This is a genomic window from Providencia manganoxydans, from assembly GCF_016618195.1.
Taxonomy (GTDB): Bacteria; Pseudomonadota; Gammaproteobacteria; order Enterobacterales; family Enterobacteriaceae; genus Providencia; species Providencia manganoxydans.
Genome location: NZ_CP067099.1, coordinates 4,209,222 through 4,266,892, shown reverse-complemented (window position 1 = coordinate 4,266,892; position 57,671 = coordinate 4,209,222). Strand labels below are relative to the sequence as shown.

The 57,671-nt window shown below is 38.8% G+C and carries 51 protein-coding genes (2 of these 51 cut by a window edge); 13 read left to right on the top strand and 38 right to left on the bottom strand.

Annotated features, from left to right (window positions below):
• Window positions 1-666, bottom strand: partial view of a murein hydrolase activator EnvC gene (envC, locus tag JI723_RS19515; RefSeq protein WP_070929909.1) — the 5' portion only. It extends 627 nt beyond the left edge of the window; 666 of the gene's 1,293 nt are visible here — the first part of the coding sequence; it begins with the start codon at window positions 664-666; the stop codon falls past the left edge of the window.
• A gap of 704 nt (window positions 667-1,370) precedes the next feature.
• Between envC and JI723_RS19510 the strand changes: the two genes are divergently transcribed.
• From JI723_RS19510 to cysE, 4 genes are all read left to right on the top strand, one after another.
• A complete protein-coding gene (locus JI723_RS19510; RefSeq protein ID WP_070929911.1) occupies window positions 1,371-1,808 on the top strand; it encodes a rhodanese-like domain-containing protein in 438 nt (145 codons plus the stop codon).
• A 94-nt stretch (window positions 1,809-1,902) separates the two neighbouring features.
• Window positions 1,903-2,370, top strand: coding sequence for a protein-export chaperone SecB (secB, locus tag JI723_RS19505; RefSeq protein ID WP_140179830.1), 468 nt, complete (start codon window positions 1,903-1,905; stop codon window positions 2,368-2,370).
• Window positions 2,371-2,378: 8 nt separating this feature from the next.
• Window positions 2,379-3,407: an NAD(P)H-dependent glycerol-3-phosphate dehydrogenase gene (gene gpsA, locus JI723_RS19500; RefSeq protein WP_140179828.1), complete on the top strand. Its 1,029-nt coding sequence runs from the start codon at window positions 2,379-2,381 to the stop codon at window positions 3,405-3,407.
• A gap of 22 nt (window positions 3,408-3,429) precedes the next feature.
• The gene (gene cysE, locus JI723_RS19495) at window positions 3,430-4,251 is read left to right on the top strand and encodes a serine O-acetyltransferase (RefSeq protein ID WP_272580783.1); all 822 of its coding nucleotides are present in this window, start codon (window positions 3,430-3,432) and stop codon (window positions 4,249-4,251) included.
• A 108-nt stretch (window positions 4,252-4,359) separates the two neighbouring features.
• Here the strand turns inward: cysE and JI723_RS19490 are convergent, their stop codons facing one another.
• The 21 genes from JI723_RS19490 to cpxR all read right to left on the bottom strand — a co-directional run bounded on the left by JI723_RS19490 (window position 4,360) and on the right by cpxR (window position 27,388).
• Window positions 4,360-4,587 (bottom strand): Txe/YoeB family addiction module toxin, encoded by a 228-nt coding sequence (locus tag JI723_RS19490; protein ID WP_432652839.1) that lies wholly within the window; start codon window positions 4,585-4,587, stop codon window positions 4,360-4,362.
• Window positions 4,588-4,656: 69 nt separating this feature from the next.
• A complete protein-coding gene (locus tag JI723_RS19485; protein ID WP_272580782.1) occupies window positions 4,657-4,866 on the bottom strand; it encodes a type II toxin-antitoxin system Phd/YefM family antitoxin in 210 nt (69 codons plus the stop codon).
• Between the two features lie 81 nt (window positions 4,867-4,947).
• Window positions 4,948-5,451 carry a tRNA (uridine(34)/cytosine(34)/5-carboxymethylaminomethyluridine(34)-2'-O)-methyltransferase TrmL gene (trmL, locus tag JI723_RS19480; RefSeq protein WP_070929916.1) on the bottom strand — a complete coding sequence of 168 codons (504 nt, stop codon included), beginning with the start codon at window positions 5,449-5,451 and terminating at the stop codon, window positions 4,948-4,950.
• Between the two features lie 161 nt (window positions 5,452-5,612).
• Window positions 5,613-6,638, bottom strand: coding sequence for a UDP-glucose 4-epimerase GalE (galE, locus tag JI723_RS19475; protein WP_337979664.1), 1,026 nt, complete (start codon window positions 6,636-6,638; stop codon window positions 5,613-5,615).
• Between the two features lie 18 nt (window positions 6,639-6,656).
• Complete coding sequence (locus tag JI723_RS19470) at window positions 6,657-8,735, bottom strand: polysaccharide biosynthesis tyrosine autokinase (RefSeq protein WP_337979663.1); 2,079 nt, start codon at window positions 8,733-8,735, stop codon at window positions 6,657-6,659.
• Between the two features lie 34 nt (window positions 8,736-8,769).
• A complete protein-coding gene (locus JI723_RS19465; protein ID WP_337979662.1) occupies window positions 8,770-9,198 on the bottom strand; it encodes an arsenate reductase/protein-tyrosine-phosphatase family protein in 429 nt (142 codons plus the stop codon).
• Between the two features lie 5 nt (window positions 9,199-9,203).
• On the bottom strand, window positions 9,204-10,358 hold the full coding sequence (locus JI723_RS19460; RefSeq protein ID WP_014656698.1) for a polysaccharide export protein: 1,155 nt from the start codon (window positions 10,356-10,358) through the stop codon (window positions 9,204-9,206).
• 200 nt (window positions 10,359-10,558) lie between these two features.
• Complete coding sequence (locus JI723_RS19455) at window positions 10,559-11,350, bottom strand: glycosyltransferase family 2 protein (RefSeq protein WP_337979661.1); 792 nt, start codon at window positions 11,348-11,350, stop codon at window positions 10,559-10,561.
• Between the two features lie 59 nt (window positions 11,351-11,409).
• Window positions 11,410-12,501: a glycosyltransferase family 4 protein gene (locus JI723_RS19450; protein ID WP_337979660.1), complete on the bottom strand. Its 1,092-nt coding sequence runs from the start codon at window positions 12,499-12,501 to the stop codon at window positions 11,410-11,412.
• The gene (locus tag JI723_RS19445) at window positions 12,482-13,345 is read right to left on the bottom strand and encodes a glycosyltransferase family 2 protein (protein ID WP_337979659.1); all 864 of its coding nucleotides are present in this window, start codon (window positions 13,343-13,345) and stop codon (window positions 12,482-12,484) included. Before JI723_RS19445 ends, JI723_RS19450 begins: the two co-directional genes overlap by 20 nt.
• Window positions 13,346-14,416 carry an EpsG family protein gene (locus JI723_RS19440; RefSeq protein ID WP_337979658.1) on the bottom strand — a complete coding sequence of 357 codons (1,071 nt, stop codon included), beginning with the start codon at window positions 14,414-14,416 and terminating at the stop codon, window positions 13,346-13,348.
• Window positions 14,417-14,511: 95 nt separating this feature from the next.
• A complete protein-coding gene (locus JI723_RS19435; protein ID WP_337979657.1) occupies window positions 14,512-15,642 on the bottom strand; it encodes a polysaccharide pyruvyl transferase family protein in 1,131 nt (376 codons plus the stop codon).
• Between the two features lie 66 nt (window positions 15,643-15,708).
• Window positions 15,709-16,701 (bottom strand): glycosyltransferase family 2 protein, encoded by a 993-nt coding sequence (locus JI723_RS19430; protein WP_337979656.1) that lies wholly within the window; start codon window positions 16,699-16,701, stop codon window positions 15,709-15,711.
• A 2-nt stretch (window positions 16,702-16,703) separates the two neighbouring features.
• Window positions 16,704-18,227, bottom strand: coding sequence for an MATE family efflux transporter (locus JI723_RS19425; protein WP_337979655.1), 1,524 nt, complete (start codon window positions 18,225-18,227; stop codon window positions 16,704-16,706).
• A gap of 654 nt (window positions 18,228-18,881) precedes the next feature.
• Window positions 18,882-19,436, bottom strand: a complete 555-nt coding sequence (gene rfbC, locus JI723_RS19420) for a dTDP-4-dehydrorhamnose 3,5-epimerase (protein WP_337979654.1) — start codon at window positions 19,434-19,436, stop codon at window positions 18,882-18,884.
• Entirely contained in the window at window positions 19,433-20,314 is an 882-nt protein-coding gene (rfbA, locus tag JI723_RS19415) for a glucose-1-phosphate thymidylyltransferase RfbA (RefSeq protein WP_337979653.1), read from the bottom strand. The genes rfbC and rfbA overlap by 4 nt, the downstream gene beginning before the upstream one ends.
• A gap of 12 nt (window positions 20,315-20,326) precedes the next feature.
• A complete protein-coding gene (rfbD, locus tag JI723_RS19410) occupies window positions 20,327-21,220 on the bottom strand; it encodes a dTDP-4-dehydrorhamnose reductase (protein ID WP_337979652.1) in 894 nt (297 codons plus the stop codon).
• A complete protein-coding gene (gene rfbB / locus JI723_RS19405) occupies window positions 21,217-22,293 on the bottom strand; it encodes a dTDP-glucose 4,6-dehydratase (RefSeq protein WP_337979651.1) in 1,077 nt (358 codons plus the stop codon). Before rfbB ends, rfbD begins: the two co-directional genes overlap by 4 nt.
• 1,101 nt (window positions 22,294-23,394) lie before the next feature.
• Window positions 23,395-24,834, bottom strand: coding sequence for a capsule assembly Wzi family protein (locus JI723_RS19400; RefSeq protein ID WP_272580769.1), 1,440 nt, complete (start codon window positions 24,832-24,834; stop codon window positions 23,395-23,397).
• 488 nt (window positions 24,835-25,322) lie between these two features.
• Complete coding sequence (gene cpxA / locus JI723_RS19395) at window positions 25,323-26,693, bottom strand: envelope stress sensor histidine kinase CpxA (RefSeq protein ID WP_070929932.1); 1,371 nt, start codon at window positions 26,691-26,693, stop codon at window positions 25,323-25,325.
• Complete coding sequence (gene cpxR / locus JI723_RS19390; RefSeq protein WP_042846693.1) at window positions 26,690-27,388, bottom strand: envelope stress response regulator transcription factor CpxR; 699 nt, start codon at window positions 27,386-27,388, stop codon at window positions 26,690-26,692. Before cpxR ends, cpxA begins: the two co-directional genes overlap by 4 nt.
• Window positions 27,389-27,542: 154 nt before the next feature.
• Between cpxR and JI723_RS19385 the strand changes: the two genes are divergently transcribed.
• The 4 genes from JI723_RS19385 to JI723_RS19370 all read left to right on the top strand — a co-directional run bounded on the left by JI723_RS19385 (window position 27,543) and on the right by JI723_RS19370 (window position 31,209).
• A complete protein-coding gene (locus JI723_RS19385) occupies window positions 27,543-28,085 on the top strand; it encodes a Spy/CpxP family protein refolding chaperone (RefSeq protein WP_070929933.1) in 543 nt (180 codons plus the stop codon).
• A 435-nt stretch (window positions 28,086-28,520) separates the two neighbouring features.
• Complete coding sequence (loiP, locus tag JI723_RS19380; protein ID WP_140183219.1) at window positions 28,521-29,270, top strand: metalloprotease LoiP; 750 nt, start codon at window positions 28,521-28,523, stop codon at window positions 29,268-29,270.
• Between the two features lie 356 nt (window positions 29,271-29,626).
• Entirely contained in the window at window positions 29,627-30,268 is a 642-nt protein-coding gene (locus tag JI723_RS19375) for a lysophospholipid acyltransferase family protein (RefSeq protein WP_272580767.1), read from the top strand.
• Entirely contained in the window at window positions 30,265-31,209 is a 945-nt protein-coding gene (locus JI723_RS19370; RefSeq protein WP_272580766.1) for a phosphatidate cytidylyltransferase, read from the top strand. The genes JI723_RS19375 and JI723_RS19370 overlap by 4 nt, the downstream gene beginning before the upstream one ends.
• Before the next feature lie 97 nt (window positions 31,210-31,306).
• On the opposite strand, the gene JI723_RS19365 is transcribed toward JI723_RS19370, so the two are convergent.
• Window positions 31,307-31,390 (bottom strand): hypothetical protein, encoded by an 84-nt coding sequence (locus tag JI723_RS19365; protein WP_306803442.1) that lies wholly within the window; start codon window positions 31,388-31,390, stop codon window positions 31,307-31,309.
• A 674-nt stretch (window positions 31,391-32,064) separates the two neighbouring features.
• Here JI723_RS19365 and pfkA point away from each other — a divergent pair.
• On the top strand, window positions 32,065-33,042 hold the full coding sequence (gene pfkA / locus JI723_RS19360; RefSeq protein WP_070927404.1) for a 6-phosphofructokinase: 978 nt from the start codon (window positions 32,065-32,067) through the stop codon (window positions 33,040-33,042).
• Window positions 33,043-33,223: 181 nt separating this feature from the next.
• Entirely contained in the window at window positions 33,224-34,225 is a 1,002-nt protein-coding gene (locus JI723_RS19355) for a sulfate ABC transporter substrate-binding protein (protein WP_272580764.1), read from the top strand.
• A 77-nt stretch (window positions 34,226-34,302) separates the two neighbouring features.
• Here JI723_RS19355 and JI723_RS19350 read toward each other — a convergent pair whose 3' ends face one another.
• The 5 genes from JI723_RS19350 to JI723_RS19330 form a co-directional block, all read right to left on the bottom strand.
• Window positions 34,303-35,259, bottom strand: coding sequence for a porin family protein (locus JI723_RS19350; RefSeq protein WP_070927408.1), 957 nt, complete (start codon window positions 35,257-35,259; stop codon window positions 34,303-34,305).
• Between the two features lie 127 nt (window positions 35,260-35,386).
• The gene (locus tag JI723_RS19345) at window positions 35,387-37,267 is read right to left on the bottom strand and encodes a glycoside hydrolase family 3 N-terminal domain-containing protein (protein WP_272580763.1); all 1,881 of its coding nucleotides are present in this window, start codon (window positions 37,265-37,267) and stop codon (window positions 35,387-35,389) included.
• Between the two features lie 424 nt (window positions 37,268-37,691).
• A complete protein-coding gene (locus JI723_RS19340; RefSeq protein ID WP_337979650.1) occupies window positions 37,692-38,639 on the bottom strand; it encodes a hypothetical protein in 948 nt (315 codons plus the stop codon).
• 643 nt (window positions 38,640-39,282) lie between these two features.
• Window positions 39,283-40,053 carry a triose-phosphate isomerase gene (gene tpiA, locus JI723_RS19335; protein ID WP_070927414.1) on the bottom strand — a complete coding sequence of 257 codons (771 nt, stop codon included), beginning with the start codon at window positions 40,051-40,053 and terminating at the stop codon, window positions 39,283-39,285.
• Window positions 40,054-40,215: 162 nt separating this feature from the next.
• Window positions 40,216-40,830, bottom strand: a complete 615-nt coding sequence (locus JI723_RS19330) for a DUF1454 family protein (protein ID WP_272580761.1) — start codon at window positions 40,828-40,830, stop codon at window positions 40,216-40,218.
• Window positions 40,831-41,094: 264 nt separating this feature from the next.
• Between JI723_RS19330 and JI723_RS19325 the strand changes: the two genes are divergently transcribed.
• Window positions 41,095-41,517 (top strand): DUF805 domain-containing protein, encoded by a 423-nt coding sequence (locus tag JI723_RS19325; RefSeq protein ID WP_070927418.1) that lies wholly within the window; start codon window positions 41,095-41,097, stop codon window positions 41,515-41,517.
• A gap of 33 nt (window positions 41,518-41,550) precedes the next feature.
• Here the strand turns inward: JI723_RS19325 and fpr are convergent, their stop codons facing one another.
• On the bottom strand, window positions 41,551-42,297 hold the full coding sequence (fpr, locus tag JI723_RS19320; RefSeq protein ID WP_070927420.1) for a ferredoxin--NADP(+) reductase: 747 nt from the start codon (window positions 42,295-42,297) through the stop codon (window positions 41,551-41,553).
• 528 nt (window positions 42,298-42,825) lie between these two features.
• Here fpr and emrD point away from each other — a divergent pair.
• Window positions 42,826-44,010, top strand: a complete 1,185-nt coding sequence (gene emrD / locus JI723_RS19315; RefSeq protein WP_070927422.1) for a multidrug efflux MFS transporter EmrD — start codon at window positions 42,826-42,828, stop codon at window positions 44,008-44,010.
• 39 nt (window positions 44,011-44,049) lie between these two features.
• Here emrD and JI723_RS19310 read toward each other — a convergent pair whose 3' ends face one another.
• From JI723_RS19310 to JI723_RS19300, 3 genes are all read right to left on the bottom strand, one after another.
• The gene (locus JI723_RS19310) at window positions 44,050-48,459 is read right to left on the bottom strand and encodes a M66 family metalloprotease (RefSeq protein ID WP_337979649.1); all 4,410 of its coding nucleotides are present in this window, start codon (window positions 48,457-48,459) and stop codon (window positions 44,050-44,052) included.
• Between the two features lie 196 nt (window positions 48,460-48,655).
• Window positions 48,656-50,182 carry a glycerol kinase GlpK gene (glpK, locus tag JI723_RS19305; protein WP_140182912.1) on the bottom strand — a complete coding sequence of 509 codons (1,527 nt, stop codon included), beginning with the start codon at window positions 50,180-50,182 and terminating at the stop codon, window positions 48,656-48,658.
• Window positions 50,183-50,206: 24 nt separating this feature from the next.
• A complete protein-coding gene (locus tag JI723_RS19300; RefSeq protein ID WP_070927429.1) occupies window positions 50,207-51,052 on the bottom strand; it encodes an MIP/aquaporin family protein in 846 nt (281 codons plus the stop codon).
• Between the two features lie 304 nt (window positions 51,053-51,356).
• Here JI723_RS19300 and zapB point away from each other — a divergent pair, with 304 nt between their 5' ends.
• Window positions 51,357-51,596, top strand: a complete 240-nt coding sequence (zapB, locus tag JI723_RS19295) for a cell division protein ZapB (RefSeq protein WP_070927431.1) — start codon at window positions 51,357-51,359, stop codon at window positions 51,594-51,596.
• A 305-nt stretch (window positions 51,597-51,901) separates the two neighbouring features.
• Here zapB and rraA read toward each other — a convergent pair whose 3' ends face one another.
• From rraA to cytR, 6 genes are all read right to left on the bottom strand, one after another.
• On the bottom strand, window positions 51,902-52,426 hold the full coding sequence (gene rraA / locus JI723_RS19290; RefSeq protein ID WP_140182914.1) for a ribonuclease E activity regulator RraA: 525 nt from the start codon (window positions 52,424-52,426) through the stop codon (window positions 51,902-51,904).
• Window positions 52,427-52,514: 88 nt separating this feature from the next.
• Window positions 52,515-53,435 (bottom strand): 1,4-dihydroxy-2-naphthoate polyprenyltransferase, encoded by a 921-nt coding sequence (locus tag JI723_RS19285; protein WP_272580758.1) that lies wholly within the window; start codon window positions 53,433-53,435, stop codon window positions 52,515-52,517.
• A gap of 372 nt (window positions 53,436-53,807) precedes the next feature.
• Window positions 53,808-55,142, bottom strand: a complete 1,335-nt coding sequence (gene hslU, locus JI723_RS19280; RefSeq protein WP_070927435.1) for an HslU--HslV peptidase ATPase subunit — start codon at window positions 55,140-55,142, stop codon at window positions 53,808-53,810.
• Window positions 55,143-55,153: 11 nt separating this feature from the next.
• Entirely contained in the window at window positions 55,154-55,684 is a 531-nt protein-coding gene (gene hslV / locus JI723_RS19275) for an ATP-dependent protease subunit HslV (RefSeq protein WP_070927437.1), read from the bottom strand.
• A gap of 279 nt (window positions 55,685-55,963) precedes the next feature.
• Window positions 55,964-56,785 (bottom strand): cell division protein FtsN, encoded by an 822-nt coding sequence (gene ftsN / locus JI723_RS19270; RefSeq protein WP_319067987.1) that lies wholly within the window; start codon window positions 56,783-56,785, stop codon window positions 55,964-55,966.
• A gap of 74 nt (window positions 56,786-56,859) precedes the next feature.
• Window positions 56,860-57,671: the 3' portion of a DNA-binding transcriptional regulator CytR gene (gene cytR / locus JI723_RS19265; protein ID WP_140182916.1), read on the bottom strand. 217 nt of this gene lie beyond the right edge of the window; only the last 812 of its 1,029 coding nucleotides appear in the window; the start codon falls outside the window, past its right edge; it ends in the stop codon at window positions 56,860-56,862.

The following is a 57,671-nucleotide window of genomic DNA, read 5'->3' as shown; positions in this document are numbered from 1 at the left end:
AAGCGCAGTAAGTGTTTGCTTACGAGCTGCTTGAGCATTATCCAACTTGCGTTTTTCTTGCTGCTGTTTGGCTAACGCGGCTTTTTGCTCAGCTTGTTTTTTCTGTTCTAGCTGCTTTTGCTGATTGAGTTCAAGCGTTGTTTCTTCGAGTTGTTTGATATTTTTTTCACGGGCTTGGTTAAGATAACTGTAATAAGCGAGGATCCGCTCTTCACGTTGGCCTTCCTCACCTTTTAAAAACAGTGATAGACCTTGGTGTTTACCCAAACGGAATGCAGAATCGAGTTGTTCAGCCAGTAGTTTTTCATGTGCGGCTTTTTGTTTTTGTAGGCGCGTAATATTACTATTTAAGGTAGATATTTCTTTATCTAATTGTTTTAATTCAGTTTGTATTTCATGAAGCCCACGACCTACCGCTGAAATATTTTTTTCTTGCTGTTGAAGCTGATTAAGCAACGCCGCTCGTTTTGCTTGTTGATCTTTGACGCTTTTCTCTTTTTCAGCGATATTTTGCAGTAAATTTTGTAGCTGATCTTTATTTTGGGTGATCTGATTGGCCGCCATCACCTGAGTTGGCGATAGCGCTATTAATCCACAAGCAAACAGTGCTGAGGTAATAGCCTGACGAATAAAGGTTATTTTCATCCGGTTATATATATTGGCCATTCTGATAGAAAACCTCGAATAAATACGATAGCTAATTATTTCATCTGATAGGTATGGTTACCAGTGCCCAATTCTGAATCTTACAAAATAAACAGTGATAAACCAAAAGGCTACACTGTGATTTAACATGACAGGTTAGCTATGGTTTCGCCGCCATTATTTTTTAATCTATACCCGCCATACTTCATGCTGTAGCGCTTTTCGTTGAAGTCGAAGTGACTACGCTTACTTATCGCCTAGCCGCACCTAGAATGATCTAGAGTATAATTGATTGTATCGCTTATCTCGCTAATTAGTATCATTAAATCAAATATTATGGGCTAAATTTTAGCTAAACCGAGTATAGATCCTCTTTATTCGTGACTTTTTGAGGGGTAATGGGTTTGTGATAGGATGGATTATAGGTCTATATTGAGAGTGATACTCTTTATAGCTCAAGTTGCAGCACCTTTGGTTAAGGCATGGTGACCTGAGTCAGCGACCTACTTAGGCATGCGTCTAGTGGCTGGTTCATTTGTTGCCTAACTGCACATTAATTATTTGGAGTATAAATGACGTTTTTGTTGGAAAAAAGACCGTTTCTGCGTAGCGTTTCGCAAAAAAATCAATCTAGTTTGCGCTAACTGGCTGTAATTAGCTCAACACAAAGGTATACTCTGAGCCCTTTGATATTCATTTTTAACTAACGGGAGTGATTGCCCCCCATGATCCAAGAAATCATGCAATTTGTCAGCCGGAACATGTTATTGAGTCTGGTTTGGATAGCGCTGCTCGTCGCGGTGGTCGTAATGACCTTTAAAGGTTTGTTCTCTAAGTCAAAAGTAATCACTCGCGCGCAGGCGATTGCTCTGATTAATAAAGAAGAGGCAGTCATTGTGGATTTACGTTCTCGTGATGATTTCCGCAAGGGACACATTATTGATTCTATCAACTTAACACCTTCTGAAATTAAAGATAATAATTTAGGTGAGTTAGAAAAACATAAACAAAAACCGGTGATTGTTGTTTCTGCAAGTGGCATGGAATCAGGCAAACCTGCTGAGCATTTAGTGCAACACGGTTTTGAAAAAGTCTTTGTCCTGAAAGAAGGGATTGCTGGTTGGTCAGGTGAAAACCTACCATTAGCGCGTGGTAAGAAGTAATTTATCTGCTTGATATAGCTCTATACTCTCTTGTTTTACGGGTATGTGAGTATATATAGTCAAACTCATACGGAAGTTAAAAGGTATTAACATTATGTCAGAACAAAACAACTCAGAAATGGTATTTCAGATCCAACGTATCTATACAAAAGATGTTTCATTTGAAGCACCTAACGCACCACACATCTTCCAACATGAGTGGCAGCCAGAAATTAAACTTGATTTAGATACTTCTTCAACTCAACTGACTGAAGGTGTTTACGAAGTTGTTTTGCGCGTGACAACGACTGCAAAACTCGGTGAAGAAACGGCATTCCTGTGTGAAGTTCAACAAGCAGGTGTTTTCTCTATCGAAGGTATTGAAGGCACACAAATGGCACATTGCCTAGGTGCATACTGCCCGAACATTCTGTTCCCATATGCACGTGAAGCAATCACTAGCATGGTGGGTCGTGGTACATTCCCTCAACTGAACCTTGCGCCAGTCAACTTTGATGCTCTGTTCATGAATTACCTACAACAGCAGCAAGGTGAAGAAGCGCAGAACACAGAAGTTCAATAGGACGCTTAATGAATACTGCTTCAATGACAGTGATCGGTGCCGGCTCTTACGGCACCGCTTTAGCGATTACGTTAGCGCGTAATGGCCATCAGGTCGTGCTATGGGGTCATGACCCTAAGCATATCCAAAAATTACAACAAGAACGTAGTAATCAGGCGTTTTTGCCTGGTGTTTCTTTCCCTGATAGTTTATCGCTGGAAACGGATCTAAAAAGCGCCGTCGAAGCGAGTCTTAATATCTTGATTGTAGTACCAAGCCATGTCTTTGGTGATGTACTTAAGCAGATCCAACCTTACCTCCAAACGGGTTCACGTATTATTTGGGCAACCAAAGGTTTGGAACGAGATACTGGGCGCTTATTACAAGATGTGGCGCGTGAGGTATTAGGTAATGAAATTCCACTTGCAGTGCTATCTGGGCCTACATTTGCTAAAGAATTAGCGGCAGGTATGCCTACTGCTATCTCAATTGCGGCAACTGACAGCCAGTTTGGCGATGAACTGCAACAACTTTTCCATTGTGGCAAAAGTTTCCGTGTATACAAAAACCCCGATATGATTGGTGTGCAACTTGGTGGTGCCGTGAAAAACGTGATCGCCATCGGTGCAGGTATTTCTGATGGTATGGGCTTTGGCGCTAATGCACGTACCGCCTTGATTACACGGGGCCTTGCAGAAATGAGTCGATTGGGTGCCGCTTTAGGTGCCGACCCCTCCACCTTTATGGGCATGGCCGGTTTAGGTGATTTAGTGTTAACCTGTACTGACAACCAATCACGTAACCGCCGTTTCGGTATGATGCTAGGTAACGGCGTGAGTGTGGCTGAAGCTGAAAAAGAGATCGGTCAGGTGGTGGAAGGTTATCGTAATACCAAAGAAGTGAAAGCATTAGCTGAGCGTGCGGGTGTTGAGATGCCGATCACGGAGCAAATTTATCAAATCCTCTATTGTCATAAAAATGTGTTAGAGGCAGCGCAAGCCTTATTAGGCCGAGCAACCAAAGATGAAATTGCACATACGCCAACGTCAAAGGACTAAACGAAAAATTAAGTGAGTTATTATGTCGCGTGAAGAACTGGATAGGATTTGGGGGTTTATTAAAGATGAAGCAAAATCACTTGCTGATTGTGAACCGCTGTTAGCCAGTTTTTTCAATGCAACGCTGCTAAAACACGATAACTTAGGTAGTGCCCTGAGTTATATGTTAGCCAACAAACTTAGCTCCCCAATTATGCCAGCGATGGAAGTGCGGGAGATTGTTGAACAAGCGTATCGTAATGATGAACAAATGATTTTTTCTGCTGCTATGGACTTATCCGCTGTGCGTTTACGTGATCCCGCAGTGGATAAGTACTCGACGCCACTTTTGTATTTAAAAGGTTTCCACGCACTGCAAGCCTATCGTATTGGCCATTGGCTATGGAAAGAAGGCCGTCAAGCACTCGCTATCTATCTACAAAACCAAGTTTCCGTCTCTTTTGCCGTTGATATTCACCCCGCTGCGCGTATTGGCTGTGGCATCATGCTTGACCATGCAACAGGCATTGTTATCGGTGAAACCGCAGTCGTTGAAAATGATGTTTCGATATTGCAATCAGTAACATTGGGCGGTACGGGTAAAACGTGTGGCGATCGTCATCCTAAAGTTCGTGAAGGGGTGATGATTGGTGCAGGCGCGAAGATCTTGGGGAATATTGAGATTGGCCGCGGTGCGAAAATTGGCGCAGGCTCTGTGGTACTTCATCCCGTCCCACCTCATACGACCGTTGCAGGGGTACCTGCACGTATTGTCGGTAAACCCAATAGTGATAAGCCATCATTTGAGATGGATCAGAACTTTAATGGCGCGATTTATGGTTTTGAAGATGGTGATGGGATTTGAGAAAGGTAATTATTTTGTCTGAATTGGCACTGTTAAAAGGTTTGGATGAATATAATTGCCACTCAGATGAATTGTTTCATGTTACTGCATCAGAAGTTATTGAATCTTCTAATAATGATAACGGCAAGCAATAATAGCTAAACCCTCATTATCTATTGAATAAATTAGCCTGTTTGTTTCATCTATTCGTCTAGACCAGAAGCCAGCTAAGTTTTCTTTTAGTGGTTGTGGTTTTCCTATCCCATAAAAGGGGGGTCTTTTAGTATTATCAATGAGCTTACTAATGCGTTTGAGCGTTTTTTGTCTTAGGTTTGCCAGTATCGATAGTCTTCCCATCCTTGGTCAGTCCATATTAAAAATCTACTCATTTATAAGCTCTCTTTTCTTTACTTTACCAGCTTTAAATTAAGCGATTGATTTAATTAGATGTTCGGCATTTGATGGTGAGCGTAATAAATAAATCGTTTCTATAAGGCTATTGTAATACTCTAAAGACATAACCACAGCATCCTTTGAATCACGACGAGTGATGATAGTTGCATCTGCATCATCAACAACCCTATCTAATACTGCTTTTAGATTACTTCTTGCATCACTGAATGAAATGGTTTTCATTTACCTTCCAATACTTGTACTGAATTCTGTACAAGAATAGTCGTGTGATGAGGGAAGTTCTAGTAAAGCATAATTACTAACTTAGTCGCGTAATAATGCCCCAGCGTAACCCAACTGCCGCCATGCCTCGAACACCACTACCGCAACAGAGTTAGATAAATTCATACTGCGGCTATCTGCTAGCATTGGAATACGAATTTTTTGCTCGATTGGCATATTATCGAGTACGTAAGGTGGCAATCCACGCGTCTCTGGCCCAAACATCAAATAGTCATCTTGTTGATAGCTCACATTGCTATGGCTTGGCTTACCTTTGGTGGTTAAAGCAAACACACGGGCACCGGTTGCAGACTGATTATTATCTGGATTGAGCCCTTCGCTTTCTAAGAAAGCAAAATAGTCATGATGATGTTTGATATCAGCAAATTCACTGTAATCTAAGCCCGCACGGCGTAGACGTTTATCATCCCAAGTAAAGCCTAACGGGTGGATCAGATGCAGACTAAAGCCTGTGTTAGCGCAAAGACGAATAATATTGCCCGTATTGGGTGGAATTTCAGGTTCGAATAAAACGATATGTGGCATAACGAATGGCTGTAGTGAACAGCATGGTTAAAGAAAACAATGGACAGGGATTTTACGCGTAAATGAAAGAAGATGCATGTAGTTGTTGGATTTTAAATGATGTAAATAAAAAAGCAGGCTGAAAATTAAGCCTGCTTTAGTGTGATTATGAACGGTGACAATTACTTTTTATAGCCGTTGGGATTTTGCGATTGCCAACGCCAGCTATCGTTCACCATATCTTGCACGGAGTACTGAGCTTGCCAGCCTAAATCAGTAAAGGCTTTATTAGGGCTAGACCAGCATTCAGCAATATCACCGGGGCGGCGAGCAACTATTTTGTATTGGATCTGTTTGCTTGATGCCTTTTCGAAAGCAGCGATCATTTCTAATACACTAGTGCCTTTACCGGTGCCTAAATTATAAATATGGAGCCCTGCTTTTTGACTAACACCATTCAAGGCAGCAATGTGTCCACTCGCTAAATCCATAACATGGATATAATCACGAACACCAGTACCATCTGGTGTTGGGTAGTCAGCGCCAAATACCATCACTTCTTTATGACGACCAACAGCAACTTGAGCAATATAAGGGGTCAAATTATTTGGAATACCTTGAGGGTCTTCCCCCATTAAACCTGAAGTATGAGCTCCGACAGGGTTAAAATAACGTAATAAAGTCAGTGACCATTCATCATGCGCAATATGTAAATCGGTAAGAATGCGTTCAACCATATATTTGCTAGTACCATATGGGTTGGTTGTACCACCAACTTTAGATTCTTCAGTTAATGGAACTTCTTCAGGATCACCATACACCGTCGCTGAAGAGCTAAAAATTATGCTCTTCACACCTGCTTTTTGCATTGATGCGATTAGTACCAAAGTACCATTAACATTATTGTCGTAGTATTCAATCGGTTTCTGAACTGACTCACCAACCGCTTTTAAGCCAGCAAAGTGAATAACTGATGCGATTTGGTGTTCAGCGAAAATGGTATCTAAAACGTTGCTATCACGTACATCACCGACGTAGAAAATCGGTTTGGTACCCGTGATAGTTTCAATGCGATTGAGCACTTCAGGATTAGCATTGCAGAGGTTATCTAAAATAATCGGCTGCATGCCTTGCTCAATCATCTGCACACAAGTATGGCTACCGATATAACCAAGGCCACCTGTCACTAATACTTTTGCATTTTTCATTACATGTCCCTTGTAGAATTAGTACTCATAGACATAGTTATAATCGTCTGATTTCGCATCGATACCATTTAAGATCACACCGGTAATTTCGATATCATTTTGCTTAAAGCGTTTTAGTGACAGCTCGACATCTTTTACGGTATTCACACCGTAGTAAGCAATCAGCAATGAGGTACCGACATATTTACCAATAATTGCTGAGTCAGTAATTGCCAGTATTGGCGCAGTATCAATCACGACGATATCGTATTGACCTTTCACCGTATCAAGTAAACGTTTAAAGCGCTCGCTCATCAGCAATTCAGAAGAGTGCGTGACATTCTTACCGCGACAAATCACGTCGAGGTTTTCAATCACACTGTTATGAATATTTGGCTGGCTAGTATCTGATTGCGAGAGATAATCAGATAGACCTAATTTATTGCTTAATCCAAAGGCTTTATGGATACGGCCTTTACGCAAGTCAGTATCGATTAACAATACTTTTTTGCCTGCATTTGCTAGCACCACCGCCATATTGGAGGTAACAAAGCTTTTACCTACACCCGGTGAAGCACAGGTGACCATAACCAGATTATTACCTTGGTTCATGACCGAGAAGTAAACACTAGTACGTAAAGAACGAATGGCTTCAACCGCCGTATCGGCAGGGTTTTCTAATGCGAGTGGGTGCTTGTTACCTTCTGCAATTAATTTCTTCTCATAGCTAGAGAAAGGAATAGTGGCATAGACGTTGATACCCAGTGCATCAATATCCTCAGTGCCTTTAATTTTATTATTAAAGAACTCACGAGCAATCACATATGCACAACCCACAATAAAGCCCAGTATTGCAGCTAATACTAAGATTAATGCTTTCTTAGGCGCTACGGCATTCGGTTGAGATTCGGCAGAGTCAATAATACGCACATCAGCAGTGATCCCTGAGTTTAATACACTCAGTTCCTGCTGTTTTGCCACTAATTGATTGTAAATAGCTTGCTCAGACTCTACATCACGGGTTAAACGAACAATTTGTTGTTGAGTATTCGGCAGTTTTTGAATTGCTTTACTGATTTTCTCTTTCTCACGTAACAGCTGCTGGCGCTTATCAAGCAGTGATTGGTAAGCTGGGTGGTTGCGTGTATATAATTGCTGAATTTCAACTTCTTTAAAGGTGAGTTCATTTAACTTTTCTTCGACTTGCAAAGCACTATCAAGGGCGGATTTGGCTTCTAATGATAAGTCGATAGATTCATTCTTTTTACGGAAAGTATTTAACTGGTTTTCATAGTTATCCAGCTTGGTTTTAATCTTAGGCAGATATTCATCTAAGAATAATAAGGTGTTATTTGTGACTTCTTTTTTACGCTCGGTATTTTGGTCGACGTAATTTTGAATAATGCTGTTTAAGATTTGCACGTTTTCGGTTTTATCGGCACCTTTAATGGCCATATTGATAATACCGGTTCCTTTACCCACTTCTGCAATAGTTAAAGTGTTACGTAGGTTTTCAATGGTTGAATAACGCGCATTTTTAACTAAGGTAAATTCTTGACCAACCTCTGCAACTAAGGATGAAACCAATAAACTAATATCGTCTTGTTTTAAGAGAATACCAACGGTGCCTTCAAGAACTTGACCTTCAATATTGAGAGAATATTTGTTATCGCCCAAATAGGTCAACGTCGCAGGCTTTCCAATAAAGTCTTCAGGAACTAAATAGAGAGCCACGACAGCATCGATTTTATCACCCCACAGCTTATCAAAAAAGCCTGCCGGTGCGATTTGAGTATCTAAATTCAGGTTAGTCACGGTTTTGCCCAGCACCATTCGTGACTTAATGACTTCAATTTCGGAATCGACTTGGCCATTGCTATTAGACAAAGGCATCATTTCACTCATTTGGTCAACAAGAGAAACTTGGCTGGCTTTGTCATATTGCAGTGTCGCATTAGCTTGATAGATAGGAGTCGCTAAAAAACTGTAAGCTGCTGCAAGCAAAATAAAAAACAGAGTAAAAAAGCCGATTTTAAGATAACTGGACTTTAATACTTTAAAAAGCGCCAGCAGATCGATCTCGTCCGAGGCAGGGGAGCTATTTTTTGTCGTGTTCATAATCAGTTAAATGCTAAGCCTTCCAAAATTAAAATTAAATTTTCCCTTGCCACTGTATAACGGCTTTTTCCATCAGTTGATAAACATGTTCAAACATTTCATCACTGCGTTTATGTGGATCTGGGATCTCGGTTTTATTAAGCCACTGGCCGAATAACATGACTTTGCCACGAGTTTCGGGAAACTGTTGATGGATCCTATCAATATGATCGTTTTCCATCACTAGGATTAAGTCTGCTTCTTTACATAATTCACTGGTTAAACGCCGTGATTGATGATTGTTTAAACAGAGATCATGTTGCTGTGCGATACGGATAGCACTGTCATAAGCGGGGCGATCATCTTTGGCAATAATGCCAGCAGAGTGTATTTTTTTATTGGGGAAATGGGCTTGTAATAAACGCTCCCCTGTGGGGGAGCGACAGATATTACCCATACAAACAACTAGGATATTGTTAAACATGACGATTACCAGTCGTGAATACGTTTTGTACCTTCAGTTAACTGATTATAGGTCGCGATGGTTGGTAATAACTGAGTGATCAGACGGTTCCAACGCACAACCGGAGCGGCGGTAACATAAACCAGATCGTATGGTTGTAGTTTAAACTCTGTACCCATCACCATTGCCGTGGCATCCGATAAATCTAACTGATACACCGCTGCCATTTTTTTCGGTAGCAACGCATCAAGTTCTTTATCGCCAGAGGTTTGGTTTTTAATTGGACGGATAACAAACACACCGGTTGCATTAGCGGTTGTTTGATCGGTACCCCCGGCTTTACTCAGTGCTTCAGTGATACTCATACCTGCACGGTCAATAGTTAGGGTATTTGGCTGGCCGACTTCACCCATCACAAATACTTTTTGCCCGTCGTTGCGTGGTACATAAAGTGTATCACCTGGGATCATTAGGTAGTTTTGGGTCATATCGCCATACTGTACCAATGATTGCAATGAGAGCTTAATTTCTTTGCCATTACGGGTCAGCACGACGTTATCCCAATCGGCTTTTTCGGTGAGGCCGCCCGCATTATTAAAGGCTTCCAGAACGGTCAGAGGGATATTGGTAATTGGCAATGTACCTGGTTTAGCCACTTCACCAGAAACATACATTTTTTGTGAGCGGAATGCCGCAATACTGACATCCACTTGCGGTGATTCAATATAGGTAGCCAGTTTACTGCTAACTAAATTACGGATCTCCGACAGCGTTTTGCCAACAACTTTCACGTTACCGATATAAGGGTAGTAAATGGTGCCATTGGAATGAACCCAGTTACCTGAGTCGGCAGCGCTACGGTAAGAACCCGCTGGAATAGTTAATTCAGGGTGATCCCACACAGTGATGGTTAATACGTCACCCACTCCCACACGGTATTCATAGGTTGAAAGTTGCTTTTCAAGGGTAGGGTTTGGTTTGGCGATCACTGGAGCCACGTACATCTCATCTAACAGTTTTGGTGAAATCGGATAGATATCCACAAATTTCGAGATATCACGATCGCCAGTGTCGACGACATTTTTGCCTGATGTGGACATATAGACACCAGGGGTAACGGTACAGCCGGTGAGCAAAATGCTGGCTGCGAGTAGTGTAAGTGGGAGACGCTTACTAAGCACAAGACCATCCTATGATAAAAAATGTTTAGATAAGGTATAAGTGATGGGTTGTTATCATCATCCCACTTATACACAATAAGATAACTGGAGATAGTTTATATCGATGTTATAGATTTATGAAAAATCAAAATAAAGATATAAGATTGCTATTTAGGGTCAGAGAAGTAAATAGGTGATATGAGTACGCATTCAAAAATAAATCAATAGGATGCTTTATTTTTGATACTTGACTTGACCTTTGTCAATCCAGATTTTGTCAATAAAAAACGTAGAACACTAGATATATGCCAATAAAAATGTTTGGATAAGAAATTACGGTTTGCATGTTTAGCCAAATGTAAGGCATGAAAATTAGGATAATATTTTACCGGTATGTTAAGGAGAGCACTACGATAACAGATATCGATATCTTCACAGTACATGAAATAATTTTCATCAAAACCCTTCAAATTAGAGTAATGGCTCGCTTTAATAACAAGAAATGATCCTGCTGCCCAGTCAATTGAGCATGGTTCTGTTAACAAAGATTTATCTACAACAGATGGATTGTTAAAACCCAAGAATGATTTAATAAAATCAGATAAAGATGGGAATTTCCTTATGGAATTATCATATATATGATTATCAATATCCTTGAATAAATTAACAGTTGCAATCAAATCATGATTTTTTAACATATTATCTATTAAATGGGTTATGACATTGTAGTCAATGATAACATCAGGGTTTAGTATAATAAAATAATCGTCAGTTTTCATATTTAATTGGTTATAACAATAGTTATAGATTATATTATTATTATGACCAAATCCACAGTGGTAATTGTCATCGATCCAATGAAAGTTGGGGTTATCTACCATCGCAGGAAAGTTATCACCAGGGGTGTTGCTTTTTATTACGACAACGAAGTGATTACAAAGTTGTTCTAAACATGCTAGGTCATTAATTAATTTTGAGTGTTTGTGAGAAACAACACCAATATAGATTTTCATATTGTACATTTGTAATGTTATGGTTAAATGTTATAGTCGTGATACTTTAAGTCACATTGTTAATTTTTATTAATGTAAGAGGCGTTTTTTAAGGCCAAATATAGTTCCTTATATTTTTTAGACATAATTAAATCGGTATAATTATGTCTAAATTTATAATTGGCATTTTTAGCTAGCATAGCAGAATTATTTATAGCAAATATAATTGATTTTGATAATGAATCAATGTCGCCATAATTATAAAAAGAAATTTCATTTGAAGTAAATATTTCATTTATTACGGGAAGAGATGAACAAACAATAGGTAAGTTGCAAGAAGCTGCTTCTAATAATGCTAGTGGCATTCCTTCAGAATGAGATGTCATGACAAAAATGTCGAACAAGACTAAATATTGTTGAACATTTTGTGTTTTTTCTATAAAAAAACATCGTGAACTAACCCTTTTATCGTGTGAGTATTGTTTTAAATTTTCTAACTCAGGGCCGTCACCAACAAGTACGAAAAGGTATTGCTGAGCATCAGCTCTTGTCATTAAATCTATGATTTGATCAAAACCTTTACGTTTTACAACATTTGCACAAGCCCCTAATATTATGCAATCTTTGTTTAGTGATTTTATATTTAATAGATAGTCATTACTTCTAATATCAGCTGGAGCTGTAGGTCTACCATTATAAATGACAGAGTGGTGCTTGAGGTTAGTGTGTTGTTCAAGTTGTAATTTGGTTAAAAAAACGACATGGTCGGCATAGCTTAAAATATACTTCCAAAATAATCCTGATAAACTTCCAACAAAGGTACCATGTGACATTCGAAGGTCTTTTAATATATCGGAGTGTAATGTAACAACATGGGTATTTATACTTTTACGGTTCATAAAACAAAAAATATCAGCTCTGAGTAGGTGCGAGTGCACTATATCATGTATAGATAAATCTATTTTTGTTCTGAAATTTGTGATTTTTGTTAGAGTTACATGGTTGGGAAAATCCACTTCTATTATATCATCAAAGTAATAAATTGTAATTTCCCAATTAACTGGTAAATTTTCAATAATATCTTTTATAACAATAATAGGTCCTTTATTCGAGAGTGAGGTGACAACAAAGGCTATATTTATATTAGTTTCATCAGTTTTTGATATTATCATTGCTTAAGTAACCGTTGATTTTTCCAAGAGCGGTATAATAATGGTATTTAGCCATTTTTTTATTGAATCTAAATGTGTATAAAAGTATTCCTGCTATATTTTTTGAAATAGAAAATAAAATAAAACTCAAAGGGTAGTTGTATTTCTTATATAAGTATCCAACACTAAACATATGAGTTTTAGCTCTATGGATAACTAAATTATAATCTCTCTGCATTGGAATATCATGTCTGGCAACAATTACTGGGTTATATTTAACAGATAAATTTAATGACATCGCTCTTAGAGGAAGCTCAATATCTTCACATGCACCTGTCAAGGTCCCAGAGCCAAGACCTAGGTTTTCATCAAAACCTGATAAGTCCTCAAATATATCTTTTTTAACGCACAAGCTGATTGATGAAACACGTCTCCATATATTAAACTTATCACAGAGACCGGGCTGAGAGTCAAATTTTGCAATATTTATGTTTTGATCATTTGCCGCTCTAAATGTTAAGATTTTGTTATTTTCATTATTAACATATTTCGTTAACAGATAGAAAAAATCACAGTCATACCAACAATCATCATCAGGAAATAGCAAAAACTCTCCTTTAGCAAACCTAGCCCCTAAATTTCTAGCTCTAGAAAGGCCTTTTTTGCTCGTAGTAAAATAAATATTAAAAAAATCACTATACTTATTGTTAATAAGATCTTTGTTGACTGGTTGTGTTGATTGGTCAACTACGATTAGTTCAAAGTTCTTTATGGATTGATTCGATAAGCTATCTAAAAGACGTAATAATAGGTTTAACTTCGGATTTAAGGTTGCTAAAATAAGGCTATATTTAATATGGTTCAATCAAAATACTCCTAATTCGAGATTTTTTATAATTTCCTTATATTCAATATTTATGATAAACATTGCAGAATAAAGAAACAAAAAGAAGCACCCTAAAATAATTCGATTCTTTTTTGCATTCAGTACGATAGCGGGAATAAGAATTAATTCAGAAACACTTAATATAGATGAAACACGAGCTGCAATAATAGCAGTAGACGAAAATGCTATAAGCCAAGAAATACCAATATAAAAGTAGCAGTAATAAGTTGCATAGAATTTATTTTCGTTGAAATAATACATTGCTAAGATTAGCACTATCAACTGTTTTACTGTATTTGGGTTAAGAATGCCTAAGTCGTAGTTGTATTCATCCCATACTAAATAGTTCTGTACACTATCAGATAGTAAACCTAGAGATTGAAGCACCGGTATTGATAATTTGAAACCATCTAGGATATAAAAAACACACGCTAAAGTTATTAAGCAATAAGATAGTTTTACTTGATTAGAGTCCTTTACAAATCTACAAATTAAATGTGGTATAATAGCAATAAATCCTGAACTATGAAATAGCCCAGATAAGAGGATTAATAATAGGGAGTTCCACTTTTGACCTTTTGCCTGCATGGAAATAGCAAATAATACTATAGCACTTGTTATTCCAGCCCTTATTTGGATCATTTCTTTATTTAAAAAAGCATGAGAAAGATAAATCAATATAGATAAAAAAGCTAGCTGGCTATCTTTAAATATTATATAAAATGTTATGAATATACTGATGGTTGCAATGAACACAAAAACATATTCATGTGAGCCAAACATATTATAAATAAATCCAGTTATAGCTAGAAAAAAGAATTCCCCATGTATTTGATTATATTGGTCTAATGGGAGCATTGATGCTCGCATAAACATATCTATATATTCTCTATAATCATTACTAGTAGTATTCAATCCGGCTAGTAATATTAAGAGATAAGCTACAACTAGTAAAAGTAATTTATCATTAATGTTGTTACCTATAATGTTAAATAACTGTAGTAAATAACCAATTGCAACAAAGATAAAAATCGAATAGAGAGTAATCATTGGAGTATGTATTAAGTATGATATAAAATATAAAGTATATGGTTACATTCACTATCGGTATATTTTTATTAGCGGTATTTATACACCAATAGTATCTAAACTAAGTTTTTAATTAGATACCTTATTGATTCTTCACGCATAAAACTGAGTTTAGCTTGCTCTTCTTCAAAATTGTATGTTGGATCAATATTTTCAAATATTGTCCCTACAGGAACAAGACAATTGCTTATTCCGAGTTTGGATAATAAAGATGCTTGTCTATCATCTCTATTATTTATATCATCAACTACAGAATACATAGGAATTCCAAAATTAGCAGAAAAAGCAGTTCCGTGAAATGATGATGTAACAACAAATGAGGCATTTTTGAATAGTTGTATAAAGTGCTCTATGCATATATCTGAACAATTTATATAATCAATATTAAACTGTTCAGGAATTTTTGTAAAGGAATAGACTTTCAAACCTACTTTTTCTTGCAGTTTTTTTAACAATTCATATATATATGGAGTGGGGTCAAATGAATGCGTAATCAAATAAAAAACTATATAATTTGATTCTTGAAATCTTGGTGTTCCATAACTTGCAAAGGTAGCCCAACTGTTATGATCTAAAATTAGTGTTGGGTCAAGGGTTATTTCTGCCGGCCTATTAATCATTTCTTCTATAACTTTATTACCATTAGAATCTCGAATTGAAATAGCATCATATTTTCTTAGGTATTTTTGGAAATTATCTCTATACACATCATCTAGACTATCCCCTGCTATACTTGCGGAAAATGAGATTTTTTTTGAGTTATTAGGTGCAAATGATAATAAGAAAGTAGTATCACCCCTTGTGTGCTTAGTATTCCAAGTTTGATCACTGCCTGTAATGTAGATATCATAGTTCGGTGGTGTATTCGTAATTTGTGTAGGATTTCTATAGATAGGTGAAAGGTGAAGATATTTTTTTATTGCGTTATTTATATGCTTTCTTTTTCTATGACTTTTTATTAATCCTAATTTATATATGTTATCAGAAATAAATTTTTTGAGATTTTTGTTTTTATTTAATCCGTGTGTGTAATGCCATTCATTTGGAAAAACATAGTCTATAATCTCACACTTAAAGCCTAAGTCTGTGACTATTTTTTGTGTAGCGTATGCTTGTAAAAATGAACCATAGTTTATTACTCTATGCATAGTTAGTACACCAACACTTTTTTTTATATTACTTTTCATATTAAAAATTATTATCTCTGATTAGAATAATGAACAAATACTATTATATGATAATGGGTCAGGCTATTACTTTAACTTATTTAAAAGTTTAGTTATTTTTGATGCCAATACTGGATTTAAGCAATAAAGAAAGACTATAGTTTTTTTTCTTAAACTTATTCGTTCAGCTAATATTCTAAACATGTTTTTTCTTAAGAAAAACATGTATTCATTATATTCAATGCTAAATTCATTTTTTTTGTTTTTTATTAATATTGCTCTAATTGTGGCAAATATGGTTAAATATTTATGTAGCATTAGCGCTTTTTTAAATTCACTTGAGACGATGGTGGAGTTTTTTTCTATATTATCAATTGCATATAGCGCATTAATATACTTTTTAACATTTAAGACAGTTGTAGCACTAGTCATATTATCTTTTCGATAGTAGTATACTTTTTTATTGCCAACACCAACACATTTTGATTGCTGGGCAGCTAAGATAATAAAGTTTAGGCCTTCACCCATATAAAAGTTTTCAGGAAATTTGATTTTATTTTTCAATAAAAATCGAGTGCTAAACATTTTGTTCCAGCAACCGATATCAACAACATCGGGATACATTAATAATGTGGATGCTTCATGTGATGATATTTTTATTACATTATCATTTTTAATTTGAATTTTATCACCAGGTACTTTAAAGCAGTTTTTAGACATTGCAAAGTCACATTGAGTTTTATTAAAGATATCTAACATATAAGAAACAAAATCAATACTCAAATAATCATCTGCATCTACAAATACAATATACTCTCCTGTTGCGATATCTAAACCTAAATTCCTTGCTGCACTGACACCTTTATTATTTATATGTATAGATTTAATTCTTTTATCTTTAGATGCATAATTATTGATTATATTACTAGAATTATCTGGAGAGCCATCATTTATTAAAATAATTTCAAGATTTGAATATGTTTGTTCAATAATGGATTCAATGCATAGAGAAAGATATTTTTCAACATTATAAATAGGTATAATTATTGATACTATAGGATAGTCATTTTTTAAAGACATAATTATAAACCTTTAAGTTTTGGTTTAATGTTGCTAACGATATTTTTGAAACTAATTTTTTCATGATTATTAAACCCAATGAAATAAAAAATCGGAGGGTAAATAACAAACATTATAATAAATGGGATAAGCCAAAAAAAATTAAAGCCTACTAGCGTAATGAAAAAATATCCTAAAGTCATAGATACTAATAAAGACACTGTGGTTCTAAAAATACAGTCTACAAAATATGTTTTGATTTTCATATTACATAGATGAGCAAAGAAATATAATTTTATATAACCAGTAAGAATTTCAATTAAGATTATTAAAATCAAGACACTATAAATTGAGTTACCAAGCTTAAGTAGAAAATAACTAATAGGTAAAGTAATAAGGGCTGTCGTACCTATAATTAATTGAAATCGTTTTATATTTCCTATTGCCTGTATTGCTGAGGTTATCCCTATAGTGAGTTGATTTATAATACTAGAAAACAAAAGAAATATACAAATGTTAGCAGTAAATTCAGGGACGATATTAAGCCAAAGTTCTAGTATTTTAGGCATAACATACATTGCGGGGATAGCTACAATTGATACAAGAAAGAAACCTACCTTACTTGCAAGCATTGATAATTTAACTGTTCTTTCCCTTTTCTCCATTCCTTCACTTTTCATTATTTGTGGATTTAATGCACGTAATAATGATAGTGATAATTCTCTCACTTGACCATTAACTTGTGAAGCTATTCCATATGCCGCATTTATCTTGGTGCCTAAAAAAATATTCAATACAATATTTAATCCTTGAGTATTAAGAACATAACATAAATTAGTATATAGATTCCAACCAGCAAAAGAAGACATCTCTTTGAATAAACTTTTAGATTTAGTTTGTTTTTTTATTCTACATTCAGAATAATGTATACAACAATAGAAAGCATAGAAAAAAAATGTTAGTCCGCTAATTACAATCAAAAGTAATCCATAAATAGTTAGTCTTTCAGATGCTGGATAAAAACATATTATTTTAGCTGCTATTAGCTTTAATAAAGCTTGTAGTATCAGTATGATGGAGTCTAATAAGATATTTTCCCTTGAAAATAAAGTAGCTACAAATGGAACTGATACAATAGTAAAAAATAATGTGACTATCATGCACATATATAGATTTTTAGCATCATTAAGGAACTGAGCTTCTATATCTAAAACCCCATTAACACTAAATAGTATAGGGATAATAGAAAATAAAATAAATGTTGTTATTATAGCTATAAAAAAATGTAGTATTAAACTTGCGACGAAAACATTATTTTGCATATCAAGTTTGCTAGTGCCTTGATAAAATGATAAATAACGTTGTGTGGATATTGACATTGCCGAATTCAAAAAAGTAAAAACGGTAATTAACCCAGCGCTTAAGGTAAATATTCCATAGCTATCTACTCCTAAATTGTTTAATAATTCACGAACTGTATATAAAGATATTCCTATTAATAAGGCCATTTTTGCGTAAACTATAATGGTATTAGAAATAACTTTCATTTTTGGATCTTTATTTTTTTTTAACATTATGGTTTATATTAATCAACTATATTATAGAGTTTTATCTTGAGATGGTCCTAGATTAGGTCTAAATTTTAATTATCTAATTTAAAATAGCGAATTATTAAATAATATTTAAAGTGTGTTCAATAAAATTCTATACGATCTTTGATACAGGTCAATGAGAATTTTAGGAATACTATATATTAACGCTTATTAACTAACTAACTAACTAACTAACTAACTAACTAACTAACTAACTAACTAACTTTTCACTGAACTATCAGCAGTAATGTATAAAATCTATTGATGGAGTGAATATTATAAAACCTTATTAGATTGTTTCAGAACCCTCAGATGGGTACTTTATTTTTAGTATATCAATACGGTAAAAATAATTTCTGTCTAGTCTTATCTCAAAATCAGGCTAAGGGTACTCATCAATATATTTGGTTATCAAAACTTTGATGAAGTGGAAAATACTTAACAGTTATGTCTTTTTGAGCATCAACTAACTAGCTATCAATAAGAACTTTAGAATAGATAATTAATTGTTTTAGAGTAGTATCTATTCATACCGTATGAATGTGTTGTTTATGAAATTACTTTAGCTAATCAACAATTCAAATTATTTAACACAAACGCTTAATATTTTTAAATTATATCTTTTATTTTCTGGAAAGACATTGCACTTTTATCTTTTAAAGATAATAGAATAGGGGTATTTATAGCTATTGGCCAATTAATTAATAAGTCAGGATCATTCCATGCAATTGATAGCTCAGATTTTGGATTATAATAATCAGTACATTTATAGGCAAATTCTGCATCATTGCTGGTTACATAAAAACCGTGGGCAAATCCTTCAGGAATCCAGAGTTGACGTTTATTTTCTGCGGAAAGATAAACTCCTATCCATTGCCCAAAATAGGGAGAGTGTTTTCTAATATCAACAGCAACATCGAAGACTTCTCCAGAAATTACTCGAACTAGTTTTCCTTGGGTGTTTTCTGTTTGGTAGTGAAGTCCTCGTAAAATACCTTTTTTTGATTTGGAATGATTATCTTGAACAAATATAGTAGGCTGCCTTGTAACTAGCTTCTCAAACTTTTTCTGGTTCCAGGTTTCCATAAAGAAACCTCTTTCATCACCGAATACTTTAGGTTCTATAATTTTGACGTCAGGTATATTTGTATCGATAATATTCATTTATTTTTAACCATTCTAAGTAGATATTTTCCATAATCATTTTTTGCTAAAGGCTTAGCTAATTTTTTCACATCGTCGGCACTAATGAAACCTTTCCTATATGCAATTTCTTCTGGACAAGCAACTTTTAGACCTTGTCGTTCTTCTAAGGTTTGAATGAAATTTCCTGCATCAATTAGGCTTTGATGAGTTCCTGTATCCAGCCATGCGTAGCCTCGACCCATCATTGCAACAGATAAGTTACCTTTCTCTAAGTAAAGTTTATTTATATCCGTAATCTCTAGCTCTCCTCGCTCTGAAGGCTTAAGCTCTTTTGCAAGTTGGATAACACTATTATCATAGAAATATAGACCTGTAACAGCATAGTTACTTTTCGGTTTTTTAGGCTTCTCTTCTAAAGAGATTGCAATACCGGACTGATCAAATTCAACTACACCATATCTTTCAGGATCATTAACATGATAGGCAAAAACTGTTGCTCCTGACTCTTTTTCAGTTGCTTTCTCGAGTTGTCTTTGTAAATCATGACCATAGAAGATATTATCACCAAGTACTAGGGCACAATGGTCACTTCCTATAAACTCTTCGCCAATAATGAATGCTTGTGCCAGACCATCAGGACTCTCTTGAATTTTATATTCTAGGTTTAACCCCCATTGGTTTCCATCACCTAATAATTGCTGGAATCTAGGGGTATCTTGGGGAGTACTGATAATTAAGATATCTCGGATTCCCGCCAACATTAAAGTACTTAATGGATAATAGATCATAGGTTTATCGTAAACAGGTAACAATTGCTTACTAACAGCCATTGTTACAGGATATAAACGAGTTCCAGATCCTCCGGCTAAGATAATGCCTTTATATTTTTTATTCATAATGAAATTTTATTATTGATAATTTGAAAGTTCTTTCATCAAGCGAATAATACCTTCTTGCCACTCAGGCAAATTTACATTAAAGGTTTCTTTAAATTTTGTATTATTCATTCTTGAATTATATGGACGTTTGGCAGGGAGAGGATAGCTAGTTGCAGGTATTGGACTAAGCTCATTACAAGTTAATTTAATATTATTTTTTTTAGCTTCTTCTATCACTAGTTTTGCATATTCATACCAGTTGATTTCACCAGATGATACCAAATGGTAAATCCCTGAGTTATTTTTGTTTTGTAAAACTTGTGTTAATGCTATAGCGGTACAATCGGCGATAAGTTCAGCACTAGTTGGAGCCCCATACTGGTCGTTAATAACTGATAATTTTTCTCGATTTTTTGCTAAGTTAAGAATAGTTTTAGCGAAATTGTTACCAAACGTAGAATAAACCCAACTAGTACGTAAGATTAAATAGTTAGTACAATACTTTTGAATATACAATTCACCTTCAAGTTTAGTTTGACCATAAACATTTAGTGAAGATGTCTGATCACTTTCACCCCAGTAATGATTACCTTCTCCTGAGAATACATAGTCTGTTGAATAGTGAATCAGCAATGCATTGATTTTTTGTGCAGATTCAGCAATTACTTTAACTGATTCACTATTAACTAACTTAGCTAACTCGGGCTCACTTTCAGCTTTATCAACGGCTGTATATGCAGCGGCATTTACAATAACGTTTGGTTTTATTTTAAGAATAGTTTTAGCTAATTCTATTGGTTTAGTTAGATCACCACAATAAATATCTGAATGCCGATCTAATGCGAACAGTTCTCCTAGTGGAGATAATGCCCGTTGGAGTTCCCATCCAACTTGCCCATTTTTTCCTAAAAGAAGGATTTTCATTTTTCACTATTTCCGTAGTGTTGTTGTAACCATTGTTGATAGCTACCACTCTTAATATGTTCTACCCACTCTGAATTACTTAAATACCATTCAACCGTTTTACGTAGACCCGTTTCAAATGTTTCGCCCGGTACCCAGTTCAGTTCATTTTTAATTTTTGTAGCATCAATGGCATAACGTAAGTCGTGACCTGGCCTATCAGTCACATAAGTAATCAGATCGCTATAATTCTCAATATTATTCGGTTTGTTTGGTACGAGTTCTTCAAGAATGCTGCAAATTGTTTTTACCACATCAATGTTGGCTTTTTCATTGTGACCGCCAATATTGTAAGTTTCACCAATCTTACCTTCAGTAACGACTTTATAGAGCGCTCGTGCATGGTCTTCTACATATAACCAATCTCTGATCTGTTGTCCGTTACCGTAAACAGGCAGAGCTTTTCCTTCTAATGCATTTAAGATGATTAAAGGGATCAGTTTTTCAGGGTAGTGGAATGGACCATAGTTATTAGAGCAGTTTGTTACGATGGTTGGTAAACCATAGGTACGTTGCCACGCTCTGACTAAATGATCACTAGACGCTTTTGACGCAGAGTAAGGGCTACTTGGCGCATATGGTGTTGTTTCAGTGAAAAGATCTGTTGTTGATTCAAGGTCGCCATAGACTTCATCAGTGGATATATGGTGAAAGCGGAAGGCGGCTTTTTTATCTGTTGGGAGTTGATTCCAATATTGGCGCGCGGCTTCTAATAATGTGTAAGTACCAATAATATTGGTTTGGATAAACTCACTTGGGCCATCAATAGAACGGTCAACATGTGATTCGGCTGCTAAGTGCATTATGGCATCAGGTTGATGTTGCTTAAATATATCTGTAATTAATTTTGCATCACAAATATCTGCTTGAATAAATGTATAGCGATTATTTTCACAAACAGAATTAAGCGACTCTAAATTTCCTGCATAAGTTAGTTTGTCGACATTAATAATAGCGTCATTGGTATTATTAATAATATGACGAACAACCGCAGAACCAATAAAGCCTGCACCACCAGTAACTAATATTTTCACTGAAAACCTTGCTAATTAATAATCTATTAAGTAAGGAGGGATTTAACTATGGTATAAATGTTCATGATTTAATTAGGTTAGACCATAGCTACCGCACTGGGTTGTCGGGTCCCAGAGCACCATTGAATTCTGTAGTCACGCTTATTAATTGAAAATGTTACCTTTTTTCGCAACTGGTCAATTGATAAGCATTTCTTATCATTTTATACTCGTGAAAGAGTATGCCTCTGCACTGACACGGTCAAGCAAATGCGCCTAATAATAGCATTAAATATAGGTTGTGACTATTGGTGTAATTGTCTTAGAGAATAGTCTTATTTATCCAGTCAATTATATAACTTCTTTTAAATTATTATGTTATGCGTATTCTAATCATCGCTTGCCGAAAGTCTGAAATTTTATTTTAGGGCTGATGAAAATAACCTTATATTTTATCGAGGTATTCTATTTATTGACGCTAAGTATCTATTGGCACATTAGTACCGTGTTGATTTAAGTTAAATAACTTAGAGAAACATAATTATTGTTCATTAATTGTGTTTCAAACGCGTAAACAGTGTTTTATTAATAAAAAACAACTATAAATTATCTGAAAACAATTAATAAGCGTCTAGAGTAAATTAATTTTACCGACGTTTATTGTCTTTTATGTCGATATAATGAAGTGTAGTTGGGGGGTGAATAAATAACAACACGGTACTCGTCATACTTCAAGATACAGGGGTGTTGACTGCGCTCATTCGCGCCAGTCACATACTGATGTATGCTCCTAGCGTCTCACTCACTTGTCGCCTAGTTGCACCTTGAATTATTTAGAGTATCTACTCGTCATACTGCAAGTTGCAACGCTTTGGGTTGAGGTGTGGTGACTGCGCTCAGCTAGCTGAGTCACATAGTTATCTATGCTCCCCGCCTATCTTCGCTTGTCGCCTACCTGCATCTCGAATTATTTAGAGTATCTACTCGTCATACTGCAAGTTGCAATGTTCTCTGTTGAGGTGTGACAACTGTACTCAGTTAGACGGGTCACACAGTTTACTTATGCTCCCCGACTATCTTGACTTACCGACTACTTATAACTCGAATTATTTAAACCAACTACTACCACTTAAATGGCAGGGTAACCATAACGGATGCACCCACGTCATCACGTGTGTTGTAATCTGATTGAGAAACCCAGACTTTAGCATCGGTATTAACTCGGTCATCAAAGTTATGCCACCAACCTAAATCAATACCTTTAATGGTTTCGGATCTTGGATAGGCTTTATTTTGTGGATAACTTTCTTTATTGACCTTGGCATACACTAAGCGAGTGCTGACACGGTTATCATCATCAAGGGTATATTCTACTTTCCCTGATATCATGCGACCGTCACCGCCCATTGCATGGCCTAGTGGGGCACCTTGTTGGTAATAACCGTCTTTATAAATAAAGTGACGATACATCACGCCATTTTTATTCCACTCGGTATGCGTATTGGCGCCTTCAATATACCAGCTCAGAGGTTGACCCCAAGCGGTGTGATAACCTTCAATACCGCCCATGAACGCATTTTTCGATGGGAACATGCCAGCTTCGTCTTCACCGATCATTTGACCATAAATACTGACAGGTAAACCAATTAGCGGATAAAGTTTAATTTTTGCATCTAGGCCAGCAAGTTGGTTACCTGGGTCATCATTAACATCGCCCGTATTATCTCTACCAGCCATGGCATTCCAGAACGAATTCCAGTTATTTGGACGGCCTTCACCACCCCACATGACTACACGTGAACCGCCCAATTCAAAGAAGTCAGTTGGGTTCATGGTCATACGTAGGCCAATCAATTTAGTATGCGGCTGTGAGGAGTACTGTTTAATTTGCCCTGCGGTTAGCTGATATTGCCATGAGCCAATCCATGAAAGCCAAGGCGTCTCAAATGGGCTTTGGTCAGCACGCTGTAGTAGGAAACCTGTTACTGGTCTTGCAGCGTCAGTACGAATTAAGCTGCCATCATGGCCAGGCCCCCACCATTGAGGGATCTCACCAAAACTTATCCATTGGTTCCACACTTTAACGCCGCCATAGGAGCCGTTTAGGTTGTAGTCGGAACCATTTTCAACTCGCAGTGCGCGTTCCGCATTGGCTTTTAAATTTAAATCAACATCATCAGTGCTGTAGTTACCCTCAACGGTGTAGCGGAAGTCGCTGTATTCGCTTTGTGCGAACCCTTGTGGCATTGGTGATTTACCCGTTGATAGGTAGGTTTGTAGCTGAACGCTGTTCTTCGTGCGGTTGAGCTGTTGTTTGATACGTTGGACAAGAGCTTCTTGTTCATTATTGGTGATATTGGCGTTATTTAACGCGCGGGTAATTTCTTCTGAAGATAACGGCCAAGTCGAAAGGCTAATTTGGATAACGTTCCGTTCTGAGAGCCACGCAAGATCGTTTCTTAAGTTGTTGTCTGGAAGGACTAGTCCACCCGCTAGTGTGCTGCCACTCATTGCACTCAATAACGTTAGGATGGCTAGTTTGGTCAACTTGATATTTTTCATTGATGAATCCATTGAGTTGAGTCGTCTAATTTTTTGTGTTTTTATGAAAAAAATATGCAAAATATTAATTTAATGCAGCACACGAATTTAGTGTGGTAATACCCACGCTAACATTACCCTTATATTCGTTGTGTTGATTAGGTATGCGTGCTTCGGCCTTTTTATAATAGGTAATCTATCTGTAAATAAAAAGCAGAATATCAATATATCAGACAAACGGCATTTTCTAGATATCGGTATAACGATATAACTCTAAATAGGATTTATTAGAATTCAGAGGTTAAGTGTTATTTTGACAATTATTCCGTGTCTATTTTTTCTAAATAACTTTTATTCTTGATTAAAAAAGTTATTTAGTTTGGTGTGTAATAAATATCAGGAATATTGCTTAGGTTGAAATTAATACACTGTTAATGATGTGTAATAAAATAAGGCTTCTTCAACTTAATATTCAAGAAGCCTTAAGTTAGATTTATGATTGAGTGGCGTTAGCGCCCATGTTCAGGAAGCCAAATTTGCAAACGTAGCCCCCCTAATGGGCTATCATCGGCTTTCACCCAACCTTTATGCTGTGAGATGGCAGTTTCCACAATGGCAAGGCCTAAGCCAGTGCCTCCGGTTTCTCTATCTCGTGCTTCGTCTGTGCGGTAGAAAGGGCGGAAGATGTGTTCACGGTCGGCTGGGCTAACGCCAGGGCCATCGTCGTCAACAGTGATTAGTACACCATTGTTTTCTTCTTTGAAATCGACAGCGATATGAGTATTTGAGTAGCGCAGTGCGTTACGGACGATGTTTTCAAAGGCACTACCAATCGCCGATGGATTGCAATAGATAGGCCATGAGCCCGGTGGTGATGTGACATCAAGGGTTTTATTCATCTGTTCCGCTTCGAATTTTGCGTCTTCTAAAATATCGCCCCACAGATCATCAGCCTTAATGTTCTCCCTTAAGATTTCATTTTTGTGCTGACTGCGTGATAGTACGAGTAAGTCATTGATCATGCTATCAAGGCGGTGGGTTTCGGTTTCAATACGCTCTAATTCTTTACTTTCACCATGCCGACGGCGTAATAAAGCTGTCGCTAATTGCAAACGCGTCAGTGGGGTTCTCAGTTCATGAGAGATATCAGAGATAAGTCGCTGCTGGGCACTCACCATGCCATCGAGAGCGCTGATCATTTGGTTAAAACTGTTCCCCGCAGATAAAAATTCTTGAGGCCCAGCTTCCAGTTCTGGGTGAGGCCGTAAGTTGCCTTTTGCGACATCATCTGCTGCCATTTTGAGTTTGCGCGCAGGGCGGGCAAGGCTCCAAGATAGCCAGAGCAATAACGGGGCACTGATGAGCATGGTGGCAATTAACAGTAAGAATGGCCGGTCAAACAATAAGTTGATAAAGTCAGATTGTGGGCTATTTGCAGGACGAACTAAATAGAGTTGGTAATGGTCTTCACCATCGCGTATGGAAAAAGGGCCTAAGATTTCGGCACGACCATACTTTTTCTTTTTAGGGTGATCAGCATTGTCTGATTGCCCAATAAAATTACGGATAACTTGCATTTCACTTGGCATCGCACCAATAACACGTCCTTCGCTGGTCACAATAATGAGACGTTGGCCAGGGGGCGCCCATTTTTTGATGGAATTGGAAATTCGCCTCCACCAAAGTAGGTCGTTCATCGGTGCTTGTGCCAGTTCAGCTTCAATGTGCTGCTCAAGCATTTCCCCTTGGCGTTGCTCACTCTCCATAAGGACAGTGAGCTGCCTAGAGTCAAGCTTGGGCACCATCAGCACTAGCATCAATACTAGTGCGAGGGTGAACCAGAAAATCGCAAATATCCTTGCGGTTAAGCTATTTATCATGTTGCAGAAACCATTAAGTATCCACGACCACGCAAGGTTTTAAACCAAGGTTGGCCATCTGTTCGTTCTGGCAGTTTACGACGTAAGTTTGAGATGTGCATATCAATCGCACGGTCAAACGGAGTCAGACGTTTTCCGAGTACTTCTTGGCTTAAATGTTCCCTTGAAACGACTTGGCCAAGGTGCTGCGCTAATAAATACAGTAAGGTGAACTCAGTTCCGGTTAAGTCAAGGATTTCATTATCGAAACTGGCCTCTTGACGGCCTGGATTGAGTTGTAGCTTATCCACTTGCAGAACAGGTGTATTGCTATTGTCACCTTGGGTTTGTTCACTCCAATTTGAACGGCGTAGTAGCGCACGAATACGGGCAACTAATTCACGGTCATTGAATGGTTTAGGAAGATAGTCATCTGCACCTAATTCAAGCCCTAATACTTTGTCGAGTTCGCTACCGCGTGCGGTCAACATAATGACAGGGGTTTGGTGGATCTGACGTAGTTCTTTTAAGGTCTCAATGCCGTTTTTCTTTGGCATCATGACATCGAGTAATAATAGATCAATGGATGAGTCAATCTGTTGTAAAGCCTGTTCACCATCATAGGCGATGACAACGTTGAAACCTTCCATTTCGAGCAGTTCTTTTAAGAGCGACGTGAGTTCACGGTCGTCATCAACTAATAGGATTTTATGCATGTGTTTAAGTCCTCCAACTGCCAAAATACGATAACAATCTTCACGATTCCATGACTTTACGTTCTTTTACATGCTCTGACGCTAGTTTGCAGCCACCGGCGTATAGTTATCCACATTGAATCACGAGCACTGTCCGAGAACAAGGAGTATTGGAATGCAAAGAACTTCACAAACAACAGTCAAGTTAGTGTTAGCTTCTGCATTTATTATCGGTTCAGTGACGGCTTTTGGGGATACACCAGAAAGTGTTCAACAAACTGGTGATACATCTAGCCCGCTAATGCTACAAATGCAAAATGAGTCTGCATCTTCAGTGCCTGTCATGACTCAACTTCAACACTATGAGTTGTTTGGTAGTGAAGAACGCACAAGTACATTTATGTTTAATGGTATCACGTTAAATGAAAAACAGCGTCAGCAATTGCGTGATTTAATGGCAACTCAGCGTCGTTATCAATTTGATAACCCAGTTTCTGTGCAAGAGCGTGAAGCACTGCACAATCTAATTGTCGCGGACGACTTTGATGAAAAAGCCATTCGTGAACAGTTAGAAAAAAGTTTGCAAAAAGAATTGAATCAGCGTGTTGAAATGGCTCGAATTCATCATGAATTGTACCAGTTATTAACACCTGAGCAGAAAGCCCAATTAGAGAAGATACATCAACAAAAAATGTCTCAGTTTCAGGCTTTGCAGTAACGAATTCTTTTGATCTAAATTCTCTTGATCGTAGTAGTGAAGTAGCAATAAGTGAAGTTTTTCCTTGCCATAGACACCATCCCTGTCTTTTACAGCCCCTTTTAGGGGCTATTTTTTTGCTGGTCGTCATGTTTGCATTATCGATTGTGACTTTGTTGGCTTGTTAATCCCCCCATGTTTGTCTTGCCTGATATCTTATTCATCTTGCATTTTAAGCCATTTATAAAATATTATTTTTTGCAATTATTGAAATTTCAGTGAATTATTTGAGATAGTATGACTTATTCTGCTAGCGATTCTGCTATTTGAATAGAAATCAGATAAAATTCGTATGATGAGTATTATCTCTCTATATTCCTATTGTTATTTTTTTCAGAATTTATAGTCTTTAACGCTTAAAAAAATAGTTGTGTGTATTGCAAAGGAAAAAATATTATGAAAATGAAGGCACTTGTTGCAGTCGCTGTATCAGCTGTCATTTTGACTGGGTGTAAAAATTTAGATCAGGGCATGCTAACGAATTCAGGTATGCAACTATTTCAAGCTGCTACATTAACTGATAGCGATGTGAAGCAACTAAGCGACCAATCATGTAAAGAGATGGACGCTCAAAATAAAATCGCTCCTTCTTCTAGCAAGTATTCAAAACGTTTAGACAAAATTGCTAAAGCGCTAGGAAATGAAGTTGATGGAACACCTGTTAACTATAAAGTTTATATGACTGATGATGTTAACGCATGGGCTATGGCAAATGGCTGTGTACGTGTGTATAGCGGTATGATGGATCTGATGAATGACAACGAAATCGAAGGTGTTCTTGGTCATGAAATGGGCCACGTTGCGCTAGGTCATTCACGTAAAGCAATGCAAGTTGCTTATGCAACAGTTGCTGCACGTACAGCCGCTGCTTCAGCAGGTGGCGTGGTTGAACAACTAAGCGCATCACAAGTTGCTGCTTTGGGTGAGAAATTGGTTAATTCTCAGTTCTCTCAGCACCAAGAAAGTCAAGCGGATGATTTCTCTTATGACCTGTTGAAAAAACGCGGTATTAAAACCGAAGGTTTAGCAACTAGCTTTGAGAAACTAGCAAAATTAGGTGGTAGTGAAAGCAGTATGTTTGATTCTCACCCACCATCAGCGGAGCGTGCTCAGCACATTCGTGAGCGCATCGCCGCAGACAAGTAATCTGTATTTGTTAAAGCTATTCAGTCGTTACTACTACTGAAGTTGTTGACGAAGCGGGATAAAAACATCGTTTTTCCCGCTTCGTGTTACCTGTCGAAAATTAATGAATTGATTTCCTAATCTATTGTAAGAACTGTAGTCACTGCCGCCAAACATAACAGGTTTCTTGCTACCACTATTCTCTTTTGTTCCCTTCCAGACTTATTTCTACTTATTTATCTGAGAGTATCCTCTCAAAAAAAGTGAAATCAGACCTTCCTTGTTGTGCTCTTTAGTGGGGCTATATATCTTTATTTTTGTAAAAGAAAAATAAGTATTGATAAATAAAAATAGAAAACGTGTTGCAAGGAATAAAGATGGAAAAACCACAAAGAATTTCTTTGTTAGCAAAAGGTATGGGGATGTTATTGTCGTTTACTTGTCGACTATTAACAGGGGTAAGAACACGTTGGGTTGGGTGTCAGCCAACAATCACTTCACGGATTTATTATGCGAATCACTCTAGTCATTTAGATGGGTTAGTTATTTGGGCGGGGCTACCGCCTTTAATGCGCCATGCGGTTCATCCTGTTGCTGCTAAAGATTATTGGGATAAAACGCCATTTAGGCGTTATTTGGTTAATAAAGTTTTTCGCGCAGTATTAATTGATCGAAAAGGGGATGGCCCAGCCAAAGAAAATGTATTAGAACCCCTTGAAGCGATATTAGCAAAAAGTGAGTCACTGATATTATTTCCTGAAGGAACCCGTGGAGATGGTGAAGAGCTGAGTCATTTCAAAAGTGGTATTTACCATCTCTCTAAAAAATACCCCAATGTTGAAGTGGTACCTGTATATCTTGAGAATTTAAATCGTGTTTTACCAAAAGGCTCAAAATTGGTTGTGCCAATTATTTGCTCTGCGGTTGTCGGTCAACCTTTAGCGCCATTAGCGGAAGAAGAGTCTAAAGCCGAGTTTTTACAACGAGCAAAACTTGCTTTAGAGGAGTTGATGCCATGAGTATTTGGGATAGCGAAATAGCTTTATTGTTATCAGGTGTTTTCAGCATCCTGGTTGTGGCAAGTATTATTGGTGGGATCCTTGCCTATCGTTATTCAGGGGAAAAGAGTAACCCAACAATTGATAATTTAAATGCCAGAATACGTGCTTGGTGGTTAATGTGTATTGTGTGTGTATTGGCTGTAGTGATTGGTAATATCGGGGTTGTTATCTTATTTGCCTTGATCTCCTTTTTTGCTTTGAGAGAGTTTATTACTTTAGCACCGACAAGGCGTAGTGATCACGAAGCGTTGTTTTGGTGTTTCTTTATTTTTCTCCCTCTGCAATATGTGTTAGTTGGGATCCAATGGTATGGCATGTTTTCAATCTTTGTTCCTGTATTTGTGTTTTTATTTTTACCAACCCGTATTGCAATAGCAGGAGACACTTACCATTTTCTTGAGCGTACTGCCAAAATTCAGTGGGGAATGTTAGTCACTGTATTCTGTTTAAGCCATGTACCTGCATTATTGATGCTAGATATTAAAGGCTACGAAGGTGAAAATGTAAAACTGCTATTATTCCTTATTGTCGTGACGCAACTTTCAGACGTTTTACAGTATGTATTTGGTAAGCTCTTTGGCAAACGCCCAATTGTGCCTAAGTTGAGCCCGAATAAAACGATAGAAGGCTTTTTAGGTGGGATACTGTCTTCTGTATTGATCGGGATCTGCTTGTATTGGGTTACGCCATTTAACTGGTGGGTTGCGGGGTTAATGTCTCTTGCAATTACCTTAATGGGGTTTGTTGGTGGATTGTGTATGTCTGCGATCAAACGAGACAGCGGCATTAAAGATTTTGGAGCCATTATTGAAGGACATGGCGGAATGTTAGACCGCATTGACTCATTATGTTTTGCCGCCCCTATTTTCTTTCATTTTACGCGTTATTTTTATACCTAATACTAGGTTGATTGAAATCTAAAGACAGGGTGCTTGAAGCCTAACTTTAACATTTGAAAGAGAAACAGCAGAGGGAAAAGCTCCCTCTGCTCAGCAATTACCTCAGTTCGTAATCGAGGGTCGCTTGGACTACAGTGTGACCACTGGTGATATGCAACGTGCAGAGTTTATCGCGTAACATCGATGATAAACTCAAAATAGTGATGCATACTGCCAACAGTGCCATAAAGGCATACTTAGTCATTTCTCCTTGACCTCTTATTGGCTAAGAGGCACAATCTCAAATGTCTGGTTTGAGATCTGTGCCCCGTTGGTTGAACATATTCACTAACGGGGCTTTCTCATTTTTGGCTCAAACTGCATGCTTGAACCAAAAAGGATCAAGCACCCACCGAAAGCCTATCAAAATTAAATTCCTTCTGCATTTTGACATTGTGATTAGCACAGTTGAGCCCGCATTTTTATCTGTATTTTTAACCCTAATAGGGGATATCAGTTAAGGCGACCCGTTCCTAATATCTGTGTCACTCATAAGGTTAAGCCCTCATGAGCGATAAATGTTATTATTTAGAGTATAAGCACTTAATTTCTGTTTCGAAGTAAGGTAACAACCGCTATAGTGGTTCGCTATTCTGTGGTAATCATGTTTATGCGCTAAAATTATGTAAGCTGGATCACAATAAACAATCAAAGCTTGATAGAAAGCAGGTATATACAATTAGCTATACCGTATTATAGTGCTAGGTGAATCAATTCAGCATTGGCGGTTTGTAACAGAATTTGGTTTAGAAAAGCACGGTGTTGAACGGTGTTTTTCATTGATTTGCAATTTATATTCATTAATCAGAGGTCATCATGGTCAAGCAGATTAAAAGAATTGGGGTATTAACAAGTGGTGGTGATGCACCCGGTATGAATGCTGCAATCCGCGGTGTTGTACGAGCGGCATTAAGTGAAGGTTTAGAAGTGATGGGTATTTATGATGGATACCTTGGCTTATATGAAAACCGCATGAAACAGCTAGACCGCTATAGTGTCTCTGACATGATCAACCGTGGAGGTACCTTCTTAGGTTCAGCTCGCTTCCCTCAATTCCGCGATGAAAAAGTTCGTGCTGTTGCTATTGAGAATCTGAAAAAAAATCATATTGATGCCTTGGTTGTTATTGGTGGTGATGGGTCTTACCTTGGCGCTAAAGCATTGACTGAAGCTGGTTTCCCTTGTATTGGCTTGCCGGGAACCATCGATAATGACGTCGCAGGAACGGACTATACTATTGGTTACTTCACTGCGCTGGAAACCGTGGTTGAGGCTATTGACCGTTTACGTGATACATCGACTTCTCACAAACGTATTTCTATTGTCGAAGTCATGGGGCGTTATTGTGGTGACTTAACGCTATCAGCAGCGATTGCTGGTGGATGTGAATTCTTAGTTTTACCTGAAAATGAAATGTCATTTGATCGTGAAGAGCTACTATCTGAAATCAAACAAGGGATTGAAAAGGGTAAACGTCACGCTATCGTAGCGATTACTGAGCATGTTTGTGATGTGGATGAATTAGCCAAATATATTGAAGCGGAAACTCATCATGAAACACGTGCTACAGTACTTGGGCACATTCAGCGCGGTGGCTCGCCTGTTGCGTATGATCGGATTTTGGCATCGCGCATGGGAGCGTATTCAATCCAATTATTGTTAGAAGGCTATGGTAGCCGTTGCGTTGGTATTCAAAACGAAAAATTGGTTCATCATGATATTATTGATGCAGTGATGAATATGAAGCGTGTGTTTAAGAAAGATTGGTACGACACAGCGAAAAAACTGTACTAATTCACCTCTATGTATTGCAAATCTCACTTGTATGACCCGATTGCTCGGGTTATGCAAGTCTGATCCTACCTATCTTCTGTTTGTATATTCTTTTGTAGCATAAATTGTCATTTTTAATTATTTCAAGTTATGGATGAGATCTGTCAGCCTGCCTTAACATTAAATTGATGAGGATAGAGGAATGGCGAAAAAATGGCATGTAGCAACGGCATTGTTGCTGATACTCACAACGGGAGCATGGGCGAAAGATATTCAATTGTTGAATGTTTCTTATGATCCCACTCGAGAGTTTTATCAACAATATAACCAAGCGTTTAGCCAACATTGGAAAGAAAAAACGGGAGATACCGTTATCGTTCGTCAATCTCATGGGGGCTCAGGAAAGCAAGCGACTTCGGTCATTAATGGATTAGAAGCGGATGTTGTGACTCTTGCTTTGGCTTATGATGTTGATGCAATTGCACAAAGTGGACGTATTGATAAAGAGTGGATCAAGCGTCTTCCTGATAATTCTGCGCCTTACACTTCAACAATTGTTTTTCTTGTTCGCAAGGGAAATCCTAAAAATATTCAAGATTGGAATGACCTCATACGTAAAGATGTTTCTATCGTGACGCCGAATCCGAAAACTTCAGGTGGCGCACGTTGGAATTACTTGGCTGCTTGGGGGTATGCATTAGAAAAGGAGCAGCAAGATCCTGAAAAAGCAAAACAGTTTGTGAAGCAACTTTATCAAAATGTTGAAGTACTGGACTCAGGGGCTCGCGGTGCAACAAACAGTTTTGTTGAGCGGGGTATCGGTGATGTGTTGATCGCATGGGAAAATGAAGCATTACTTGCTATTAATGAGCTTGGTGAAAATGGTCAATTTGAAATTGTTACTCCAAGTATTTCAATTTTAGCGGAACCCACAGTTGCAGTGGTAGATAAAACGGTTGATAAGCGAGATCGTCGTGAAGTGGCTCAAGCTTATTTAGAATATCTCTATTCGCCGGAAGGCCAAGAAATCGCAGCAAAAAATTATTATCGGCCACGTAACGCTGAAATTGCGCAAAAATATCAACAGCGCTTTCCACAGTTAAAATTACTGACGGTAGATAAAGAGTTTGGTGGCTGGACTAAGGCGCAGGAAACTCATTTTTCGAATGGTGGAGTCTTTGATGAGATTAGTCGTCGTGACTAACGAACAATATTATTACTCTATTATTTATGGCACTCCAGCTAACCTGTGAGGGGCAGGTTAGCTGGATAACTATGATTTTATTGCCACACGTATTTCACACCCAATTGTCCTAAATAGAACGTTTGGCGATTGTTGCTGCCAGAGGTGATCCCTGCACCTTTTGGATTTTCCCATGTACTTGGCTCAACCGCAAATCCACCCCATAAGGTCAGTTTCGGTGTTAGGTTATAGAAAACTTGGGTACCAACACGGTAGCCATCTTTCACTTTTTGGGTTGTGCGCTGCTTATTATCGTAGTTGTGTTCGTTTAGGTAGTAGCGGAAGTAGGGCATAATGCTCCAGTCTTGATTTAACGTCACAGGGAAGTAACCACGAATTTGGTTCTGCTCCCATGTTTTGTTGAAATCTTTATCCCATGTCCAGTCCGTGTACATGTAAACTTTCGCTGTAGCGGAGTCATTGATTTTGTATACCAAACCGTGTTCGGATTCCCATTCGTAGCTATTTGGCGCATGGAAGTTATCGTAGTGGTAGAACGCATCCCAAAAGTTGAATGCCCACTTATCATTAAAGTGATAAGTCCCGCTTGGCATTAACCAAAACAAGGTATTGGATGGACGAGCCATGGTGCCAGGCGCTGAATCATTTGATTCTTTACGGTAGGTAACGTTGAGGTTGAATTGTCCAACATCACTGGAGTACATTTTTCGTGTTACACCAATTTGGGTTCGGTTACGAATAAATGAGTCCTTTGATGTTGAAAAATTATGGTTATAGCTTCTAAGTGACTCTTTATGCTCAAGAAAGAAGCTCCATTTAGATTCGGGATTTGATAAAAACAATTGACCAACCATGGTTGTTTTGTCGTAAACCTTCCGCCCGCTAGTGTTATGGTGGCCTTCGAATTTTTCCAATTCCATATAGACGTTAGAGGAAATACGCCAATAGTCATTATTCACTTGTTCTGTTGAGAGTGCAGAAGCAGTAAAGCCCATCGCGGTAAGTAGTAGTAAACCATTCAATGATGTTTTCATGATGACCCTTTAATTTTTAATTATTGTTCAGTAACGTAGCGTTATTAGTTGAATTTTGTGTGTTATAGCCCGCCTTTATATCCTTAAAGGATATAAAGGTCGGAAAGTGCGAGTGTTTATAAATTAATTAATGAGTGGTGTTGTACGTTTCACCATGACCATAAGGGAACAGGATTTTGTTACCTTGTGGATTTTTAATATTGACGGGGAGCAGCCCTTTCGGTGGGTTTAATGGCTGTGCTTGTTGGTCTGCAAACAAGGTACGTAAACCACTACGAATATTGGTTTCGAGTGAGTTACGGTTATTGTTAGTGACGTCGAATCCGGTGATCCCATAGATGGCAAGGTTAGCTTTAACCCCTTTTAGGTATGCAATGTCATAGGGATTACGTGAAGAAATCACTACCAGTGGGATATTGGCTTTATTTGCTTCATCAATGAATAGCTGAGCATTAGCAGGATTATCTTTCAGGTTATAAGTGGTTAAAATTACCAGATCTTGACCTTGCAAAAGAGGCTGAACATCTTTTGCATTGAGGGTATTTTCAGTCAGTTTAACAACGGTTTCTTTGCTTTCTATTGTTGTGCCTGTTTCATTAGCGATGTCATTTAAGTGCTTTTGAATTAATTCATTACGTGGTTTTTCATCCGATACAACTAAAATCTTATTTTGTGATTTTAAGGTGTAAGGAAGCACATTATCGTTTTTGATTAGCGTAATTGCTTGTTCTGAGACCATATTTTCAAGATCTTTATGGCTTTTAGAAGCGACAACTTGCTGCGCATTATGTAAATCGATTGGCTGTGCGGTGATCTGTTGCTGTAATTTTTTCAGCACGACACGTTTTGCTGATTCATCAATGCGTTTTTTCAGCTCAGGATTTTTTTGAGCCTCACTTTCAAGATGGCGGTACATGTTGTCCAAACGTGCAACTGATTCCGTATCCCACATTTTAATTGGCATTAAGATCACATCAGAACCAGCAAGTAATGATGTTTCTACTGCCCAGTTTATATCGAAATTATCGGCAATAGCGCCCATATCCATCGCATCTGTGACGATTAAACCATCATATTTAAGCTCATCACGTAAAATATCGTGCAGAATAGGTTTTGATAATGTAGCAGGTGTCCCAACCTCTTTGCCACTAAGGGTTTTAATTTTACTGTTATCCAATGCAGGAACGATAATATGTGCGGTCATGACAGCATCTGCGCCATGGTTCAGGGCATATTGGAAAGGGGGCAATTCTGTTGAGCGCCATGTTTTTTCATCTGAATTTACAACAGGTAGGTCAACATGCGAATCAGAAGAAACATTACCGTGACCAGGGAAATGTTTCAATGATGTCAACAAGTTATATTTATGAATACCTTTGATATAATTGGTTGCAAGTTGTTCAACAAGTTCTTTATTATCTGAATATGAACGTACTCCAATCACAGGGTTGTTTTGGTTATTATTCACATCGACAACAGGGCCGAAGTTGATGTTAAAGCCTAAGCTGGATAATTCATAACCGTGGATCATACCTGTTAGCTCTGCTAGCGCAGGGTTACGTGTCGCACCTAATGCCATGTTTCCGGGCATTTCTGTACCGACACGTAAACGAGTGACATAACCACCTTCCTGATCGGTACCAATAAATAGGGGTAAATTACTGCGAGCGGCTTGTAATTGATTGATAAGTTCTACGGTCTGCGGTGTATCAATTAAATTTTCACGAAATAAGATCACTGAACCGAGGTGATACTGATTGATGACTTTCGCAACTTCATCATTCATTGCTAGAAATGGCGCGGGCTCGCCATTATTGTCTTTATTCCAATATCTAAAATCTAGCATGAAAAGCTGACCAATTTTTTCTGCCTCAGACATATTTTTGACGATCTCATCAGCAGATTTTTGTTTATCTTTCCACATATTATCAAGCTGTGTTTGTGAAATCGGGTCGGCGAGTGACATGGCACTTAATAAGCAAAGAGAAAGTAGGGTAAGGTTTTTCATCGCATTATTCCTTGGTTATTTTTCGATGAATAATAAGTAGGGTAAATTAATTATAAAGTGAGACAAGTCACAGATAAGATTATTCTCATTTGCTAGTGCTTAAGAATAGTTTGCAATTTAACAAATTGTGCTATGTCATGTATCTATATGATTTTAATAATCAATCCTATTGGAATAATTAATATTCCAATAGAATAATTCCATTTTGGAATTACTCTATTCTGTGATCTCAATGGTAAAGTTAGACATATGAATTAATCGCCTTAGTAATTATCTAAAACTCAAATTTTATGTTAATTAAATTTAAAAATAGGATTTAGAGATTGCTGAAGTAGGCTAAATTTGAAGTTAAATAAAAAGTCGCAGCTTATTGATTGCGACTTTTTTCACACAGTAAAATAATGGCTAGAGATATATTTACTCACTATTGCCAGAAATATTTAATGCCAAATTGGGCTAAATAGAAGGTTTGTCTATTATTACTACCTGATGTTGCATAATTATCTTTTGGATATTTCCATTGTGTGGGTTCTATCGCGGCTCCTCCCCACAAGATCAACTTTGGGGTCAGGTTATACGCTAGCTGTGTTCCAACGCGATAGCCATTTTTGACTTTTTGGGTTAAATTTGCACGAGCAGTGTAGCCACTTTCGTTAAGAAAGTAGCGAAAATAGGGAGAGATTGACCATTTTTCATTTAGCTTAATCGAGAAGTAACCTCTAATTTGATCTTGTGAAAAGATTTTATGGAAGTTGTTATCCCACACTCTATCGGTATATAAGGTTATTTTTGCTTTAATCGCCTCAGAATGTTGGTAGCTGAAACCGTGCTCAGCCTCCCATTCATAGTTATTTGATCTTAAAAAATTACTGTAGTAGAAAATCGCATCCCAAAAATCAAATGACCATTTTTTATTAAAATAAAAACTTCCTGTTGGCATTAACCAATATAAACTGCCTGATGATCGCGATGGCATGTTAGGTGCAGAATCATTCGATTCTTTTCGGTAAGTTCCATTGAGATTAAGTATTGTGGAATGGCTTTTATACAGTTGGCGGGTAGCACCGATTTGTGTGCGGTTACGAATGTATGAATCACGGGAAGTGGAAAAATTGCGACCATAATTGCGCAAAGATTCGCGGTGATCAAAATAAAAACTCCATAGTGATGCCGGATTTGTCAGTGCGAGTTTACCGACCATACTTGCTTTATCGAATACTTTATTATCAAGGTTATCGCGTTGCCCTCGATACTCCTCAACCTCTACATAAATATCGCTATCAATACGCCAATAGTCATTATTTGCTTGAGATACAGTAGCGGTGAGTAAAACTATTATAGTGCTTAGAATTAAACCCTTTAGATATTTCATAATCATCCCTATAGCGAATGTTTTATTTTATAAATTTCGATAACAATATAATTAAAACTGACGGTGGTTATTGTTTATTAATATATACCTGTGATACTTCAAGCCACAGTATGATTGACTCAGTGTATTATCACTAATTAGATGATGTATATGTAATTGGTGATTAATTGACTTGTCGTCTAACTGCACCTCGAACTATTTAGTGTATAGTGAAAGAAATAATCTATTTATTCATAATAAATAGATAGGCGATTAATCACGAACCGTGTAAATATAATGTTAAGAAATATGCGCTGTCTAGCATTCGTCACGGGTGGTAGATTGAGAATAATGATTGTAATTAATAAGATATGAAAGTTTATATCACAATGATTTCAATTTGTTTTCTATGAGGGATAAATTAAAGATTGAAGGAATAATTTGAGTTAAGGTATTTTTAATTTTGTGAGTAGATTAAGTAAATTAAAATTTAGATTCAGAGGAGACAATTATTTATTAGTAATCTGTGTCTGTTTTTATTATTCGATATAAATAAGATAACCGCCAATAAATATTGACGGTCACATACTTATTATATTTTAAGTTGTCGTAGATGTTGTCTAACGACACTTAGAATTATTCAAAGTATCACTTAGCAAAATAATTATTTTGCTTTTTTGGCTTCTGCTGCTGCTTTAACAATCACCGCAAATGCATCTGCTTTTAGTGATGCGCCACCAACAAGGGCACCATCAATATCTGGCTGAGTAAACAGTTCAGCTGCATTACTTGCATTAACAGAACCGCCGTATTGAATAATGACTTGCTCCGCGATTGCAGCATCTTTCTTCGCGATGTGATCACGAATGAATTTATGGATTGCTTGTGCCTGTGCTGGTGTTGCTGACTTACCAGTACCAATAGCCCAAATTGGCTCATAAGCAATCACTGCACCTTCGAATGCTTGCGCGCCTAATGTATTGAGAACAGCATCAATTTGGCGTGCACAAACTTCTTCCGTTTTACCTGCTTCATTTTCTGCTTCAGTTTCACCGATACAAAGTACTGGGATCAGCCCTTGCTCTTTTAATACGGCAAATTTTTTCGCAATAAATTCATCACTCTCATGGTGATAGGTACGACGCTCTGAGTGACCAATGATGATGTATTTTGCACCAATATCTTTGAGCATTTCAGCAGATGTTTCGCCTGTAAATGCACCAGAAAGGTTTACATCAACATTTTGTGCGCCTAAAGCAATTCGGCTGCCCGCAATAGCATGTTTTGCTTGGCTTAGGTAGATTGCTGGTGGTGCGATGGCAACATCACAGCCATCAACGCTGCTAAGTTCATTACGCAGGCCTGCAATCAGGTCATTAACCATATGGGTACTGCCGTTAAGTTTCCAGTTACCCATAACCAATGGATGTCGCATGTTAATTCCTCCAACCAGAGAGTTTGATTTATCAATAAGTGGCTCATTGCATCATCTTGATGCAGCGAGAAAATCAGCATTTGTTAGATATTATAGAGATAATGCCTAACTATAGCTTTGCTTTTTATCACGTCGATGATAATTGCTGTGATCTACATCAGCTTAAGGTGTCTCTACTTCTAGCTTAATCGGTTCAACAGCAAAAGTAAGCACATTATTATCACTTTTTACTAAAACATAGCGAAGAGCGCCTAAGCGAGCTTCTTCTGCACGTGTTGGGTTTTTATCTGCCATAAATTTATTCAGTGCTTCTGTGAGCTCAGGGGCTTTATCAGGAGAAACTTGCGGATCGAACTGTTGGATTAAGGCAATAATATATTGCTCGATTAATGCTCTATTAGCCTGTGCACGTTTAGTATCATCTGCGGGGAGTAAGGTGAGTTGCAAACTTTTAATTTTCTCACTGCCCCGCTCAAGTACTGCTGAGGAGTAGATATAGGGATTAATCGAGGAGGCTGCGCGAATATAAGGTGCAGAAATATCTTGGCTTGCGAGCACCTTGTATTCATGAAGTGGTAAGGTCGGATTTGCTTGATTAAACTGGTTTCGTAACTGTGGGATAGTCAAGTCAAATGAAGGAGCATCAGGCGCGAGATACGCCACTTCAAAATTGGTATCAGGTAGCGTCGGTACTTTTTGTGCGAATACCATTTGTGGCAAACCGAGCACAAAAACGGTTATGATGACGTAAATTGGATGGAGTGCGTGTTGTTTCATTGGTTTTTGCCACTCATTCTATGGTTTTCAAAATACTTTGAGGTGCAGTTAGCGACAAATTAATTGGTCGTTAGCAATAAATAGATACTCTCAATAATTCGGGATGTAAGTAGGCGATAAACTAAGATAGTCAGAGAGCCCAAATCAACTATGTGGTTCGACTAGCTGAGGGGCATCAACCACCTTACATCTGGAAATATAATAAGTACCGAAAGCAAATACGCTGTACCTTTAAGTATCACAAGTATATCAGGAACGGATGTAATGACATTACAACAATGGGCTTTTTCCTTCAAAGGCCGAATCGGCCGCCGGCCATTTTGGGCCGGCATCGCCTCATGTTTTATTTTGATGACCGTGATAGTGCTATTTCAGAATGCATTTTCATTACCTGAAAGTGTTGTGGCCATATTATTTATTTTATTGTTATATCCTTTAGCGGCAATATTTACTAAACGACTGCATGATAGAGGAAAACCTGGTGGATGGTTTGCATTAGTGATCCTTGCATTTGCTTTATTCTCCATGGACGTCAGCCATATGGCACCGTTCTGGCAATGGGGAATTGGTCGTTTTCTACCGCTATTAATTGCAATGATTATGTTATTAGATTGCGGTGTGTTTGTAGGGATGGATTCTGAAAATAAATATGGTGAGAAAACGCAAGCGGTAGATCGCCTTTCTTGACCCCCATTCAACGATGGGGATCAAAAGCGCGTATTACCAATACTGCTCACTGCTGATGTGGCCAGGCTTGCGACGCAGATGTTTGCTCATGGAGCGTGTTTTTATCAGTAGATCGCGGGTATCTCTGACCATTTCAGGGTTGCCACATAGCATGATATGACTATTTTCAGCATCTAATGAAATGCCTGCGGCGTGTTCCAGTGCTTGATTTTCTATTAATGCAGGTACTCGACCATGCAAAGAATCGGCACATTGCTCACGGCTAACCACGGTGATTAAACGTAATTTTTCTGGGTAGCGCTTAGCTAATTGCTCCATTAGTGGCAAATAACTCAGATCCTTTTGATAACGAACAGCATGCAATAACACGATCTTCTCAAAGCGTTCAAGCCCTTTACCTTCTTGTAGGATAGATAGGAATGGCCCGATAGCGGTACCTGTTGATAACATCCACAGATGTTTGCAGTCAGGAATTTCATCGAGTACAAAAAAACCAGATGCTTCATCGGTTACTTGTAGAGTATCTCCACGGCGCAGTTGAGCGAGTTTAGGGCTAAGTTTACCGTTTGGAACAACGACAAAATAAAACTCAAGGCGATTATCACTCGGCGCATTAACATAAGAGTAAGCGCGTTGTACACGTTCACCTTCAATTTCTAAAGCAAGTTTCGCAAATTGTCCGGCGATAAAAGGTTTAATGGGGGCATTGATGATGAGGCTGAACAAAGAATCTGTCCAAAATTTTGCTTCTATAACGGTTCCAGTCACCCAATTTGCCATAAATTTTCACCTCTGAACTTTTCTAGCCTTGTTGTACATCAGGGGTTCATACTAAGTGAGTTTGAGATTTACGTTTATCGATAATGTGTCTCTGACCTGTCATGCTTTGATTCTCAGTGCTTCTATTAAGCTGTGTAGCCGCATTCATTGGTTCAGCGCATCAGATACTTTTGCAAATCTTATAATCTCACTGAATAGTCATGTTATTGTGTATGGAATCATTTAAAGCGCAGTTAATTATGCTATTAAAATAGATGTTAACTGAAGTTAATGTACAGTTTTGTTGCCATATCTGGCGAATATCGCTGACGTTAGCTTATTAATTAAAATGCTGTCCTACCTCGAAAAAATATTTAATTTTGTTATCTTAGTCACGCTCTCACAGAACATGTGCGTTTTGTAGTTTTATCGAGAAAAAACAAGCAATAACTATTTGTGATAATGCCCTGAAATTAAATCGTCATGCCATTGCTATTAAATAGGCGGGCTTGGTGTGTATTCAGGTTGGCAAATTTGTTTGAGAATAAAATGAGAAAAATAGAAAACTTCAATTTATTGATCCTGCTGATTGCCTTAGCGGCAGTTGGTCAGATGACGCAAACAGTGTATGTCCCTGTTATTGCTGATATGGCGGTTTACTTTAGTGAGCCATCTGGTTCGGTGCAACGAGTCATGGCGGCATATCTGTTTACTTACGGTTTTTCTCAACTGGTTTATGGACCTCTGTCTGATCAGATTGGTCGCCGTCCGGTGATCCTCGCAGGTATGGTGATTTTTTTGCTATCGACGACGTTGGCAATTTTTGCGCCAACATTGGATGTTCTTGTATTAGCAAGTGGTTTACAGGGCTTAGGGACTGGTGTTGCAGGGGTAATGGTGCGTACTATGCCTCGTGACCTCTATAAAGGGACATCACTTCGCTATGCGAACAGCCTTTTAAATATGGGGGTACTTGTTAGCCCGCTATTGGCACCCATGTTCGGCGGCTTATTAGCCCATTTTTGGGGCTGGCATGCATGTTATATCTTTTTGTTTGTCTTAGGTGCTTTTGTCCTTTTAAGTATGTATCGCTGGTTACCTGAAACTCGGCCTGTTTCACCTGAAAAACACAAAATGCTCGCGTCATTCCGCCAATTATTATCCAGTGGCTCTTTTGTTTCTTATTTGGTGATGTTGATTGGTGCACTAGCCGGTATTGCGGTTTTTGAATCAAGTAGCGGCGTATTGATGGGGGGAGTGTTAGGCCTTAATAGTATTACCGTCAGTATTTTATTTATTATCCCTATCCCAGCCGCCTTTTTTGGCGCATGGTTTGCAGGGCGCGATGGGAAAAGCTTTTATACCTTGATGTGGCAATCCGTGATCTGCTGCTTGATTGCAGGTTTGATGATGTGGATCCCTGGATGGTTTGGCGTTATGAATATTTGGACTTTGCTCGTTCCTGCATCGGTCTTTTTCTTTGGTGCGGGTATGTTGTTTCCTTTAGCGACAACAGGGGCAATGGAACCTTTCCCTTATTTAGCAGGTGCTGCAGGGGCATTAGTCGGTGGTATGCAAAATGTTGGCTCGGGGGTGGCAACATGGGTTTCCGCATTGTTACCACAAAATGGCCAGTTTAGTTTAGGGTTATTGATGTTCTTGATGTCACTGTTAGTCCTGCTATGTTGGCTGCCAATCGCCCACCGTATGGATAGAACAGAACACACGGTATAATTTAGAATAGGCGGCATAGAAAGTATACCGCCTATTTAGTTATCGCGTTAACGGCGCTGAAACAGGGTGTGGTGCGGTATATAAGTTTCTTTGACTACGTGTTGTAACGTAGTTTTCTGTTGCTCCCATTGAAGCGATTAATTCAGGTCTTTGCTCTATTGGATGAAAAAGAATAGGGTGGTTATCGTCGATAAATTGACGATGATCGACCATTGCCGCCGAAGCATGTTGTGTGAGTGTCACCGTGCTGGCTGGGATGCTATCTTGTAGGTGATTATCGATATAAATTTTGAGGCCTTTGAGCTTCAAGTTTGGCGTACTATCAATTGCGCCTATAATCGATAACTGTTCTCCTTGGCGAGTGATTTGCCAGCATTCTAAAGGGATCTGTTCTTTGACCGTACCAGACTCTTCTTCTACTAATAATGTCAGCCAATAACTGTTTTGTTCTTTTGGTAATTGCATTATTGAGATATCGATAACTTGGTTAACGTAACTATCTGAAAACAGAGGAACATGAGACTCAACATTATAGGCTAATGGAGTACTATATTGATGTGGTATCTGCTTTAGGTGATTGATAGGTGTATAGGCGTGTATGGCATTAATGGCGGGTTTATTACCCCAAGGGTCATTTAATGAAAAGTATTGCTTTTGTAACCGCCCACCTTTTATCCACATAGCACAAAGTACGCTGTCTTTCGTGAGCGCTTGAGTATTTATTTGTTCTGTCAATGCATCAAGTAAATGAGGTTGATTGGATGACCAAAACAATTGGCTACCTTGCCAATAATGATCAAGTACTACTCTTTCCAAAGGCGATTTTCCATCCCATAGGCTGAACAGTCGATTTGCCAAAGAATCTGGATTGATATAGGTGTAAACAGTTTTTTGGTTATTCGTTTCAATTAATTGAAGTTTAACTAATTCGCCTTTATCTGGGATGTTTAGGCTTAGGAGTTCAGGCGTTTCAAAGCTAATTAATTTCTGATCTTCAATATGGCGTGTATCAGTGATTAACCCATATGCGGTGGCGTAAGTTATCTGTAATGAATAGGAAGATGTTTTATTGTGTGTGTTTGCAGGTAAAGCACCGAGGGTACGTTTGAGCGAAAGATAGCTATAAGGGTGATTTTTGCCGTTAGCGAGCGGGATGATTGAGCCACTGACCCTGTAAACCGGAACATCGTTGGATAACTGTTCAGTGGTTGGTGTATAAGACAAAATTTCTTGAATTTTATTATTGTAGTAAGAAGAGTGAGGAGTAAAAGCATCATATTCAGCTTTGTTTTCTCCTGCTGCTATCGGGTACATCGCTGGATATATTTCTTGTACACTACCATTGTATGGATCAGTATATTTATAAGTGACATAACGTTGTTGTGACTGGTCATAAGCGATTTCAAATCCATTACTGTTTGGCGAAAATGGGTAGTTTTCGTCTGTTGTATGTCTTAAACCTAAGCTGTGCCCCCATTCATGCCATAAGATATCTGATTGCGCCATTCCCCCACCAAAAAATGGTGAGGCCATACCCAGTATCGATCCATGAATTGAAGGATTAATTGCCATATAAGTGAGGAGATTATCTTGTTTATTGGCTTGCCTGATCATCTCTCCTTGTAAATAAGCCCATGCAACTGACATATCGGAAAAGTCATGGAGAAGAGGGTTTTTGTCGTATTGGGGCATGGTGAGCACTGAGTTGGTAAAGTTAGGATTGTTATAATAAAAAAGCGCCGGTGCTCGCGTTTCTGATGGGCTGTTGTATAAAGTGAATTGTGAAACTGGCAGTTTAGCTGCGGCCTCTGTTCCCCAACTGAGAGGTGAATACGCGTAAAGCCCTTGCCCATATTGATAGAGACTACTATTTTCAACTCGAGCGACCAGATGAGTGGCTGGATGAACTGGTGGTGAAAAATAACCGTTTTGGTTTGTATAAGGTGTAATGATCGGGCGATTATTTGCCATAAGCTGAATTTGGATACCCGGTTTTATCCACTCTCCTTTTAGTGGGGCAGTGAAACTATTTTTATCCGCTATTTGATGATCGATTGATGGCTGTGCTGGTAGCGGATCGATCTGTTTGGCGAGCCGATTGGGTCCAGTAAGGCGTACTCGACCTAATTCATATCCCTGCTTATCGCTAACAATCGCCTCAACATTAGGTGAGATTAGGGAATTTGGGCTGGTAATATCGATTTTTAGTAAGGCCCAACGGCCTGCAACCAAATTTAAATAAGGGGAGTCAATGTGTTGCTGGTGGGTTTGGGTGAGTGAAATATCATGAACATACATGTCATCAGGAAGTGGATGTGAGTGAGGTTTTGGCTCTTGGTAAATCGGATCTGCTATGTGAAAAGTTCTTTTTCCCGGTATTGAGACTATAGGTGCGTTATCCGTTTGTAGTTGCACCGACATTGGCGCTGATTGGCTGCCATCGCGCATCACGGCCACAAAATCAAACTGTTCAAAGCCAGAAAATGGAGTATGAACATTGGGTTGGTATTGCCATTCACCTGTATAGCGATTTAGAGTCACTTTCCCCGAATTAGTATCTTCAATTAATTGATAATATTGAATATCAGGGTGTCGAGGTAAGGTGCCTGTAACCGCACCAACAGTGAGTTGGTTTGGGGTTTCTGTTAGATTTTCGGCAATAATAAAGGGCAAAATTTGTTCTTGGTATCCGAAGCTCAGTTTTTCAAGTTGCCGATTTTGTGGGTCGGTAATCACGAGAGCATTGTTTGCTTTATTCCAACTCACTTGTAGTGAATTATCTTCGCTATAATAATGTAATGCATGTTGCAAATAGTCGGCGAATTCATTTGGTGATGCAAATTGTGTGGTAGGTGCTTTGAATGCTACTCGTTGTATATCGATATGATGGCCATTGGGGGAAGTTAACAAAAAAGTCAAATGTGTCAGGTGGTTAAGTTGTTCTGGTGTAAAATGAATTTGATGTACAGTTTGGTGTTGCCGTTGAGTATCGACATGTTTTAATAACTCAACATAACTGATTTGTTGGCGCTTTTTTAACTGAAACTGCGTAAAAATTAAACCATCACCTTTAATTATCATTTTATTATTATGATAGCTAATAGTAATTGCTTGAGCTAATGGGGCGAGTTGCTGGTTGATAATCTCTTCAATTTCTTTACTGAGCGTTTCCCATGTTAAATGCGATGAAAGGCTTATATCATCGAGTTTTAAAACAATGTCTCGCTGCTTATCCTTAATTTCAATTGAAAAGTATTGTGCGGCTTTAGCGTGTAGAGCGGTCAATTGTAATTGGTTAATTGCGGTTGGCGGCAGCGTGATGGTTTGATGTAAATTCGATGATAAGGGGTTAACTGCAACCACATCAGCGAAAGGCATCCATTCAACCGAAAGAATCTCTTTCTTGGGTTTTAATGGCTGAGGTATCAAGGGATATGAAAAAGCTTGCTGGGGGATCAATGATAACTGTTTAGTGTCAGGTAGTGCCCAGCCCAATCGAAATTTTGGTGGAGTCCCATTCGTTGTTGTCGTAATACGTACAGAGCAGCTTTCACCCTGTTTTAAATTATCCAAACTAATTGTTGCTGTTGGATCACCTTGCTTAACGGTGACTTTATAGTTTCCAACTTTAAACTGCACATTATCCTGTATGTTGGATATATCAAGAGCAAAGGTAAACTTCCCCGTTTGTGGAATTGCCACTTTCATATCATAAACCCAGACCGTTTCTGTGGGTTGGCTGGGTAAATGATGCTGTGATCCTTGTAAATGAGGAAGTGTTGCTAGCAATGCTGATTGCAGCTCCTCTGGTGGGTGTTTATGTCTATAGGCATAAACGGCAATACCTGATTTAGTCGGTTGTTCTAAGGCAGTAGTGCTGTGGCGCGATGACTTTCTCTGATATTGCGAAGGTGTAATATCATTAATGAGCTTCCTAACCGCAGGAGAAGTGTTCTTCTCTTTAATAATGAGTAACCCTTTACCTGTCACAGACATCATATGGCGAGCTAACTGGATTTGTTGATCATTGGCGTTGGATGAAAGCACTAAGGTACTGTAGCTGCGATGCCACTGACCATTGGGTAACAACGCGTCGGCAAGCTGTTCAGCGGCGCGAGTTTCACCTTTATTCCATAGATAAGGCGAATCAAAGCTATCAATATAGAGATTTTGTTTGGGGTGTAAGGTATTTCCAGCAAATAGCTCCGGACTGACAGCACTCAAGAGTTTATTACTCTCAGCTTGATATTGCTGACCATTTAACCAATTCATGATTAAGAAAATCGCATTTCCATCTATGGTGTGATCTGGCGAGTTCTGAAGGGCATCAAATAATGGTGAGCTTTTATCAATGATGGCGATTCGGCCTTGTGAATGATAATAGCCAAATGTAAGGTGGCCTTTGCTGGCCTGTTGATACAAAAATTGTTCCTCGTTTGGGTTATCCATAGCTGGTCTCCATTTTAGTGAAAAATAGGCTTAATTTTATTTAAATTCGCTATTTATTTTTCAATAATGAGGCAGCGGCGTCTAATTTATTATTAATACACTAATAAGCTAATTATTTGATTTATAGGGTGTAATGAACAAAAAAGCAACACCGAAGTGTTGCTTGATTGGTTAGAAAAAATGGATTAAAGCTGTATTAAGCACGATCTTCCCACTCTTGTGCTCGAGCCACCGCTTTTTTCCATCCCTCATATTTGTAGTTGCGTTCTGTGGTTTCAATACCTGGTTTGAATACACGCTCAATCGTTGCTTTAGATTGCAACTCATCAAGGCTATTCCAGAAGCCAACCGCTAAACCGGCGAGGTAAGCCGCACCTAGCGCGGTACTCTCACGTACCTCTGGACGCTCCACTGATGTTCCTAGAATATCAGCTTGGAATTGCATCAGGAAGTTGTTGGCAACAGCACCGCCGTCAACGCGTAATGCTGCTAAACGTGTTTCTGCATCTGCTTGCATAGCATCTAGCACATCACGTGTTTGGTAAGCGATGGATTCCAGTGTTGCACGAATGATGTGATTACGGTTAGCACCACGTGTTAAACCAAAAATAGCACCACGTGCATACGGATCCCAATAAGGAGCACCTAAGCCTGTGAAAGCAGGAACGACATATACACCGTTGCTATCTTTTACTTTAGTCGCAAAATATTCAGAGTCAGTAGATTCGTCGATCAGTTTCAGCTCATCACGTAGCCATTGAATTGATGCTCCCCCAACAAAGACCGCACCTTCGAGAGCATAATTCACTTCGCCTTTAGGGCCACAAGCAATGGTGGTTAACAAGCCATGGTTTGAACGAACCGCGGTTTCACCGGTATTCATTAATAAGAAACAGCCTGTACCATAGGTATTTTTTGCCATACCTTGTTTAACACACAACTGACCATAGAGTGCAGCTTGCTGGTCACCGGCAATGCCTGAAATAGGAATACGTGTACCGCCCTTACCACCAATATTGGTTTGTCCGTAAACTTCAGATGATGGACGAACTTCTGGCAACATGATACGTGGAATATTTAATGCTTTAAGGATCTTGTCATCCCATTCCAGATTACGAATGTTAAACAGCATAGTACGTGAAGCATTGGTATAATCTGTGACGTGAACACGGCCTTGGGTCATTTTCCAGACTAGCCATGTATCTACAGTTCCAAACAGTAGCTCACCTTTTTCTGCGCGTTCACGAGCACCTTCTACGTGATCTAAAATCCATTTAACTTTGGTTCCTGAAAAATATGGGTCGACAACGAGCCCCGTATTTTGACGGATATATTCCTCTAATTCTTTATCGTTCTGTTTCAGATGAGTACAGAAGTCAGCAGTACGGCGACATTGCCAAACAATGGCATTATAAACCGGTTTACCGGTTGCTTTTTCCCAAACAATGGTCGTTTCACGTTGGTTAGTGATACCAATGCCTGCAACTTCATCTGTACGAATATCTGCTTTAGCTAGCACTTCCACCAATGTTGAGCTTTGTGATGCCCAAATTTCCATTGGGTCGTGTTCTACCCAACCTGGCTTAGGGTAGACTTGGGTAAATTCACGCTGGGAGATACTAATAATATTGGCGTCATGGTCAAGTACAACGGCCCGCGAACTGGTTGTTCCCTGATCAAGAGCGACAATATATTTTTTCTCGATATTGGTTTCTGTTGTCATAATTTAAACCTGTTCCGGTAATGATTAAGCGTTTTTACTAGATGTTTTTACTGATTTTTCATCTTTTTTCGTATGGACGAAGCTTGGTAAATGACGAGAGATCAGTGTGCGATATGCAAATGCACCAATTAATCCACCTACAATAGGTGCAATGAGTGGTACTAAGAAATAAGGAATTTCACGGCCGCCAGTTAATGCGATATCACCCCAGCCAGCCAAATATGCCACGACTTTTGGTCCAAAGTCACGGGCAGGGTTTAGTGCGAAGCCTGTCAACGGGCCGAATGAACCACCAATGACTGCAATTAAAATACCGATCAGTAGCGGTGCTAAAGGCCCTCTAGGGATACCGTTACCATCATCGGTTAATGCTAGAATCAGACATAGCAGGATGGCTGCAATCACAACTTCAATAAAGAAGGCATGTAGTTCAGTCAGCTGTGGAGCTGGATAAGTTGAGAACACCCCCGCAGTAAACAAGCTTTCTTGTGTACCTCGGATAATGTGATGCACTTGGTCATAATCAACAAAGACAGGTGAATACATAAAGTAAACTAAAGCAGCAGCGAAGAAGCCTCCTAACATTTGTGCAACAATGTAAGGGGTAACTTTATGTCTTTCAAAACTTGCGAATAGCCATAGTGCAATAGTGACAGCAGGGTTTAGGTGAGCGCCCGAAATCCCTGCGGTGAGGTAGACGGCAAGGGCAACACCAAAGCCCCAGATGATACTAATTTCCCAGAGGCCGAGCTGTGCTCCTGCGATACGGACAGCTGCTACGCAGCCTAAACCGAAAAAGACGATAAGTGCAGTACCTAAAAATTCGGATATGCACTGACCGCTGAGTGTAGTTGTGGTCGTTTGGCTCATATCTTTCTATCCTACGAAAATTAAAATTATTGTAATGTTTTTCAGAGTAAGATTTTCAAAGTGAAAACCTATAGTGTAAATTTATCGTTAATGAGCGCAAACGAGAAATATCGAAATTGAAATATGTGTGTTACATCACCAAAACGAAAGAAAACGACCAAAAATAGTGATGCAATCGACCTTTGCTATGTGATCAGACCAGTGTTTTAAAATACGGTATCTTGGGAATCGGAGTCAAGCTACTAGACACAGAGGATCATGCTACTTACAATCGTAAGTAAAGCTTACAAGGGAGATCAAAAGAATGTCATTTGAAGTATTTGAGAAACTAGAATCAAAAGTTCAACAAGCGATTGATACCATCACATTGTTACAAATGGAAATCGACGAACTGAAAGATAAAAATAACGCGTTGGCTCAAGAGTTAGATAATGCAAAATCAGGCACTGAATCACTGGTGCGCGAAAATGAACAGCTGAAACAAGAGCAGCAAACGTGGCAAGAGCGTTTACGTGGGTTGCTTGGCAAGATGGAAGAAGTCTAAAATATCTTTCATATTTCGTGCCGCAGCGTTGTTGGCTTTTCTCGGTTACTCGAATCGCATACTTATGTGTGCTCATCGGAAAGCCTTCAATCGTCGTCTAGCTGCAACACGAACTGTTTAGGGTATTTAGGTATGTAATGTATTTGATGATGTTAAGCTGATTTTGGTATTTGTAGATGACATATTAATAGCAATGGAAATTTTTCTGGGGCTTAGTCTATGAATGTTGCAAATGGCTCTATAAAAAGAAGGGCTGATAACAAAATCAGCCCTTCTTTTTTTAATTCGAATCAGTTTATTGAGCGTTAGAGATCTTCTTCGTCAATAACTTCAAAACCACTGCTATCTTGTGTGGAAAGCGGCTCTTCTGACAAAATAATACCAGTATTATCAGCGTATAGATAATCGCCAGAGAAAAAAGTGACCCCACCAAAATTGACACGAATATCGCTTTCGCCAATGCCTTCATCTGGGCAACCTGCTGGCATCGCTGCGATGGCTTGGATCCCTAAATCAAGTTCCATCAATGCATCGACCTGACGTACCGCACCATATACTACGATGCCTTCCCAGTGGTTATCCATGGCTAAGCGCGCCAATTCAGCATCAATCAGTGCTTTGCGTACGGAACCACCGCCATCAACGAGAAGAATGCGACCATGGCCGTCTTCTTCCAGCAAATCATACAGTAGGCCGTTATCTTCAAAGCACTTGACTGTAATGATTTGACCGCCAAATGAAGTACGTCCACCAAAATTGGAGAAAAGGGGTTCTACCACGTTAACGCTTTCTTGGTAGATATCACAGAGTTCGGAAGTATCATATTTCATAGTGTATGGTCTTTTTTTGCTGCAAGAGAAGTAAAGTATATCCCTTTTAAGAGGTGATTGGCAAAATTCACCTCTTAAAAATAAACAACTAATTGCTCAATACTACGCCAATGGAAAAGAGAATGTTAGTGAATAGTGCCGCTTTTACCATATTTTCTAGCATGGGGCGCATTCCCTCTGGGGTTGGATCGCTCAAGACACGGCGAACATGGTTCATTAACATAGGGACGGCGAGAAGGAATAGCCAACACGCCCAGCCATGCATATAGAACAAGTTAAAGAACGTTAAGCATAGAATGGCGATAATAATGATGATTGCGTGATAGATTCGAGAGCCTTGAGGCCCTAAACGTACCGCTAATGTATTTTTACCCGCTTTAACATCATTTTCGATATCGCGCATATTGTTAATATTCAGAACTGCAACTGAAAGCAGCCCGCACGCTGTAGCAGGTAGTACAGTGATAATATTAAAAGTATTCGCTTGTAAGTAATAAGTTCCGATGACGCTGAGCCAACCGAAGAATATCAGGACAGAAATATCGCCTAACCCAAGGTAACCATAAGGTTTTTTACCGACGGTGTAAGTGATAGCCGCAACGATGGCCACCAATCCCAACACCAAAAAGCCAATCGCATCTTCAGGTTTTTCACACGCAACGATAATTAATAGAATGCCTGAAATGCAAGCTGCAATAATATTAATTTTCAGCGCTTTTTTCATATCAGCCTGAGTGATGACTCCTTTTTGCATCCCACGTAGGGGACCAATACGTTCTGCTGTATCGGAGCCTTTAACTGCATCACCGTAATCATTGGCAAGATTGGACAATATTTGCAGCAAACCTGCGGTAATTAGGGCTAATAGCGCGACAGGCCACTTAAAATTGCCCGTTAAATAGGTGAGCGCGGAGCCAGTGATAATCGCAATAACCCCTAAAGGCAGAGTCTTAGGACGTAAACTTTCTAGCCAAGCCTGCTTGCGGCTAATAGAAGTAGATGAGCTCATTCAATAATTTCACAGGTTTATACTCGTCATACTTCAAGTTGCAGCGTTGTTGACTACGCTCACTCGCACCAGTCACATAGTTACTATGCTTCTGGCGACTCGTTCACTTGTCGCCTAGCTGAACTTCGAATTATTTAGAGTCTATTATGTTCAATAAGATTAAAAGCCCCCGCATCAATAAAGTTGCGATGGGCTAAATAACTGTCAGTTTCTAAAGTACAGCCATGGTTCAATGGCTGTACTTGATTAGACGTATACTCGTTATATTTCAGGTTGCAGCGTTATTGACTTCATTTATTTGTCGCCTCGCTGCACCTCGAATTATTCAGAGCATGATATTAAGGATACATGAAAACCTGATAATTAATAAGATTATAAAATAAATCTACTCAGATCTTCGTCAGCCACCAGCTCATCTAAATGCTGTTTAACATATTCTGCATTGATTTGGATGGTTTGGCCGCTACGTTCGCTGGCGTCATAGGATATTTCTTCCATTAAACGCTCTAGCACCGTGTGTAGACGACGTGCACCGATGTTCTCTGTTGATTCATTGACTTGCCATGCAGCCTCAGCAATACGGCGAATACCATCTTCTGTGAACTCAATAGTCACACCTTCGGTTGCCATCAATGCTTTGTATTGCTCAGTCAAAGAGGCATTGGGTTCAGTCAAAATACGTACAAAATCTTCAGTGGTCAGTGCTTGTAGTTCAACACGGATCGGCAAACGACCTTGTAATTCAGGGATCAAATCCGATGGACTGGAAACTTGGAAGGCACCTGATGCGATAAAGAGAATATGATCTGTTCTTACCATGCCATGCTTAGTGGAAACAGTACAACCTTCGATCAATGGTAATAAATCACGCTGAACACCTTCACGGGATACATCTGGACCAGAAGATTGCCCACCACGTTTACAGATTTTATCGAATTCATCGATAAATACGATACCGTGTTGTTCAACCGCTTCAATCGCTTGCTCTTTTAACTCTTCCGGGTTAACTAGCTTAGCGGCTTCTTCTTCAATCAACAGCTTAAATGCTTCTTTGATTTTCATCTTGCGTGCTTTTTGTTTTTGCCCCGCAAGATTCTGGAACATGGATTGTAATTGATTGGTCATTTCTTCCATGCCAGGAGGAGCCATGATTTCAACACCCATTGGTGCCGCTGCAACTTCAATTTCAATCTCTTTGTCATCTAGCTGGCCTTCACGTAATTTCTTACGGAATGATTGACGCGCAGGGGATTGCTCATCAACAGGCTCAGATTGACCCCAGTTATTTTTTGCTGGTGGGATTAATACGTCAAGAATACGTTCTTCGGCCAGTTCTTCAGCACGGTAGCGATTTTTTTCAATCGATTGCTGGCGTACCATTTTAATTGCAGAATCAGCTAAATCACGAATGATAGAGTCAACTTCTTTACCGACATAACCGACTTCAGTAAATTTTGTCGCTTCAACTTTAATAAATGGTGCGTTGGCGAGTTTTGCCAGACGGCGAGCGATTTCTGTTTTACCTACACCAGTTGGTCCAATCATTAAAATATTTTTCGGTGTCACTTCATGGCGCAGCGTTTCATTCAGCTGCATACGGCGCCAGCGATTACGTAATGCAATAGCAACAGAGCGTTTCGCATTATTTTGGCCAATGATGTGGTTATCGAGTTCGCTAACTATTTCGCGTGGAGTCATTTCGGACATACTGGCAATCCTTATGATTTTGAAGAAATTTCTTCAAAGTTTACATTGTGGTTGGTATAGATACAGATATCACCGGCGATCGAGAGCGCTTTTTCCGCGATTTCACGTGCGCTTAAATCTGTATTTTCAAGTAAGGCGCGTGCTGCGGATTGCGCATATGGGCCACCTGAACCTATAGCAATTAAATCATTTTCTGGCTGAACAACATCACCATTCCCCGTAATAATGAGAGAAGTATGTTCATCAGCGACAGCAAGCAGTGCTTCTAGTTTGCGCAACATGCGGTCAGTACGCCAATCTTTTGCTAATTCAACAGCTGCTTTAGTTAAATGGCCTTGGTGCAATTCAAGCTTACGTTCGAATAGCTCAAAAAGTGTAAATGCGTCGGCAGTGCCACCAGCAAATCCTGCAATAACTTTGTCGTTATATAAACGACGAACTTTGCGGACATTGCCTTTCATGACGGTATTACCCATCGTCGCCTGCCCATCTCCACCGATTACGACTTGGCCATTACGGCGAACACTTACGATTGTTGTCATGAGTTAGCCCCTGGTTATATGACGAAAAAATATGCGGCTTAAATACTCGTTATACTTCAAGTTGCAGCGTTGTTGACTACGTTCTCTCGCGCCAGTCACATACTGATGTATGCTCCTAGCGACTTGTTCACTTGTCGCCTAGCTGCACCTCGAATTATTTAGAGTATAAATTTTCAAACTACCAACTTTCATAAATTGGTAGCTTGAACATGCAAAATACTGTTACAGCCACTCTTGATAGTACGTTAAAACAGTACATGGGGGAGGGGGTTATATTTTTCAACCCCCAGAGGCACGAAGAATACATCCTGATACACCAACACCACTTGCTCGATCACGCATTTTTTCAGCGGTAGACTTAGAATATGGACCAAGTATGATGCGGTGCCAACCGCCACCAACAGTGACTCGGCTTTCAATACCAGAAAATGCGAGTGTTGCACGAACAGATTCTGCCTGCTCCGCTGTACGGAAAGAACCACACTGTACCAACATATTTTGCAGATTATTCGCAGGTTTACTTTCAGTTTGCGTGGCTGGCGCTGATTGCGCAGGCTGAGCTGGTTTTGGCTCAGGTTTCGGCTCTGAAGGCGTGACAGGTTTACGCTGCACCGGTGGATTAACGGGTTGCGTTGGCTCATTAATGATCACCTGTGACCGTGGTACAGGTTGCCCGTTATACGGAACTTCTTGTAAGTTGGTGACAGGGCCGCGTCTATCGGAGTCAATTTGCTCTAATAGCTGACGTTGTTCCGGCGTCAGATCAGATTGGCGCATAATATTGCTACCTGACTTATTTTGCTGCTGGATCTCAGGGAGATCTACGCCGCGACGTTCAAGCTCTTTAATATAACGCCAACGCTCTTCTGGTTTAGGAGGTAAGGTATTTACCGGAGCTGATGGCGTATGCGCCCCTGTACTTTGAGGTGATTCTTGTTTGTTGTGAGTGATATAAAAAAGGCCGCCGACAAATAGAACAACAATCCCAACCGCAACAACGAGTGTCGTTAGAGGAAGACCTTGTGCTTTTTTTGCTTTGCCTTTACTGGTTTTACGGCGGGCAGATGAGCGCCCGCGAGCTACATAATCTTTTTGTGCCACGCTGTTACTTCACTAGGTTATTGTATGTCAGTTATTATCTCACTTTATATGTTACTTAACCTGAACGAGTTTGCCTAGCTTTTAGGCGCTTTAGTGCTTTCTCTAATGATTAAATCAGAATCTAAGAGGCGTGAACCAGGAGTTACACTATTGCCTTGCAGCTGTTCAAGCAGCAATAACATGGCATGGCGGCCTATTTCATCGCGTGGATGGTTAATGGTTGTTAGCGGTGGCAAGGTATATTTTGCTTGTTCAAGATTATCAAACCCAACGATAGAAAGATCATCTGGTAGTATTAATCCTAATTTTTTGGCTTGCCACATGGCACCGATTGCCATGATATCACTGTGGCAAAAAATCGCTGTTGGTGGCTCTGGTAGTGAAAGTAATGCCTTTGCGGCTTCAGCCCCACTTTCATGACTAAAATCGCCTCGCACAATATAGTGTTCGCGTAGTCTTTCACCTGTGCGTAGCATGGCTTTTTTATACCCTTCTAAACGATATCGGCTATGAGGCATATGTTCAGGGCCGGCAATACAAGCAATCCGTTTATGACCTAATTTTTGTAAATAATGTGTTGCATTAAATGCAGAGGTCAAATTATCAATATGGACGGTAGGTAATTTAAGGTCGGGAGAGAATTCATTAGCCATGACGATAGGCGGGAGATTCTTTTGTTCTTCCGTTGACACATCAAAGGGGAGGTTCGATCCTAATAAGACCATTCCATCAATTTGTTTAGTAATAATAAGGTTAATAAACGCATTTTCTTGCTTTTGTTGATGCTTGCAATCGCCTATCAGCACAAAATAACCTTCTTCAGCAGCGACTTTTTCTAAACCGCAGATCACATCGCTAAAGAAAGGATCACTGATATCAGGCACGA

Coding starts and splice junctions, on each gene's coding strand:
- JI723_RS19510 (WP_070929911.1), top strand. CDS start 1,371: ATGATCCAAGAAATCATGCAATTTGTCAGCCGGAACATGTTATTGAGT.
- secB (WP_140179830.1), top strand. CDS start 1,903: ATGTCAGAACAAAACAACTCAGAAATGGTATTTCAGATCCAACGTATC.
- gpsA (WP_140179828.1), top strand. CDS start 2,379: ATGAATACTGCTTCAATGACAGTGATCGGTGCCGGCTCTTACGGCACC.
- cysE (WP_272580783.1), top strand. CDS start 3,430: ATGTCGCGTGAAGAACTGGATAGGATTTGGGGGTTTATTAAAGATGAA.
- JI723_RS19490 (WP_432652839.1), bottom strand. CDS start 4,587: ATGGGAAGACTATCGATACTGGCAAACCTAAGACAAAAAACGCTCAAA.
- JI723_RS19485 (WP_272580782.1), bottom strand. CDS start 4,866: ATGAAAACCATTTCATTCAGTGATGCAAGAAGTAATCTAAAAGCAGTA.
- trmL (WP_070929916.1), bottom strand. CDS start 5,451: ATGCCACATATCGTTTTATTCGAACCTGAAATTCCACCCAATACGGGC.
- galE (WP_337979664.1), bottom strand. CDS start 6,638: ATGAAAAATGCAAAAGTATTAGTGACAGGTGGCCTTGGTTATATCGGT.
- JI723_RS19470 (WP_337979663.1), bottom strand. CDS start 8,735: ATGAACACGACAAAAAATAGCTCCCCTGCCTCGGACGAGATCGATCTG.
- JI723_RS19465 (WP_337979662.1), bottom strand. CDS start 9,198: ATGTTTAACAATATCCTAGTTGTTTGTATGGGTAATATCTGTCGCTCC.
- JI723_RS19455 (WP_337979661.1), bottom strand. CDS start 11,350: ATGAAAATCTATATTGGTGTTGTTTCTCACAAACACTCAAAATTAATT.
- JI723_RS19450 (WP_337979660.1), bottom strand. CDS start 12,501: ATGATAATATCAAAAACTGATGAAACTAATATAAATATAGCCTTTGTT.
- JI723_RS19440 (WP_337979658.1), bottom strand. CDS start 14,416: ATGATTACTCTCTATTCGATTTTTATCTTTGTTGCAATTGGTTATTTA.
- JI723_RS19435 (WP_337979657.1), bottom strand. CDS start 15,642: ATGAAAAGTAATATAAAAAAAAGTGTTGGTGTACTAACTATGCATAGA.
- JI723_RS19430 (WP_337979656.1), bottom strand. CDS start 16,701: ATGTCTTTAAAAAATGACTATCCTATAGTATCAATAATTATACCTATT.
- JI723_RS19425 (WP_337979655.1), bottom strand. CDS start 18,227: ATGAAAGTTATTTCTAATACCATTATAGTTTACGCAAAAATGGCCTTA.
- rfbC (WP_337979654.1), bottom strand. CDS start 19,436: ATGAATATTATCGATACAAATATACCTGACGTCAAAATTATAGAACCT.
- rfbA (WP_337979653.1), bottom strand. CDS start 20,314: ATGAATAAAAAATATAAAGGCATTATCTTAGCCGGAGGATCTGGAACT.
- rfbD (WP_337979652.1), bottom strand. CDS start 21,220: ATGAAAATCCTTCTTTTAGGAAAAAATGGGCAAGTTGGATGGGAACTC.
- JI723_RS19400 (WP_272580769.1), bottom strand. CDS start 24,834: ATGAAAAATATCAAGTTGACCAAACTAGCCATCCTAACGTTATTGAGT.
- cpxA (WP_070929932.1), bottom strand. CDS start 26,693: ATGATAAATAGCTTAACCGCAAGGATATTTGCGATTTTCTGGTTCACC.
- cpxR (WP_042846693.1), bottom strand. CDS start 27,388: ATGCATAAAATCCTATTAGTTGATGACGACCGTGAACTCACGTCGCTC.
- JI723_RS19385 (WP_070929933.1), top strand. CDS start 27,543: ATGCAAAGAACTTCACAAACAACAGTCAAGTTAGTGTTAGCTTCTGCA.
- loiP (WP_140183219.1), top strand. CDS start 28,521: ATGAAAATGAAGGCACTTGTTGCAGTCGCTGTATCAGCTGTCATTTTG.
- JI723_RS19375 (WP_272580767.1), top strand. CDS start 29,627: ATGGAAAAACCACAAAGAATTTCTTTGTTAGCAAAAGGTATGGGGATG.
- JI723_RS19370 (WP_272580766.1), top strand. CDS start 30,265: ATGAGTATTTGGGATAGCGAAATAGCTTTATTGTTATCAGGTGTTTTC.
- JI723_RS19365 (WP_306803442.1), bottom strand. CDS start 31,390: ATGTTACGCGATAAACTCTGCACGTTGCATATCACCAGTGGTCACACT.
- pfkA (WP_070927404.1), top strand. CDS start 32,065: ATGGTCAAGCAGATTAAAAGAATTGGGGTATTAACAAGTGGTGGTGAT.
- JI723_RS19355 (WP_272580764.1), top strand. CDS start 33,224: ATGGCGAAAAAATGGCATGTAGCAACGGCATTGTTGCTGATACTCACA.
- JI723_RS19350 (WP_070927408.1), bottom strand. CDS start 35,259: ATGAAAACATCATTGAATGGTTTACTACTACTTACCGCGATGGGCTTT.
- JI723_RS19345 (WP_272580763.1), bottom strand. CDS start 37,267: ATGAAAAACCTTACCCTACTTTCTCTTTGCTTATTAAGTGCCATGTCA.
- JI723_RS19340 (WP_337979650.1), bottom strand. CDS start 38,639: ATGAAATATCTAAAGGGTTTAATTCTAAGCACTATAATAGTTTTACTC.
- tpiA (WP_070927414.1), bottom strand. CDS start 40,053: ATGCGACATCCATTGGTTATGGGTAACTGGAAACTTAACGGCAGTACC.
- JI723_RS19330 (WP_272580761.1), bottom strand. CDS start 40,830: ATGAAACAACACGCACTCCATCCAATTTACGTCATCATAACCGTTTTT.
- JI723_RS19325 (WP_070927418.1), top strand. CDS start 41,095: ATGACATTACAACAATGGGCTTTTTCCTTCAAAGGCCGAATCGGCCGC.
- fpr (WP_070927420.1), bottom strand. CDS start 42,297: ATGGCAAATTGGGTGACTGGAACCGTTATAGAAGCAAAATTTTGGACA.
- emrD (WP_070927422.1), top strand. CDS start 42,826: ATGAGAAAAATAGAAAACTTCAATTTATTGATCCTGCTGATTGCCTTA.
- JI723_RS19310 (WP_337979649.1), bottom strand. CDS start 48,459: ATGGATAACCCAAACGAGGAACAATTTTTGTATCAACAGGCCAGCAAA.
- glpK (WP_140182912.1), bottom strand. CDS start 50,182: ATGACAACAGAAACCAATATCGAGAAAAAATATATTGTCGCTCTTGAT.
- JI723_RS19300 (WP_070927429.1), bottom strand. CDS start 51,052: ATGAGCCAAACGACCACAACTACACTCAGCGGTCAGTGCATATCCGAA.
- zapB (WP_070927431.1), top strand. CDS start 51,357: ATGTCATTTGAAGTATTTGAGAAACTAGAATCAAAAGTTCAACAAGCG.
- rraA (WP_140182914.1), bottom strand. CDS start 52,426: ATGAAATATGATACTTCCGAACTCTGTGATATCTACCAAGAAAGCGTT.
- JI723_RS19285 (WP_272580758.1), bottom strand. CDS start 53,435: ATGAGCTCATCTACTTCTATTAGCCGCAAGCAGGCTTGGCTAGAAAGT.
- hslU (WP_070927435.1), bottom strand. CDS start 55,142: ATGTCCGAAATGACTCCACGCGAAATAGTTAGCGAACTCGATAACCAC.
- hslV (WP_070927437.1), bottom strand. CDS start 55,684: ATGACAACAATCGTAAGTGTTCGCCGTAATGGCCAAGTCGTAATCGGT.